Genomic DNA, 56,817 nt, shown 5'->3' with positions numbered 1-56,817 from the left:
CGGAGAGGATGCGTCCCGACGCCGGTGCTGCAGTGTTGTAGGCACGGCCCAGTCGGGTCATGGAGTCCAGCAGCACCACGACGTCCTTGCCCATCTCCACCAGGCGCTTGGCGCGCTCGATGGCAAGCTCGGCCACTGTTGTGTGGTCATCGGCAGGGCGGTCGAAGGTGGAAGCGATGACCTCACCGTCGACGGTGCGCTGCATATCGGTGACTTCCTCGGGGCGCTCGTCCACCAGGACCATCATGAGGTGGACCTCAGGATTGTTGGTCTTGATGGCGCTGGCCAGGGACTGCAGGATCATCGTCTTGCCGGCCTTGGGCGGGGAGACGATGAGGCCGCGCTGGCCCTTGCCGATGGGGGCGACGAGGTCGATCACACGCGGACCGACGTTCTTGGGGTCACCCTCCAGACGCAGACGCTCCTGGGGGTAGAGCGGGGTGAGCTTGTTGAAGTCCACGCGGCTGCCGTTGTCGTCGGCGGGACGGCCGTTGACCGACTCCAGCTTCACCAGAGCGTTGAACTTCTGACGCTTATTGGGCTTCTCGCCCTCACGCGGGGCGCGGATGGCGCCGTGGACGGCGTCGCCCTTGCGCAGGTTGTAGCGCTTGACCTGCTGCAGGGAGACGTAGACGTCGTTCTGACCGGAGAGGTAGCCGGAGGTGCGGATGAACGCGTAGTTGTCGAGGACGTCCAGGATGCCCGCCACGGGGATCAGGACGTCGTCCTCGGTGACCTCGGTGTCGTCCACCTCGGGGCCGCGATTGCGGCCGCGGCGGTCATTGCGGTCGTTGCGGTTGCGGTTGCGGCGGTTGCGGTTGCGGCCCTCGCCGTCACGGTTGTTGCTGCCGCCGCCGTCGCCGCCACGGTTGCCGCGGTTGTTGCCGCCGCCGTTTTTGTCGCGGTCGCGGTTGTTGCCTCCGTCGTCCTTGCGGTCCTCGCGGCCGTTGCGGTTCTCGCCCTGCTGGCCGTCGTTCTGCTGACCGTCCTGGCGGTTGCGGTTCCGGTTGCGGTTCCGATTGCGGCCGCCGCCCTTGGAAGACTCCTCGCCGGACTGCTCCTCGGAGCCGCCGTCCTGCTGGGAGCCCTCCTGCTGGGACTTCTCGTTCTGAGCCTTGTCGTTCTGTCCCTTGTCCTGCTTGGAGGACTGCTCGTCCTTCTGACCGTCCTGGGACTGGTCAGCCTTGCCGCTCTCCTTGGAACGGGCGTTGGACTGTTCCTTCTCGTTCTGGGACTTGTCGTTCTGGCCCTTCTCCTGCTGGCCCTTCTCCTGCTGGGCCTTCTCGCCCTGGCCCTTCTCCTGGGAGGAGGGCTCGCCCTTGGAGGCCTTCTCCTCGCGCTCAGCCACGGCACCGCCGCGCTGATGAGCAGAGATGGCGTCCACCAGAGCGGACTTGCGCATGCGGGAGCTTCCCTTGATGCCGAGCTGGGAAGCCAGTGCCTGCAGCTGCGCCAGCTTGAGGCCGGCGAGACCGCCGTTCTGTGCCTCAGATGAATCGGCGCCCTGAGCCTGAGTGGTCTCAGTGGTGGTTTCGGTCACGAAGGATTCCTTCCCCCTCGTCGGGCAGGAACGATCCGGAACTCTGATGCGTCCGGCATCGTCGTCCTGCATTGGTCGTCGACGGCACTACAGACGGCCGTCGGTTCATTACGGGCTTTCGCGGTGAGATGGATTCCTGCATGCAGGCGAGAATGAGGCTCGCTGTACTGCGAGGAAGAGAGCGCAACTCGTGCGAAAGAACTGCGGCGATCGTGAACAGTCGATCATCTCGATGGACTCATCGGATCGATCACCGCTGGTGTGCCTCCACTGTAGCACCTGTGGTGCTGATCGGCAGGACCGCGGGGTTCCACGTCTCCCCCGGCAGCTCGCCGATCAGCTCGGCGGCCGCCTGAGCGGCGCCATCACCGCCGGTGAGCACCAGGACTGACGGACCGGCCCCGGAGATGACTGCGGCGTGTCCGGTGCCGCGCAGCCGATCCACCAGCTCCATCGAGGCCGGGAACGCGCTGCGGCGGTACTCCTGATGCAGCGAGTCCTCCGTGGCCTGCATGAGCACCGAGGGATCAGCGGTCAGCGCATGGACCAGCAGCGCCGAACGGGAGGAGTTCCGGGCCGCCTCATGATGCGGCACCGTTGTGGGCAGCAGGTCCCGGGCAGTTTCGGTGGACTGTTCGAAGTCCGGAACGGCCAGCACCGTGCGCAGCTGCGGATGCGGCTGCAGCTGCACCGTGGCGAAACGACCCTCGTCCTCCCAGGACAGGGCCACGCCGCCGAGCAGCGCCGGGACGTAGTTGTCCGGATGCCCCTCGATGCGCGAGCCGATCTGCAGCTTCTCCTCCGCGGTGAGCCCCTCGGGCAGCAGCTGGGATGCGGTGACCACCGCTGTGGCCACTGCGGCCGCCGAGGATCCCATGCCGCGGGAGTGCGGGATGGTGTTGTGCGCCCACACCTGAAGGTCGGGCAGGGCATAGCCTCGCTCGGCCAGGATCTTCTCCACCAGGGCGATGACCAGATGGGAGGCATCGGTGGGCAGCGTCTCCGCGCCCTGACCGGTGATCTCCACGCTGAGACGGGCGGCGCCGGGGTCCTGCCGCGGTGCGGCATGGACCTCGATGACGTCCTCCCAGCTCAGCGCCAGGCCCATACAGTCATAGCCGGGGCCGAGATTGGCACTGGTGGCCGGAACCCGCAGCCGGAGGTCCAGCGGGGCGGTGATCGGCTGGCGCAGCCTCTGGGGCGCGGACTGGTCCGGCTGAGCTGACTGCATGCTGCTCAGAGCCCCAGCTGCCGGGCCACAGTCTCGACGTCCTGGTCCACCTTGGTCACAGCAGCGGCCTCAGCCGAGGAGTCGCCCTCAGAGGCGATCTCCGGGTTGTTGATCGCCCAGTCAGGGTCCTTCAGGCCGTGTCCGGTCACCGTGATCACGAACTGCTTGCCCTCGGGCACCTCACCGGCGGCATGCTTCTTGATCAGCCCGGCCACGCCGGAGGCGGAGGCGGGCTCCACGAAGACACCCTCCTTGGCCGAGAGCCAGCGGTGGGCGTGCAGGATCTCCTCATCGGTGACCGGCTCGATCACACCTCCGGAGGTGTCGCGGGCCGCCTCGGCCTGCTCCCAGGAGGCGGGGTTGCCGATCCGGATGGCCGTGGCCACCGTATCCGGCTCAGTGATCGGGTGGCCGGCCACGATGGGCGCGGCACCGGCGGCCTGGAAGCCCCACATGATGGGGGTCTGGGTGGCCATCGGCTCGAGCTCCTGCTCAGTGTGCGGATTGGTCCAGGACTGCGCGTACTCCTGGTAGCCCTTCCAATAGGCAGTGATGTTGCCGGCGTTGCCCACCGGCAGCAGGTGGTAGTCCGGGGCGTCGCCCAAGTAATCCACGACTTCGAAGGCGCCGGTCTTCTGCCCCTCGATCCGCGAGGGGTTCACCGAGTTCACCAGGAACACCGGGTAGTTCTCGGCCAGCTTGCGCGCCACGTCCAGGCAGCCGTCGAAGTTGCCGTCGATCTGGATGATCTCCGCGCCGTGGGCCACGGCCTGGGAGAGCTTGCCCATGGCGATCTTGCCGGCGGGCACCAGCACTGCGCAGGTCAGGCCGGCCTGGGTGGCGTAGGCGGCGGCTGAGGCCGAGGTGTTGCCGGTGGAGGCGCAGACCACCGCTTTGGCGCCGTCGCGCACTGCGGCGGTGATCGCCATCGTCATGCCGCGGTCCTTGAAGGAGCCGGTGGGGTTCATCCCCTCGACCTTCAGCCAGACCTCGCCGCCGACCAGCTCGGAGAGTGCCGGGGCGTGGACCAACGGGGTCCCGCCCTCTCCCAGCGTGATGATGCGGGTGGACTCATCCACCGGCAGACGGTCAGCGTACTCACGGACTACTCCACGCCATTGATGCGCCATCGATCCTCCAGCCTTGTCCTACTGTTCGACTTCAACCCGGAGGACCGAGTTGACTGCCTTGACCACGCCGAGACCCTTCAGGGTCGCGACCGTATCGTCGAGGTCCTTCTCGCGGGCCAGGTGGGTGACGATCTGCACCACTGCGCCCTTCTTGTCCACGCCCTCGACGTCCACCTCGCCCTCCGCGGAGACGGAGCCGGGCTGACGCATCGATTCGATGGAGACATGGTGGTCGGCCAGCACCCGGGCCACCTCGGCGATGACACCCTCTCGGTCGGCCACGACCATGTCGATGTAGTACTGGGTCTCGGCCTTCTTGATGGGCAGGGCTGGCACAGCGCTGTCGGCAGCCTGCTCCCTGAGGCCGGGGACCTCGGCGGTGCCGCTGCGCAGCCGCCGGGCCGCGGAGACCACATCACCCATGATCGCCGAGGAGGTGGGCTGGCCACCGGCTCCCTGGCCGTAGAACATGAGCTCGCCGGCGTTCTCGGCCACAACGAAGACAGCGTTGAAGGCTCCGCGCACACTGGCCAACGGATGGGTCCGCGGCAGCAGCGTGGGGTGCACGCGCAGGATGGCACCGGCCTCGGTCTTCTCGATGATGGCCAGCAGCTTGATGACATAGCCCGAGGCCGCGGCCGCCTCCATATCATCACCGGTGATCCCGGTGATGCCCTCGCAGTACACCTCATCGATGCTGAAGGGTGCGTGGAAGGCCAGAGTGCCGAGGATCGCAGCCTTGGCGGCGGCGTCGTGACCCTCCACATCGGCGGTGGGGTCTGCCTCGGCGTAGCCCAGGCGCTGAGCCTCGGCCAAGGCATCTTCGAAGGCGGCACCGGTGGTGTCCATCTGGTCGAGGATGTAGTTGGTGGTGCCGTTGACGATCCCCATCACCTTGGTGATCCGGTCCCCGGAGAGGGACTCCTGGATGGGACGCAGGATCGGGATGGCGCCGGCCACGGCCGCCTCGAAGTGCAGCAGCGCGCCCTGCTCCTCGGCCAGCTTATGCAGCTCGCCGCCGCGGGTGGCCAGCAGGGCCTTATTGCCGGTGACCACGGCTGCACCGCGGTTCAGTGCGCGGGCGATCAGCTCGCCGGCGGGCTCCAAGCCGCCCAGCAGCTCGATCACCAGGTCAGCCTCATCCACCAGGGCCTCGGCATCGGTGGTCAGCAGCTCGCCGGGGATCTTCCAGTCCCGCGGGGCTTCCACGTCGCGGACGGCGACGCCGATCAGCTTCACTCCAGTGCCGACGCGGCCAGCGATCAGCTCGCGCTCCTCCACCAGAGTCTTGGCCACCTGGGCGCCTACGTTCCCGGCACCCAGCAGGCCGATCTTCAACGCGTCCACGCTGGCGATCACCTCATTCGTCAGTCATCCGGAGCCGACTCCGGGATTCGCAGGTCAGATCAGCCGCCCTGTCAGGTTCAGGGGGCGAAGCCGGTGTCCCGGCCGAGCATGTCCTCTTCGGTCTCACGGCGGATCAGCACCTGGGAGACTCCGTCCTTCACAGCCACCACAGCCGGCCGGGTGAGGTAGTTGTAGTTGCTCGAGAGGGAGTGACAATAGGCTCCGGTGGCGGGGACGGCAAGGATGTCGCCCCGCTCCGTCGCCGTCGGCAAGTATACGTCGCGGACCACGATGTCACCGGACTCGCAGTGTTTGCCCACGATGCGAGACAGCGTGTGCTCGCCTTCGACCTTCCGGCCGGCCAGCACGGCCGAGTAGTCGGCGTCGTAGAGCACGCCGCGGGCGTTGTCGCTCATGCCGCCGTCCACGGCCACATAGCGCCGTGTGGTGCTGCCGCCGTCGGGGGTGTCCACCCCCACGTCCTTCTGCACGCCCACGCTGTAGAGGGTGACGCCTGCGGGTCCTACGATGGCGCGGCCCGGCTCGATGGAGATCCGCGGCACGGAGAGCTCGTGCTCGGCGCAGGCCTGCTTGACCGTGGCGGCCAGAGCCTGGGCGATCTCCTGCGGGTCCCGCGGGGCGTCGGCCTCGGTGTAGGCGATGCCGTGACCACCGCCCAAGTCCAGCTCCTCGAGCTCCACGCCGCGGTCGGCGCGGATCTCGGCCAGGAAGGAGATGAGCTTCTGGGCCGCAACCTCGAAGCCGGTGGGCTCGAAGATCTGCGAGCCGATGTGGCAGTGCAGGCCGCGCAGGTCCACGGCCGCAGCATCCAGCGCCTTCTGCACGGCGATCCAGGCCACCGATTCCCGGCCGCCGCTGAGCGAGAGGCCGAACTTCTGGTCCTCATGCGCAGTGGCGATGTATTCGTGGGTGGAGGCATGGACGCCCGGGGTCAGCCGCAGCATGACCGGAGCAGTCCTGCCGGTGGACTGCGCCAGCTCTGCGATCCGGTCCAGCTCGTCCAGGGAGTCAGCGATGATCCGCCCGATGCCGGCCTCCAGGGCACGGAGGATCTCGGCGTCGGATTTGTTGTTGCCGTGCAGGCCGATGCGCGCGGGATCCACTCCCCCGGCCTGCGCGATGGCAAGCTCTCCGCCGGAGGCGGTGTCCACGCAGAGCCCCTCCTCGGCGGCCCAGCCGGCCACATGGGTGCTCAGGAAGGCCTTGCCGGCGTAGAAGACGTCCACCTCGGTCTCTGGGGCGAAGGCCTCGCCGAAGGCGTCGCGGAAGCTGCGGGCACGACGGCGGAAGTCCTCCTCGCTGATCACATAGAGCGGAGTGCCGTGCTGCTGGGCCAGCTCGGTGACCTCGGCCCCGCCGATGATCAGGGGGCCCGAGCCCTCACGCCGGGCGTCTGCGGGGAAGAGCTTCTGCTCCAGATCATCGGTGTTCTCGCGGGGGCTCAGCCATTCCGGAGCCAGCGGATGCTTCTGTGCCATGCTCACATCCTCTCCGAGGCGCTGACGCCCAGCAGCTGCAGACCGTTGCGCAGCACCTGTGCTGTGGCCTCGTTGAGCCACAGGCGGGTGCGGTTCAGGTCGGTGACCGGCTCGGCGGTGCCGTCCTCGGCCACGCTGGGTGCCATCCGGCAGGCGGCGTACCAGCCGTGGTACGCCGAGGCCAGGGACTCCAGGTAGCGGGCCACACGGTGGGGCTCCCGCAGCTCGGCCGCGGAGGAGACCACGGAGGGGAAGCGTCCCAGGTGGGAGAGCAGCTCCTCCTCGGTCTCATGGGTCAGCAGCGAGGCGTCGAAGGAGCTCTGGTCCACACCGGCGGCGGCCGCGTTTCGTGCAGCGTTCCGCGAGCGCGCATGGGCGTACTGCACGTAGAAGACCGGGTTGTCGTTGGTCTTGGACTGCAGCAGATCCGGGTCCACGTCGATGGGGGAATCCGCGGGGTACCGGGCCAAGGTGTAGCGCAGCGCGTCGGTGCCCAGCCACTTGATCAGGTCGGCGAGCTCGATGATGTTGCCGGCCCGTTTGGAGAGCTTGGCGCCCTTGACGCTCATCAGCTGACCGATCAGGATCTCGATGTTCTTCTCGGCGTCGTCGCCGGCGCAGGCTGCGATGGCCTTCAGCCGTGCCACGTAGCCGTGGTGGTCGGCGCCGAGCAGGTAGATCTTCTCGCCGAAGCCGCGCTCCCGCTTGGAGAGGTAGTAGGCGGCGTCGGCGGCGAAGTAGGTGGGCTCGCCGTCGGCTTTGAAGAGGACCCGGTCCTTGTCATCGCCGAAGTCGGTGGTGCGCAGCCAGACCGCGCCCTCGCGGTCGTCGATGTGGCCCTGGGCGCGCAGGGTCTCCAGCGCGCCACGGACGTGGCCGCCGCTGTGCAGGGACTCCTCGGAGAAGTAGACGTCGAAGTGCACGCCGAAGGCATCCAGCGTGTCTTTGATCTGGCCGAGCTGGGCCTGGTACGCCAGCTCGCGGACGATCGGTCGAGCCTCGTCGCGGTCCATGTCACGGACCTCAGGACGTGCGGCGAGCACCTCCTCGGCCAGCTCCTTCACGTACTCGCCGGGGTAGCCGCCCTCGGAGACGTCCTCGCCGTGGATGCGGGAGAGCACCGAGTTGGCGAAGACGTTCATCTGGTTGCCGGCGTCGTTGATGTAGTACTCGTTGGTGACCTCGGCGCCGGAGGCACGCAGCAGCCGCCCGATGGCATCGCCCAGTGCGGCCCAACGGGTGTGGCCGATGTGCAGCGGGCCGGTGGGGTTGGCGGAGACGAACTCCAGGTTGATCACGTGTCCGGCCAGCACCTCGGTGTGGCCGAAGCTCTCCCCGGCCTCCACGATGGTCTTGGCCAGCAGCCCGGCCGCGGCGGCGTCCAGCGTGATGTTGATGAAGCCGGGGCCGGCGATGTCCACAGTGCTCACACCGTCGACCTGGCGCAGTCGTGCCGCCAGGGACTCTGCCAGCTCACGAGGGGGCATGCCGGCCTCCTTGGCCAGCTGCAGGGCGATATTGGTGGCCCAGTCCCCGTGGTCGCGGCTCTTGGGCCGTTCGACGCGGATCTCCCCGGGGATCTCGAGAGTCAGCTCACCGGCCTCGATGGCTTCGATGAGAGCGGATTTCACGGCTGCGGAGAGTTCTTCTGGAGTCACCCGGACAGTCTAGATCAGAGTGAGAAGCCCGTGCCCGCCTGTGGCCAGCATGTAGAGCCCGAGCAGCAGCAGCGTGGCCCCGCTGACCAGCTCGATCCACCCGGTGACCCGCGGATTGGAGAGCCAGCGGTTGGCACCATCCACCAGCAGCACGACGCCGATCAGGTAGAGATACATGGTCAGCGCCACAGTTCCGCCCAGCACACCCACGGTGAACAGCAGCGAGGCGTCCTGTGGGGTGAACTGCGGAAACAGGGCGAGGAAGAAGAGGCCCACCTTGGGATTGGTCATGCAGGTGGCCAGTCCGGCCAGCATCCCGGTGCGGGCGCGCAGCGTCTTCACCGCCTGCGCCGGGGCGGCCTGCTCCTGCTCCGCGGCAGCTGGCTCGGCCAGCGGCGAGGCCGGTGAGGAGGGGATCTCAGCCCCGACGCCGGGGGCGACCTTCTGCCTGCTCTGGGCTTTCTGTCTGCTCTGGGCCTGCTGCTTGCTCTGTTCTGCGCTGCTCACGCTCAGCGCGGCGGCCAGCAGGCGGTGCCGCGCGGATATCACCGCGCGCACGCCGAGGAAGACCAGATAGACCCCGCCCACCAGGCTGAGGATCTCGTAGGCCATCGGCGAGGTGTCGAAGAGAGCGGCCAGACCTGTGGCGGCCAGGGCGGCCCAGGCGAAGGCGGCCAGCGAAGAGCCGGTGGCCGCGCCGAGACCGGCCCGGCGCGAGGAGAGCGCATAGCGCAGCGAGAGCATCGTGTCCGGCCCCGGCGTCACGGCCAGGATCACCGCGACGCCGACGAGAGCGGTATAGCTGCTGAAAGTCACCGTTCAATGCTCCACACCGCGCAGATCAGGGACAAGCAGATAAAACTCATCAACTGTTCGTCAACACCGAACGATCAGTCAGAATGGGGGCCATGATCAGTCCGCACCGCCTCCGCGTGCTCCACGCCGTGCTGGCCGCCGGCTCGCTGCACGGGGCCGCCCGGAACCTGCACTACTCCCCCGCCACCGTCAGCCAGCACATGACCGAGCTGGCCCGGGAGACCGGACTCGAGCTCTTCATCCGGCACGGCCGCGGCCTGGAGCCCACCCCGGCCGCACTGCAGCTGGCCGAACAAGCTGAGGACGCACTGGCCGAGCTGGACCGGCTGGAGCGGGCGGCCGAGGACCTGCGCCGCGGCCACAGCAGGCAGCTGATCCTGGCCTCCTTCTCCTCGGCCGCCAAGGAGTGGCTGCCCCAGGTGGTGGCCGCGGTGCGGCGTGAGTCCCCGGAGATGACCGTGGAGATCAGCCTCAACGAGACTCCTGCCGGCCGAGCCTCTCAGCCTGCCGATCTGGACATCCGTCAGGAGAGTCTGCAATCCCCGGAGGAGCATCGGCAGGGCTACCTCCGCTATCCCCTGGGCGTCGAAGAGTTCGACGTGGTCCTCCCCGCCGGCCATCGCTTGGAGGAGCTGGAGAGCGTGCCGGTCCATGAGCTGCGCGAGGAGCTGTGGATCCAGCACGACATCTTCGACACCCCTCCCACCCGCATCATCCGCTCGGCCTGCCAGGCCGCAGGCTTCGCGCCTCACGTGGTGGCCCGGCTGGATGATCACTATGCCGCGCTGAGCCTGGTGGAGGCCGGCGTCGGGATCACCGTGCTGACCCGGCTGGCGCTGCAGGATGTGCGGGAGAGGGTGAGCATCCGGCCGCTGGAGAAGCCTGCGGTGCGCCGGCGCGTGGTGGCCCATGTCCGCCGCGACCGCGGCAGCACCCGGCCGGTGGGTGTGGCGCTGGAGACGCTGCGGGAGCTCGCCGCCGGGGCTGGGCTGAACACGGAATGACCAGGCTGGGAAGCGTAGACGGGGTGCCGGTGTTGCTCTGGAGAGGACGGTCCGCCCGGGACCGTCCTGACACCGGAAGGAGAGCCTCAATGGCACGCATCACCGTTCTCGGCGGCACCGGCTACGCAGGATCACATATCGCGAAGGAGGCCGCGGCGCGCGGACACGATGTCCTGGCCGTCTCCCGCAGGGCCCCCGAAGACCCTGTGGAGGGCGTTCGCTATGTCATCGGCGATGTGCTCGACGAAGGCTTCCTGAAGGACCTCGCCGCGAAGTCCGACCTGCTCATGCTGGCACTCTCCCCGCGCGGAGATATGCAGGGCCGAGTGATCGAGGCCGCTCGGAAGCTCATCCCCGTGGCCGCGGAGGCCGGAGTCCGCGTGGGCGTGATCGGCGGGGCCGGCGCACTGCGCGTCTCTGAGGGCGGGCCGCGGCTGATCGACACCGAGGACTTCCCCGAGGAGATCAAGCCCGAGTCCTTCGAGATGCTCGATGTGCTGGAGGCGCTGCAGACCTCCGAGGACTCCCTGGACTGGTTCTACATCCACCCGGCCGCAGGATTCGGCAGCTTCCACCCCGGCGAGCGCCGCGGCGCCTACCGGGTGGGCGGCGAGGTGCTGCTCTCCGACCGCGAGGGCAAGTCCGAGATCTCCGGAGCCGATTTCGCCCTGGCCATCCTCGATGAGATCGAGAAGCCGGTGCATCGGCGTCGTCGCTTCTCCGCCGCCTACTGAGCCGCGGTGATCCAGGAAAAGCGATGCAGGAACAGCACTGGGCCGACGTCGTAGTGATCGGCGCCGGCCAGGCGGGACTCTCGGCCGGATATCACCTGCAGCGCGGCGGCCTGCTCAGCTTTGTGATGCTGGACGCTGATGAGGCTCCCGGCGGGGCCTGGCAGCACCGCTGGGAGTCGCTGCGCATGGAGACGGTCAACGGGATCTTCGATCTGCCCGGGATGCCCAAGCCGCCCGTCGATCCGCAGGAGCCCAGCCGTACCGCGGTGCCGCGATACTTCGCCGAGTATGAGGCCGCCATGGAGCTGCCCATCCGGCGTTCGGTCAGGGTGCTCAGCGTCCAGGATGCTGAGGGCTTCCAGGATGCTGAGGGTGGCCAGAATGCCGGCGACGAGCTGGAGGTCCGGACCGATCAGGGCATCTGGCGCACGCGGGCGATCATCAACGCCACCGGCACCTGGAACAACCCGCTGCTGCCGCATTACCCGGGGCAGGAGAGCTTCACCGGCGGGCAGCTGCACACGCGGGACTATCGGACGCTGGAAGACTTCGCCGGACGGCGGGTGGCGGTGGTAGGCGGCGGCATCTCCGCGGTACAGCAGCTGGAGGAGATCTCCCGAGTGGCAACCACCTTCTGGTACACCCGCCGTGAGCCGGTGTTCCACGGCGAGGACTTCCGTCCCGAGGTGGAAGGCCGCGCCACCATCGAGAAGGTCACCGCCGCGGCGGAGGCCGGTGAGCCCACCGGCAGCATCGTCTCCTACACAGGTCTGGGCTGGTCCTCCTACGCCCGGGCGGCCCACGCCCGCGGCGCATTGGAGCGCCGCCCCATGTTCACCGCAGTGGAGCCCTGCGGAGTGCGCGAGGCCGATGGCAGCTTCACCTCCGCGGACACCATCCTCTGGGCCACCGGCTTTCGGCCGGACCTGAAGCACCTGGATCCCTTGGGGCTGCGCAACGAACGCGGCGGGATCCAGATCAGCGGCACAGCGACGACGGCGGACCCGCGGGTGCATCTGATCGGCTTCGGCCCCTCCCAGTCCACTGTGGGCGCCAACCGTGCCGGACGCGCCGCCGTCCGCGATCTGACAGCGCGTCTGGGAGCAGCGGTATGAGGCTCTCGCTGCTGGACCGCTCACGGACGCGCAGCGGATACCCGGAGGCCGATGCCCTGCACCATTCGGTGGAGCGCGCCGCCCATGCGGAGGCTCTGGGCTATCACCGGTTCTGGGGCGCGGAGCATCATGCGGTGCCGGGCATCGCCTCCGGCTCACCGGCAGTGCTGCTGGCAGCCGTCGGCGCCCGCACCTCCCGGATCCGTCTGGGCTCCGGAGGGGTGATGCTGCCGCATCATCAGCCCTTGGTGGTGGCCGAGCAGTTCCTGATGCTGGAGGCGCTGCACCCGTCACGGGTGGACCTGGGACTGGGCCGGACGCTGGGCTTCACTGAGCAGGTGCGCCGGGCACTGCGCCAACAGACCGATGATGTGGACACCTTCGCCTCTGATCTGGAGGAGCTGCGCAGCTATCTGCGCCGCGAGGCTCCGGTGACGGCTCGGCCGGTCACCCAGACGGTTCCCTCGCTCTTCCAACTGGCGACCGGAGAGGGGCTGGTGACCGCGGCCCGGCTGGGCCTTCCGGCGGTGATCGGCGGTCCGGTGCTGCACTCCCCCGAGCTGGGTGAGGCGGTGGCCGCCTATCGGCGCGACTTCCGAGCCTCCGCGGAGACTCCGCAGCCGCAGATCATCATCTCCCTGGACCTCTACCTCGCCGAGACCGAGGAGCAGGCCCGTGAGCTGGCACTCTCCGAGGCATGGGCGATGGCCCGCTCCCGGGAGACAGGCGAGTTCTCCCCGCTGGAACCGGTGGAGCAGATCCGTGAGCAGCACTGGAGCCCGCGGACCACCAGCCGCATCGAGAAGAGCCTGCACCGGATGATCGGCGGACCGGCCGGCATCGTGGTCCCCGCGGTGGAGCGGCTGCTGGAGATCACCCGCGCCGAGGAGCTGATGGTCTCCACTTCCACCTATGACCGCGATGCCCTGGCCCAGATGGATGCCGCTGTGGCTGATCTGCTGACCTGAGATGCTGTGGCCCAGCGGGCCCATAGCTGATATGAAGAGACATGGACTGCACTGACACAGATCTCAGCTTGTGCCGTTGCAGCTCTGACCGCAGGTGCACGAGCAGTCCAGGCGGTTCCGCCTGGCCGACGTCGAGAGGAAATGATGGCAGCTTCACCCGTCACGCTTCACACCACTGACACCGGCGGTTCAGGCCGCCCCGTAGTGCTCATCCACGGCTGGCCGCTCTCCGGGGAGGCCTGGCAGCACCAGATCGGCCCCCTCAAAGAGGCCGGTTACCGGGTCATCACCTATGACCGTCGAGGCTTCGGCACGTCGGACAAGCCTGCCGAGGGCTTTGACTACGACACCTTCGCCGATGACCTGCAGCGCGTCCTCGAGTCCCTCCAGCTGGAGGATGTCACCCTCCTCGGCTTCTCCATGGGAGGCGGCGAAGTGGCCAGGTACGCCTCCCGCCATGGTCTGGACAGAGTCCGCTCCGTAGTGTTCGCCGCAGCGGTTCCCCCGTATCTGTTGAACGGCGCGGACAACCCCGAGGGGCCGCTGGACGAGGCCAGCTATCAGGGTCTCCGTGGTTCCTTGGAGGAGGACCGCGAGGCGTTCTTCGACGAGTTCGCCACAGGGTTCTTCTCCGCCGGTGACCAGCTGACAGTCAGCGAGGAAGAGCGGCAGCAGGCCATCGGACTCGCTCGCCAGTCGGATCAGGGCGCTGCGCTGGGTGCTATGGACGCTTGGGCCACCACTGATTTCCGTGCCGACCTCCAGTCGGTGACCGTGCCGACGCTGGTGATCCATGGCGACGCCGATGCCACTGTGCCGGTGGAAGGTTCCGGACAGCGCACGCACCAGGCCATCAGCGGTTCAGAGCTGGTGATCATCGAAGGCGCTCCGCACGGAGTCAACGTCAGCCACGTGGACCAGTTCAACTCTGCGGTGCTCGACTTCCTCGCACGCTGAGCCCGGGCCGCCGCTCGAGCCGATGGGGCCGGAACGTTGCGCGTGCGTGATCACACCGGAAGACTGCCACCCATGCAGACCTCTGAACGGCACCCGTCACTGCCGCTGCGCCGTGCGCGGTGGGCCGCCATGGCCGCTTTCGCCACCAACGGGGCACTTCCGGCCTCGCTGCTGGCACGCTACGCCGAGGTCAAGGAGACACTGGGGCTCAGCCCTGCTCTCTTCGGCGTTCTCGTCGTAGGTCTCGGGCTGGGAGGGGCGCTGGTCCTGCACCTGCCCGGGATCGTATCCCGCCGCCTCGGAGTGGCGCGATCAGCCACCTTCGGCACCGTGTGGATCGGCGGATGTCTGATCCTCGCCGCAGCGGGAGTGGCACTGGGCAACCCATGGCTGGCCCTGGCCGGCCTCATCCTGGCCGGCGCCGGGGATGCCGTGGTCGATGTGGCCCAGAACTCTCAGGGCATCCGCGTGCAGGAGCAGTATGGGCGCTCCCTGCTGAACTCTATGCATGCCGGTTGGAGCATCGGCGCCGCAGTCGGAGGCGCCGTCGGCACTCTGGCAGCTCTGGGAGGCGTACCGCTGCTGGCACATATGACCCTCTGGTCTGCCGTGTGTGTGACCACTATGGCGCTGTGTGCCAGGCGCTTCCTCACCGAAGCCCAGCCGCCCCCAGCTGCTGACCAGACCGACCCGGCCGCACCACAGATCACACATCGCCCCACAGGGCGGCAGATGATCCTGATCCTCGCACCATTGGCCCTGGTCGCACTGGCCGGCATCTCGGTGGAAGACATCGGGAACAACTGGTCGGCCGTGCTGCTCTCCGCTGAGCGCGACGTCGCGGCAGCCTCAGCCGGAGTCGGGCTGAGCGTGCTGCTGGCCGCGCAGTTCATCGGGCGCCTGCTCGGCGACCGTGTCATCGACCGCCTCGGGAGCCGTGCCACCCTGCTGATCAGTCTGGCTGCGGTCACAGTGGGGATCTTCGGCGCGGCCTGGGCTCCGAACGTCGGTCTGACACTGGCGGGGCTGGCACTGGCGGGGCTGGGGTGCGCGGTCACCGTGCCCATCGCATTCGCCACAGCTGATTCCGTCCCAGGACTGGCGGCGCACAGCGGGGTGACATGGATCAGTTGGATCATGCGGACCGCCGCACTCGGACTCTCCCCCGCCATCGGCCTGATGAGTCAAGGCGGCTCGCTGCCGCTGGCCCTCTCGGCGGTGGCCCTGATCGCCGTCGTCGCCCTCCTGCTTCAGCTCAGACCAGCCCACCGATGAGCGGCCACAGGTACATCAGATGCGCAGCGCCTCAGCGATCGGAGTCTCCCCTCCACGGAAGCTGATCGTACGCCGCCGAGCGGATGACTCCGCCAGTACGGCGGCCGCCACCGCCGCCACGTCCCCACGTGATACGTAGGACTCCTGAGCGGGGAAGAGGATGAGATCGATCCTCCCGGTCGGCTCCTCTGAGGTGAGATAGTCGGGTGCCAGAATCGTATAGTCCAGATCGGTGGCACGGAGGTGCTCTTCAGCAGCCTTCTTGGCTTCGATATAGGGATAGAAAGGCTCGTCCGGGGCGACTCCGTGCCCGGGCCGCGCCCGCAGGTAGGAGACCAAGACAAACCGGTCTGCCCCAGCAGCCTGAGCGGCGCCCATGGTGCGGATCGCGGCGTCTCGATCGACAGCGTATGTCCGCTCTGAACTGCCGCCCCCGGCTCCTGCCGCCCAGACGACGGCGTCATGACCACGAAGCACGTCAGTGATCTCCTCGAGACTCATCTGCTCGATGTCACCCAGCTGCGGCTTCGCGCCGGTCTCCGCCACTTCGGATTCATGATCAGGGTTGCGGAAGACACTGGTGACGTCCTCTCCCTGCTCCACGATGCGGGCGGCGAGGCGAAGCGCCACCTTTCCATGTCCACCGATGATGATCGTCTTCGACATTCAACTCATCCCTTCTTCTTTCATGTCATGGCCATGACACGCTGCGCTGCCGATGGGGCTGCTCGTCAATCCACCATCTCAAAGAGCTGCCCTTCGGTGTAGGTGATGCTGTCGAACTTCCACAGCCCACCTTCACGACGCGCTGTGCAGTCATAGGTCGCACCATAGACATCGCGTTCCAGCGAGTCCGGGGTTCCGTTGTAGGGGACCAGCCGGAACACCTTCAGCGTGGCTCGGGGCCCCTCGACCTGGACTTGAGTGTCACCCATGGCGTGGTGGAGGCTGACCCGGCCTGAACGGAACAGCTGCAATGTGGACAGGAACTCCCGGCGATTCCTCAGCGGGCCGAAGGGAACAATGTCAGTGGTGAGGTCTTCAGCGAAGATGTCGCGCAACAGTTCAAGATCCCACTGATCCACGGCCCACGTGTAGCGGGTGAAAGCATCGATGATCTGTTGCTCATCGCCGCCGGGCTCAGCATTCTCGGGAATGACACGCCAGGGCGCATCGAGCGCGCTCACCGTTTTCGGCAGGGTGCTGCCCGGCTCCCAGCCCAGCCGGCTGCGTGTTTCAGGCCAGGTGGTCAGGGCCGGGTGGCGACCATGTGCCCAGTCCTGTTCGAAACGCAGCCCCGTGATCTGCCACTGCTGAGCGTTACGCTGCCACGAGTTGGCAAAATGTCCACCGAACCAGCTGACAGCGGGGGCTGTGCCCCCTGCCTGGATCAGTGCAACGCTGAGATAGGCACTCTGCTGCGCCTGGTCCCCATCGGTCGAGATGTACTCATTGGCGAGGAAGTATCGCACGCCTCCGCTGGGCACAAGGAACGTGGACAAACCGGCGACGATGTCCGCGCGGCCCCTCAAGAGATCCGCCTGGGAGGTGTCTGCCCAGGCGTCGTGGCTGAATATGCCTGCTGCCGGCTCGAGCTCTCCATGTTCGAGGGCACCGATCACCTCGACGAACGCAGCGTGTATGGCCTCACGGTTGGGGGTGCTGCTTGCCATCGATGACCTCCTTGAGCAGTTCGTATGACTTCAGCCGGTCCTCATGTTCGTAGATATACGAGGTGAACATGATCTCGTCGATGTCGGTGGTGTCCAGCAGGCCCTTCAACTGTTCTCTGACAGTGGTGGGGGAACCGACGACGGCCCCGGAGACGGAGCTGTGGACGGACTGCGCCTCCTGCTGCGTCATGTCACGAGGCGGCTGGATCTCCACAGGACGGCCACGACCCAGGGCGAGGAAATGCTGCTCGGTGGAGGAGAACTGAAGCTGGGCCCCTCTGTCGGTGTCAGCGACCGCGAGGTTCAGGCCGAGCTTGACGTACGGCTCGGAGAGCACCTCCGACGGCTGGAAATTCTTGCGGTAGGTGTCGATGGCGGGGAAGGTGAACCCAGGTGAGAAATGGCCCGCGAAGGAGAAGGGCAGACCCAGCTGGGCGGCCTGTCCAGCGCTGAAGTCGCTGGATCCCAGCAGCCACACCAACGGATCCTGTCCACGGGCTCGAATCGCCTGGACCTGAGGGCGCTGGCCGGTGCGTTCCGGGGTGAAGTAGCTGCGCAGCTCTTCGACCATCGCGGGGAAGTCGTTGGAATCTGACCGGCGAAGAGCCTGGGCAGTCCTCCCGTCAGTTCCGGGGGCACGGCCCAGACCGAGGTCGATCCGCCCCGGAAAGAGTGATTCGAGGGTGCCGAACTGTTCCGCGATGACCAACGGAGCATGATTGGGCAGCATGATGCCCCCGGATCCCACACGTATGTTCTGGGTGCGTTCGGCGACCAGACCGATCAGCGTGGGACGTCGCAGCACTGGCGATCCTTGTATACACCCAGGGGTAAATGCGATGATTCAAGTATACCCCTGGGGGTATACAAGGAAAGATCTCTCGAAGGAGACGCAATGTTGTTGGAACGCATCTATGACGAGGATCTGGCGCAGGCCAGCTATTTCATCGGCTGTCAGGCCAGGAACGAGGCGGTGGTGGTGGACGCCCGCCGCGACATCGACGAGTATCTGGACCTGGCCACGCACCATGGCATGAAGATCGTTGCTGTCACCGAGACACACATCCATGCCGACTATCTCTCGGGGACCCGGGAACTGGCCGCTGCCACCGGTGCTGAGGTCTACGTCTCCGGGGAGGGAGACGACCAGTGGCAATACGGCTTCGAAGGCCGCCGCCTCCACGACGATGATGTGATCGACGTCGGAAACATCACCATCAGAGCCCGGCATACCCCGGGGCATACCCCCGAACATCTGATCTTCGAGATCACTGACGGCGCCTTCAGCGATGACCCCGGGTACATCCTCTCCGGAGACTTCGTCTTCGCCGGCGAACTCGGGCGCCCTGACCTGTTGGACGAAGCCGCCGGAGGCGTCGATACCCGGTACCAGGGCGCCAAACAGCTCTTCGACAGTCTGAAGAATGTCTTCCTGCCCATGAAGGACCACGTGCTGGTCTACCCCGGCCACGGTGCAGGCAGCGCCTGCGGCAGATCCTTGGGAGCACTGCCGGCGACCACGGTGGGGTACGAACGGGCCAATGCCTGGTGGTCGCCCTACCTGCAGAATGACGACGAGGCCGGGTTCATCGAGCAGCTGCTGGAGGGTCAGCCGGATGCCCACGCCTATTTCGGGCGGATGAAGCGGCAGAACAAGAACGGTCCTGCGATCCTGGGGCCACTCCCCGAGCTGACCGAACTCCTGACCGACCAGGTCGCCGCGGCGGTGGAGACCGATGAGCTCATTGTGGCCGACACCCGATCCCATGACGAGGTTCACGCCGGCACTGCACTCGGGTCCTTGAACATCCCCCAGGAGAAGCCGGCCAGCTTCGGCGCCTGGGCCTACGACCCCGAGCGAGAGGCACGGCCGTTGGTCCTGCTCGCCGCAGATCAGACCGAGGCTCACCGCTTGCGGGCTCACCTCATCCGGGTAGGCATCGACCGTTATGCCGGATACATCAGCAGTCTTGGTGGATTGCCGGCGGTCACTCCTGCGACCATCCCCGCAGCCGAGCTGGCCACATCTGAGGCAGATGTGCTGCTCGATGTCCGCAATGCTGCCGAATACGCGGAAGGCCACATCCCAGGCGCCCAGAATCTCAGCGCCGGGAAGGTCCTCTGGCACCTGGACAAGCTGCCCAGGCACGCCACCGTCATCTCCTACTGCCAGTCCGGCAAAAGAAATTCCGTCGCGGCCAGTGCTCTGCGCCGGAAGGGCTATCGAGTCCTCGAATTGGAAGGCAGCTACAACGGCTGGCTCGAGCATCAGAATCGCTGATCGCCCCCCCCTCGACGAAAGGCACCCTGTGACCCCCACCCCTTGCGCGCCCGAAGACCTGCTCCACCACATCCACCGTGCATCCCAGTCGGTGCTCATCGATGTCCGCACACCGGCCGAGTTCGAAACCGCCCATATCAAGGGCTCCCGCAACCTTCCGCTGGACCTGCTCCAGAAGAACCCCTCCTCTGTCGCGTCCTCCCTCCCGGAGAACGCTGTGCTGCTCTGCCAATCCGGTGCCCGCAGCCAGCAGGCGGTGCAAGCCTTGTCAGAGGCAGGGGCAGATCAGCTTCAGGTGCTCGACGGGGGCATCAACGCTTACCAGAAGGCAGGCGGTGAACTCCTGCGAGGGAAACAGCGCTGGGCCATGGAGCGACAGGTCCGCATGGGCGCCGGAGCCTTGGTGACCACCGGCATCCTCTCCAGCCACTTCATCCACCCGAACCTGAAATGGCTCTCCTTCGGCGTCGGCTCGGGGCTGATCTTCGCCGCGGCGAGCAACACGTGCGCGATGGGTTACGCACTGAGCCGGATGCCGTGGAACAGGACAGGATCAGACCCGAGCCTGGAAGCCGCACTCCGGGATATTTTCGACGCGACCGGCAACAGGTGAGGCCTTCATGGGACCGCTGACCCTGCTCGTCGTCGGGCTGGCAGTGCTCATCGGCATATCGCTGGGCCTGCTGGGCGGCGGCGGTTCCATTCTCGCCGTCCCCCTGCTGGCCTACGTGGCGGGGATGGAACCGCAGGAAGCAATAGCCGGTTCCCTCTTCGTGGTCGCGGTGACCTCTGCGGTGAGTCTGCTCAGCCACGCACGCCGGGGAAACGTGCGGTGGAGGATCGGCGCTCTCTTCGGAGGAGCAAGCATGATCGGGGCGTTCGCCGGCGGGCTGATCGGTGGCCGCATCCCCGGCACAGTGCTGATGATCGCCTTCGCGATGATGATGGTAGCCACCGCCGCAGCCATGCTCCGGCGCAGAAGACCGTCGAGTGCTTCGTCGATACGCGAGGAACGCATCTCACACCGCTGGTGGCGGATCCTCATCGACGGGCTGGCCGTCGGTCTGATCACAGGCATGGTGGGGGCGGGAGGCGGATTCCTCGTTGTGCCCGCGCTGGTGCTGCTCGCCGGGTTGTCCATGCCCGCAGCAGTGGGTACCTCCCTGATGGTCATCACCATGAAATCCGCAGCCGGACTGGGCGGATACCTCACGACCGTAGCCCTGGATTGGACGCTGATCCTGATGGCCACAGGCGCCGCCGTCGCAGGGGCGCTGCTGGGCTCACGGTTCACCGACCGCATCCCTGAGGCACGACTCCGCAGGGCCTTCGGAGTCTTCGTCCTGATCATGGGTGGCCTCGTGCTGGCCATGGAACTCATCTGACGGGGAGAGGTCCTCGAATCGGCGAAGCCTGCCACGAGCAGAACTCGGGACGTTCTGCTCCGGATGGGCCCCGACTCTCAGAATCGTGGGACTATTGTTCATCGTGTTTTCCCGCCCAGAACCCCGGAAGGAAACCTCATGCGTAACGCGGACCCCGAAACTCAGCGCAAGATCGTCAACCGGCTCAAGCGTGCACGCGGCCAGTTGGACTCTGTCATCAACGCAGTGGAGAACGGCGGTTCGTGCAGAGAGGTCGTCACGCAGCTGGCAGCGGTGTCCACCGCCCTTGACCGCGCTGGCTTCATCATCGTCTCCGGTGCCATGCAATATTGCATCACAGACCCCGAAACGGCGGCCGAGGAAGAAGACGGCCTCACCGTCGAGGAACTCGAGAAGCTCTTCCTCACCCTCTCCTGACCGGCCGAGACCTCTGCTGACCGGTACGGACGGCGAGCCGACGGATTGCTGGCGGGCGGACCTCTTCAACGGCTCCGGCGGCGTCGTTTCGGTCTCTGCCCAGCGCACCTGAGAACTGGACAGATCTGTCCTATGCCAGGCTCCCGTAGGAGAATCGAGCAGGTCTCCAGCAGCTGACAGCTGAGCACGCCCGGCTTCTGGCAGAGCGGGACTAGTACGGAAACAGCTGTCGAAGCTGCCGCGGATACAATCGGACCCAGGCCATACGACCCTCTGGCACCGGGCCGTGTGGAATACTCCTGATCATGACTGGTCCAACAGACATCGCAGTTCAGCGCCTGGCCAATGAAGAGAGCGAGATCGCGCTGTTCTCCCTGCAGGGAGACATCCGTGAACGGAGCCTGGCCAGCCTGCAGAGCGCGTACTTGGAGAGCGGGAAGTTCACCCAGGACGCACGTACCGTGTCACCTCAGACGGCAAAATCCCTGCTGGTGGCAGGAGCTGCCGCTGGTGGGACAGGTCTGTCGGCGGCAACAGCCGGGACGCTGTTCATGGCTACCGCAGACCCCTCAACGCTGATGCAGCTGGGAGCCGGCGTGGGGGCAGCAGTGATGGGACCCAGCGGGATCACAGCCCAGGCGGCATTTCTTCCGGTTGCCTCCTCAGTGCCTGTTGTTGCGCCTCTTCTGGCCGTCCATGCTCTCTCCACGGCAGTGACCATGCGCCAGTTCGAGTTGATGGACCGCAAGATCGATGAGATCAAGACCACCCTGGACCGGATGTTGGCTCGCTATGAGGCAGAGATGACTGCCCAGCTGATCACAGCCTCCAGCATCATCGATGAGGTGCAGCATCAGTACGAGGCCACAGGCAGATTCTCTCAGGACATGCTGATCCGCCTGGCCTTGGCAGAACGTGACCTGCGGATTGTGGCCCAGCGCGCCCGTGTCCTGGCTGATTCCTACGATATTGATCACGTCCAAGATGCCGATGCCGCTAAGCGGGCCAATCATGACATTCAGGCGGCAATCTTCACCACGTTCGTTGAGCTCAGGGCAGCCTACCTCCGAGTTGGCGTGGACAACCAGGAGAACCCGGGAACAGTGGCCACTTCAAGGTCACGATTGGCGCAGACGCTGAGCGAGTCACTGAGCCTGTGGGACAAGCTCTTGGGCCGTGCCACACAGTTGGAGGAGAGGATCGGCCGGCAGGAGACTGCCCTGAAGGACCGAAACCTGCTCCAGAAGCTGGCTAGCTCTGAGAAGAAGGAGCTGGAGTCAATGCAAGAAGCGCACAGGGAGACTCAGAAGGCCGAGCGCACCATCATCGACGGGCTTGGGCCGCTGAAGCACGATATCGCTTCAACTCTGGAGCAGCTGGAATCCGCCGACCAGAAGGGGCAAGGGACGCTGGTCTATTGGCAGGACGACGACGGTGAACACGCATTCACCACAAGTGAGCAGCTCTTACGCCTTGTGCCATAAGCCGCTCTGACGACAGCGGGCTGGGATGTCCCTACACCGTCGATCTGTACCACAGACTGTCCGGGCGACTGATCTGCAGTACAGCGCTGATCCCTGAGGATCGGCACTGGGACCCGTCTGCATCGGCGGTGCTCAAAGGCCCTTCTGAGCCGAGCTCCAAGCCGTTGTGCGCCTTAGTGGATGCTTCTCAAACCCGCGCAGGCCGGTAAAAACGCTGATCCGCAGTGTTCTCAGGGGATCGACGGGGCGTCGGGCACGTCTCCAGGCTACTCGGAACCACGATAAACGGGGTCCGGTGGCAAAATATTCGCGTGGTCCTCAAACCGGTTTGAGCACCGCGAGTCGATCAGCGCTGGTCGCTGGGAACGCCGCCGGGGTGCCGGTGAAGGAGCTTGAGACGAACGTCGCAGCGATCGAACAGGCTGCGATCCGAGCCTCCTGCGAAACCCGCCTCCTGGTGGACAGCCTTCGCCACCGCAACACTACCACTGAGCAGGAGAGTCTAATACGGGCTCACGGTGGCAGGCTCGTATACTTGCTACCTGCAGCATCCGTTAACGGCGCCAGGCAATACCTCCGATGGCCAGTGGGCCCTCATCGAGGCGTACCGTGCTGGGAGTCTGAACGCGGTACATCAGATCGAGAGACAACGAGTCGCCCAGAATAGGCAGCGCTTGCTCGAGCCGGATGGGGCAAAGCAAGTGCCCGCTCTCGAAGGAGTCCCTCGCAGTCCACGATCGAGCACCTCAGCGTCGATGGATCATTCGTCGCTGAGGGTTACGAGCAACGCATGAACCGCTGGGTCTCTTCCGTCTGGTTCGAACGCACGACCGGCTAGACCCAACCCCCGCTTGGCGAACAGCTCAGCACGGCTACCTTCTCGACCAGGGCCCGGAAGGCAGTTCCACACCGGATGCCCCGGAAGCGTCGTAGCGGCTGTGACGGGAAGCCGAGTCAGCTGCGGATCATCGTGCAGATTCTCTTCACCTGGGCCTCCAAATGTGTCCCGGGGATGCGACCGGCCAGATGCAGGCTGGTGAGCCCATGACAGGTTGCCCAGAACAGCTCAGTCAGCGCTGCGGCGTCGTTATTGCTCATCTGCCCGGTCTCCTGGAGGATGATCCCTGTCAGTGCATCGAAGGATTCCCGCAGCTCTGCGGGAGTATCCTCCTGCGCGAACCTGAGACGGGTATGGTTGGTGAACATCGCCTCATACAGTGCCGGGTTCTGCCTGCCGAAATCCAGGTAGGACCAGCACAGCTGCTCCAGTGCACACCCTGGCCCTGAGGCGGCTTCCCGTATCAGGGAGGTCAGTTCCAGAAATCCTTGGGTGACTACCGCAGCCAAGACATGGTCCCGGCTGCGGAAGTGCTGGTAGATCACCGGCTGGCTGTGGTTGATCTCCTGGGCCAGCCGGCGGGTGGTCACCGACGCCCACCCCTCGCGTTCGGCAATCTGGCGAGCGTGCTCAATGATCTGCTGCTCCCTGTGAAGGTATCTGCGCCCCCGTGGTGAAGGGGTCATGACCCTCCCATAATCAGCCCGACGCTGAGCAGCATGAGCACTGCTGTGCTGCCATGGATACCCCAGGCCGATGCCTGCTTGCCTCCGCTACTGAGCACCAGAATTGCATCGCCGACCGGGATGAGAGTGAAGGCCAAGATGCACCAGGCGACCACAGCAGGCTCAGCGGCGATCAGAAGTACGGCGGCAATCACTCCTGTGACGGCATCGCGCACTCCTTTGACCCGCAACCATGCAGTCGCCTGTTGCTGCGGCAGGTGGGTTAGCCCGAAACTTGCCGCCATCGCCCGCGGGATGAACAGGTAGCACAGGCCCACCACGAAGATCGCGGCCCCCGCGGCAGCCGCAATGATCAATCCGACAGTCTCCATTCAACCTCCTATCAGTGATACGCAACCTATCACCGATAGGCAATCAGGTACCGCTAAGCATCATGCTGGGTTTCAGGTATCGGTACGTGAGTAGTCGGCGAACTCATCAGGGTCGCTGCTTCGCTTGGCATACCACGGGTCGCTGTGACCGGTATCGAGGTAGTGAGGATGCGCATCGGCCACCGAGGCTGCGATGGTCTCCGGCTGATCTGTTCGGCGCGCATGGCGTGTTGCTGCCCAGAGATTGGCTCCACTGGAGGCTCCCACCGGCTTGCCGAGCAGAGTGCGCAGACGGCATGCACCAGCGACACTGGCAACATCGGGTGTTTGGACGATGAGATCAACGCTGCCGGGATTGAACGACTTAGGCAGCTGAGGCCTTACCGTTGACCTCGATCCAGAACGAGCCCCATCGTGAAGTGGGCCTTCGAAGCCTATGCCAGCGGCAACTACTCCACCGCCAGCCTGCGTGATGAACTTATCGACCGTGGTCTGACCACCGTGCCGACAGCGACGCGCCCGAGGAAGGCCCCCTCTCTGCGGTGCACCGGATGCTGCCGAACCCATACTACGAGGGCAACGTGCCCTTCCGGGGAGCGGTCTATGAAGGCATGCACGAACCGCTGGTGCCCATCGAGATTTGGTACCGGGTCCAGGCAGTGCTGTCCTCCCACCGGGCCTCGGGAGAGAAGACCCAGGTCCATGACCAAAGCCGAGAACCGCCAGGGTGTGATCTCCCCCTACATCACAGAGGCCGAGGCGGTGGACGGGGAGGCCGGTGAGCCCTTCGACATCCTGTTCAACCCCGAGGTCCAGTCCACCGCGCTGCGCCGCAAGCAGGCTGGTGGAGACCAGAGTGGAGATCAAACCGCGAACGTCGCAGGTTTGAACAAGGACCAACTGGTGCCCCCAGGAGGAATCGAACCTCCGACCTTTGGTACCGGAAACCAACGCTCTATCCCCTGAGCTATGGAGGCGGGGGTCGCACGACGTCGTCGCGCTGACCGGACTAGATTACCAGGACCGCGCCTGCGAACCTAGCTGAGGCACAGTGTCAGCCGGTCACGGCGACCGTGTAGCTCCAGAGCTCGGAGGACATGCCGACGGGCTTCTTCTTCGGCTCGCCTTCCTCCCCCTCGCCATGGGACTTCTGGAAATCCTGAGAGCTGCGCCAGTTCTCGAAGTCCTCCTCCGAGTCCCAACGTGTCAACACCAGCCAGGTGCTGCGCTCATCGGCGGGCTGCAGAAGCTCGAAGCCTTGGAAGCCGGGGGTCCCTTCCATGGAGCTGTGGCGTGCGGCGAACCGCTTGCCCAGCTCATCCCCGGAATCCTCGGGAACAGTGATGGCATTGATCTTGATGATGCTGCTCATAGGCCCATGCTACCGCGCGGCCTTGGCCGTGTACCGACCGAGAGTCTCCTCCCGGAACTCGTAGAACCGGCCGTCCTGGATGCTGCGGCGGATGTCATCGACCAGCTTCACCGTGTAGTGCTCGTTGTGGATGGTGCACAGCGTGTTCACCAGCATTTCCTTGGCTTTGAAGAGATGATGCAGATACGCGCGCGAGTAGTTCCGGCAGGTGTAGCAGGTGCAGTCCTCATCGATGGGCCCGAAGTCCTTCTTGAACCGGGCCTGCGGAAGGTTGAACCGTCCGCTTGGGTGGTAGACGCGCCCGTTCCGCGCCACGCGTGAGGGAGAGACGCAGTCGAAGGTGTCGGCTCCGTTCTCGATGGCAGTGAAGAAGTCCTCCGGCTCGGAGATCCCCAGCAGGTGGCGCGGCCGATCCTCCGGCAGCTCATCGCAGATCCACCCCACGATGGTGCCCAGATTCTCCTTCTCCAGGGCTCCACCGAGACCGAAGCCGTCGAAGCGCTGGCCCTCAACCTCCATGGCACCCAGATCCCGAGCCGCCTTACGCCGGAGATCCTCGTACTGGGCCCCCTGCAGCACACCGAAGAGAGCCTGGTAGGGCCGATGCGAGCGCTCCTCGGTCAGCACCCGATGCGCGGACAGGCAGCGCTCGGCCCACAGCCTCGTCCGCTCCAGGGATGTCTCCTGATAGGCCCGGGTGTTGAACAGCGTGGTCAGCTCATCGAAGGCGAAGATGATATCGGCGCCGATCTCATGCTGAAGCTTCATGGAGACCTCGGGGGTGAAGCGGTGCGTGGTGCCGTCGATATGAGATTTGAAGGTGACGCCGTCGTCGTCGACCAGGGCCAGACGCTCCTTATCGGGCGCCACCGCCGCATCGTCTGGGACCACAGAGGCGTCCATAGAGATGACCTTCTTGAATCCCGCGCCCAGGCTCATGACCTGGAACCCTCCGGAGTCGGTGAAGGTGGGGCCGGGCCAGTTCATAAACTTGCCGAGCCCTCCGGCGGCATCGAGCACATCGGTGCCCGGCTGCAGATTCAGATGGTAGGCGTTGGCCAGAACAGCCTGAGCGCCGACCTCGGCGATCTCTTCCGGCCGCACCGACTTGATGGTGGCTTTGGTGGCCACCGGGATGAAGGCCGGAGTCCGGATCTCCCCGTGCGGCGTCTGGATGACTCCGGTCCGCCCGTGGGCGCCGTCGAGTCTGCTGTCGAGAGTGAAGTTGAAGCTGTCCTGGGGCACCCCACAATCTTAGTGGCTCCAGACGCCGACGCCGGTCTCAGCCCGGATGGCCCAGCACACCTTCTCCCGGCAGCCAGTCTGGAGCATCCTCCTCGGTCACAGCCCCGGTGGGACGCCCCATTGTCGACTTTTCGAATATGTGTTCGAATAGTCGCATGCGGTGGCAGGGACAGAAGATCCAGAACAGTGACGAGGCGGCGCTGCTGCCGCTCAAAGGCCTGGTCCGCAGCGTCCGCACACCGGAGTTCGAAGGCGTCACTTTCCACGAGGTGGCCAGCAGGACCGCACTCAACCGCGTGCCCGGCCAGTCGAATATGCCCTTCGAATGGACCATCAATCCCACCCGCGGATGCCTCCACCGCTGCGTCTACTGCCTGAGTCCGGACACCCTGATCCTCATGGCAGAGGGCCGGCAGAAACCTCTGCGTGAGATCACCGTGGGGGACAAGATCATCGGCACATACCTGGAAGGCCAGTACCAGCGCTTCACCGAAACAGAGGTGAGCGCCAAGTGGGGCACCCGCAAACCGGCCTACCGCATCACCCTCAACGACGGAACCGAGCTCACCGCCAGCGGAGACCACCGCTTCCTGACCGAGCGCGGCTGGAAATACGTCGCACCCGCTCCGGCAGGGATCACAGTCCGCCCCCATCTCACGACGAACAGCCGGCTCATGGGATTCGGCCTCGGCAGCCCCGCCGCCGAATACCGCGACCCGGTGACGAGCCTGACAGGGCAGGCGGTCAAGACCTCCTCGGACCTGAAGGTCGCTTTCATCGAGGACCTGGGCCGCCACGAGGAGATGATGGACATCACCACCGGCACCGGCGACTTCATCGCCAACGGGGTGGTCAGTCACAACTGCTTCGCGCGGAAGACCCATGAGTACCTGGACCTGGACTCCGGACGGGACTTCGACAGCCAGATCATCGTGAAGACCAACGTGGCCGATGTCCTGCGCGCCGAGCTGGCCAAGCCCTCATGGAAGCGTGAGCATGTGGCGCTGGGGACCAACTCGGACCCCTACATGCGTGCCGAAGGCCGCTATCAGCTCATGCCCGGCATCATCGAGGCGCTCGCCGATTCGGGCACTCCCTTCTCCATCCTGACGAAGGGACCGCTGCTGAAGCGGGACCTTCCGCTGCTGCGCCACGCCGCTGAACAGGTTCCGGTGTCAGTGGCCGTCTCTCTGGCCATGGTGGACCCCGAACTGCAGCAGAAGGTCGAACCCGGAACTCCAGACCCACGGGCGCGGCTGAACCTGATCCGGTCCATCGCCGAAGCAGGCCTGGACGTCAACGTCCTGGCCATGCCGATCCTGCCCTGGCTCAGCGACTCCCCGGAACAGCTCGACGCCCTGCACGCCGCCCTCGCCGAGGCCGGCGCGAGCTGGGTCAGCACCGGTGCACTTCACCTGCGTCCCGGAGCCCGCGAATGGTTCCTCCAGTGGCTGGCTGCCGAGTATCCGCACCTGGTGGCCAAGTACCGGCGCATCTACGGCAGCCCCCAAGGGGGCTTCAGCAGCTATGCCGCCAAGGATTACACCCACTGGCTGGGCCGACAGTCGGCCGAGGCACGACGACGGCACGGCTTCATCCGTCCGGCTGACCCCACCTGGCCCGGCCGCACCTCACCCGAGACGCCCCACCCCTCGCAGGAGCCCGCTCAGCCTGCCCTGTTCTGAGCGTGACTGTCCTGAGCTGCACTGCTCCGCGTCGCACCCTTCCCAGCTCAGCCGCACAGCCCAACAGGCCGGTGCGGAATCGCCGTTCGCCACCTTAGGGTTGACCTGACCATATAAGCCGCGGCATAGTGTCACTGACACCATAAGAGGAGGACACTGCGATGCCGACAGACGGACCGTCCACGCTCGAACTGGCCGTCTCCTCCGTGGTGTTCGCACTGCGCCCACACCCGGAGACCGGTGAGCTCACGCTCTGGCTTCCGCTGGTCCGGCGCATCCGGGAACCCTTCGAAGGGCGCTGGGCACTGCCCGGAGGGCCGTTGGATCCACAGCAGGACCTGGTCGAATCCGCCCGCACCACTCTGCATCGCACCACCGGGCTGACCCCGCGCCACCTGGAGCAGCTCTATGCCTTCGGCGACGCCGACCGCTCCCCCGGTGCACAGGACGAATCCCCCACCCGGGTGGTCTCCATCGTCTACTGGGCCCTGGTCCGCCAGGACGAGGACGCCGAGGCCGTGGACGGGGAGAACGTCGAATGGTTCCCCGCTGATGACATCGCCGAGGAGGCCGGCCCCCTGGCCTTCGACCATGGCGTCATCCTGGCCTACGCCCTGCGCCGCCTGCGGGCCAAGGTCATCTACTCCCCCATCGCCCACGCCTTCCTGCCCGAGCGATTCCCACTGGCCCAGCTGCGCCAGGTCTATGAGGCCATCCTCAACCGCGCCCTCGACCCCTCAAACTTCCGGCGCCAGATCCTCGCCCAGGGAACAGTGGAGGACACCGGCGAGCGCATGACCGGCACGGCCCACCGCCCTCCCAAGCTCTACCGCTCTTCCCCTGATCGCAGCCGATACACCCTCACCATCCAGGAGAACTGATGGCATCCTCCGTCAAGGACCGCATCCAACTGACCCCCACCCGCAGCTGCAGCAGCGCACTGCCCGAGGGACCCTGGGAGTTTGACGCCATGCCCGGCTATGGGCCCGGCTCCTCCCAAGCGGACCCGGCCCCGGCGCACACCCCCACCAACGGCACCAGCCGGCCGAACCAGCTGCCCGAGGCCTACCGGCAGATGGAGGAGGCCGAGCTGCATGAGCGCATCCGCTCCGCCAAGGAGGCTCTAGGGGAGCGCCTGGTGATCCTGGGGCACTTCTACCAGCGCGATGAGGTGGTCCAGCATGCCGACTTCGTCGGGGACTCCTTCCAGCTGGCCCAGGCCGCGCTCACCAAGCCGGATGCTCAGAGCATCGTGTTCTGCGGGGTCCACTTCATGGCAGAGACTGCCGACATCCTCTCCTCAGAGGACCAGCAGGTGATCCTGCCGAATCTGGCCGCCGGCTGCTCCATGGCCGATATGGCGGATGAGGACTCCGTGGAAGAGGCCTGGGAGGAGATCGCCGAGTTCTACGGCTTCGACCCGGAGAACCCAGAGCCCGACGCCGAGGGAAAGCTCCCGGTGCTGCCGGTGACCTATATGAACTCCTCGGCCGCGCTGAAGGCCTTCTGCGGACGCCTGGGCGGTATCGTCTGTACTTCCTCCAACGCGGCCACGGTGCTGGAGTGGGCCTTCGAACGCGCCCACCGGGTGCTGTTCTTCCCGGACCAGCACCTGGGCCGCAACACCGCCAAAGCCATGGGCATCGCCCTGGAAAACATGCCGATGTGGAATCCGCGACTGCCCTGGGGCGGCAACACCGCTGATGACCTGAAGCAGGCCCAGGTCCTGCTCTGGCATGGCTTCTGCTCAGTGCATAAGCGCTTCACCGTGGACCAGATCGACCAGGCCCGGGAGCAGTTCCCCGGCTGCCGGGTGATCGTCCACCCAGAATGCCCCATGCCCGTGGTGGATGCCGCCGATGCCTCAGGCTCCACCGATGCCATCCGGAAGTTCGTGGAGGCCAGCTCCCCCGGCGATGTGATCGCCGTGGGCACCGAGATCAATATGGTCAACCGCCTGGCCGCCGACTACCCGGACCGGGAGATCTTCTGCCTGGACCCGGTGATCTGCCCCTGCTCCACGATGTACCGCATCCACCCGGGATATCTGGCCTGGGTGCTGGACTCCCTGGTGGCCGGACAGGTCGAGAATCGGATCAGCGTGCCTGAGGGGACCGCCGTCGAGGCGCGGGTCGCTCTGGACCGCATGCTGGCCGCGAAGCCGCGATGATCGGCGCCCCCATGCAGAGTCCCATGCAGACAGCGCACTCTCTTCAACCTGCCCAGTCCCTCCAAGCTGCACAGATCGATGCGGTGATCCGGATGGCTCTGGCGGAGGACGTGCCCTTCGGCGATCTGACCACTGAGTGCTTCGTTCCGGCCCAGGCGGTGACAGAGGCTCATCTGGTAGCGAGGGAACCCGGTGTCTTCAGCGGCGGCGAGGTCTTCAGCCGCGCGATGACCGCCCTGGACCCCGCCGTTCAGGTTCAGGGCGCCCTTCCCGACGCCGCCCGGTTCGACACCGGCCAGCGGCTCGCCTCAGTCCGTGGCCCGGCCCGCGCGGTGCTGAGCGCCGAACGCACCGCACTGAACCTGGTGCAGCGCATGTCCGGGATCGCCACACTCACCGCAGAGTATGTCCGCACCGTGGAGGCCACCGGGGTCAGGATCGCAGACACCCGCAAGACCACGCCGGGGCTCAGAGCCCTGGAGCGCCATGCCGTCCGGTGCGGCGGCGGCCATAACCACCGGTTCAGCCTCTCGGATGCGGTCATGGCCAAGGACAACCACCTGGCCATGCTCTCCGAAGGCTCGGAGGATCTGACATCGGCGCTGCGCCGGGCCCGCGCAACCCTGCCCCACACCACTCATCTGGAGGTGGAGGTCGACCGCCTCAGCCAGATCCCAGCAGTGTTGGAAGGCGGGGCGGACACCATCATGCTGGACAACTTCTCCCTCGAGGACCTGCGCCGCGGAGTGGAGATGATCCACGGCTGCGCACTGGTCGAAGCCTCCGGCGGAGTCACCCTGGAGACGGTCGGGGCCATCGCGCAGACCGGTGTGGACCTCATCAGCGTAGGCGCCCTGACCCACAGCGTCCGCGCCCTCGACCTGGGGCTGGATTTCCAGTGACCATCCCTGCTGCGACCTATCTGGACCATGCGGCCACCGCTCCACCTCGACGTGCCGTGCTGGAGGCCATGTGGCCCTATCTGACCGGAGCCTTCGCCAATCCCGCCTCTCAGCATGAGCCCGGTGAGCAGGCGCGCCAGGCCCTGGAGCGGGCCCGGCGTCGGGTGGCTGAGCACCTGGGCGCCCGGCCGACTGAGATCATCTTCACCTCGGGCGGCACCGAGGCCGATAACGCCGCGGTGAAAGGGATCGCCCTGGCCGCCGGGAGCCCGCGCCGCGTGATGGTCTCCGCGGTGGAGCATCCGGCCGTACTCGACTCCGCCCGCTGGCTGGAACGCTTCGACTATGAGACCGAGGTCCTGCCGGTGGATTCCACCGGCCTGGTCTCCCCTGAGCACCTGGATGCTGCCCTGTCCCGCAGCAGGGCCGACGGCGGCGCAGCTCTGCTGAGCATCCAGTACGCCAGCAACGAGGTCGGCACAGTGCAGGACATCCCGGCATTGGCCGGCGTCGCCGCCTCCCACGGGGTTCCGTTCCACACCGACGCCGTGCAGGCCGCTGGTCAGCTGCCATTGAATGTGAATCAGTTGGGCGTGCAGGCCATGAGCCTGGCCGGGCATAAGCTCGGCACGCCCAAAGGGATCGGCGTGCTGTATCTGCGTCGGCGCACCGCCTTCGAACCGCTCATCCACGGAGGTGGTCAGCAGCGCGGCCGGCGCTCGGGCACTGAGAACGTGGCCGGTGCGGTGGGGATGGCCGCCGCTCTGGATCTGGCGGCACAAGAGGACGTCTCAGCGCTGGCGGCCCTCCGGGATGAGTTCATCCGCCGAGTGGAGCAGGGCGCGCCCGGACCGGGAGGGGCGGCGCCGCAGCTCACCGGACATCGCAGTCGCCGCCTTCCGGGGCATGCCTCCTTCCTGATGACCGGGCGCAGCGGGGAATCCGTGCTGCTGGATCTGCAGCGGCGGGGCATCAGCTGCTCTTCCGGCTCCGCCTGCGACGCCGGCAGCCAGGACCCCAGCCCCACGCTGTTGGCCATGGGCTTATCGCCTGAAGAGGCGCAGGCCGCCGTGCGGTTCACCTTTGGCGCCGAGACCCCTCAGGAGGAGCTTCTGCGGGCCGCGGAGATCGTCTCTGAGGTCTGAACATGCGGTCGGGCTCATCGTGTTGTAGACTCTTCTGGTGCTTCGCACGCGAAGGACATCGGGCTATAGCGCAGCTTGGTAGCGCGTCCGTCTGGGGGACGGAAGGTCGTGGGTTCAAATCCCGCTAGCCCGACTCGCTGAAACCCCAGGACAGGGCAGGTCATCCGCTCTCCTGGGGTTTTCTCATGTCCGGCACCCGCTTTCCGCTACTATTCAAGCTATGGGGACGCCGAAACCGAATATCAAGAAGACACTTCCTGGCCAAGGGGCCATGAGCGCTGGCTGGAATATCACTGCCGTCATCTGCGGATTGGCAGTCATTGCAGGTTTCGCGATCATGGTCTCCGGAAAGTCAGTGTGGCCACTTGTCGGGGCCCTCGCCAGCCTCGGAATCTGCCTGATCGTCTATGGCGGGTTCCTTCAGATCATCACGTTGCTGAGACAGATCTGCGGTCACCAGCTCAACGTTGCCGGACCGGCGAAGCCTACGCCTGCCGCGCCCACGAAGAAGCGCACTCAAACTGCGGCCGCTCAGAAAGCACCTGAACAATCTCCCTGGCTCAAGTGACCTGAACGTCCGCAGTCCCAGCCCCTCAGGGCCGACTGCTCGGTTCGCCCCGCGCTGTTCCTCAAAACAAGGCCGAATAGGCGGAAATCAGGCAGAACCGGGGGTGATCCCACACCGGACACAAGTGGAGCTCCCGGCCGCTCCCACCGTCACACTGTCCCGGGCAGTGTGGTGAATCCGACACGCAGGAACACGCCGTGCTCATCGCATCGTTCAGATCCGACCTGTAGCTTCGCCCTGGGGCGTTAATCTCCTGTACACCTCTCCCACACCGCCCCGGACTTCCCCACATGTCTGCAGAACCGCGCTCTCGGGGGCAGCGTCCGCGCCGCGGGCTCCCCCGACCTGCCGCCGTCGTCGGCGCGCTCACCGGTCTCTCCCTGGTGCTCACCAGCTGCGGGACCAACCCCTTCGCTGAGGAAGAGCGCGTCCAGTCGGCAGAGCCCCCTCAGCAGAGCGAAGCCTCCCCCGAACCCGCTGGCGAGCTGCCGGAGGTCCAGACTCCCCTGCCCCAGGAGGTCGCCCAGCAGGTCGGCTTCCAGCGCGAGACCATCGCCGAGGCCGGCGAGACACTGCAGCAGATGCAGGACCAGTCCCAGCAGGCGGAGCAGCAGGAGCAGGACGAACCGGCCCAGGACCCTGAGGATCCGGAGGATGACGAAGGTCCGGCCGATGAACTCGACGAGGGCGACCCCGAGGAGGGCGCCGTCCACGAGTCCGACGAGCCGGTAGAGCCGCCCACTGACGCGACCTACCCCGCAGACCTGAACCAGTCCCTGGAGCAGATCGCCGAGAACTACCCGGGAGAGTTCTCCATCAGCGTGGCCGAGATGACCGGAGAGGGCCGCCTCGGCTCCTACGAGGCCGGTGAGACCCGCATCAGCGCCAGCACCTATAAGCTCTACGTGGCCTACAGCGTGCTGCTGCGCGTGGAGGCCGGCCACATGAGTTGGGATGACGAGATCCAGGGCGACCGCGACCTCGATCAGTGCTTCCACGACATGCTCGCCCTGAGCGACAACCCCTGCCCGGAGGAGATCGCCGACGAGATCGGCTGGGATGAGATCTACTCCGATGCTGCCAGCGTGGGCACCATGAACTCCGGCCAGAACGACGCCGGCCTCCACACCACCGCCGCGGACCTCACCACCTTCCTGGCCGCCCTGCAGTCGGGCAGCCTGGACATCAGCCCCGAGGGACACGACCGCATGCTGCAGTCCCTGGCCGCGAACATCCACCGCCTGGGCGTCCCCTCCGGGACCACCGGCACGGTGATGAATAAGCCCGGGTTCCTCGACGAATTCCTCCACGATGCCGCCATCGTCCATCACCCACAGGGCACCTATGTGCTCACCGTGATGTCCGAGGGCTCCAACTGGGAGTCCCTGGCCGCGATCACCCAGGAGGTCGAAGCCGCGCTCTACGGCTGAGCCGCTGAGCCGCCCACGCCTCTCGATACAGAGAAGTCCCCGCAGCCCGTGGGCTGCGGGGACTTCTCTGTATGGACGCCTTCGCGAGGCGGAGCGATCACTTCTTGCGCTTGCGCTTCTCCCTGACGCGCATGCTGACTTCGATGGGCGTACCCGTGAAGTCGAAGGTCTCGCGCAGCCGGCGCGTGATGAACCGCCGATAGCCCGGATCCAGGAAACCGGTGGTGAAGAGCACGAAGCGCGGCGGCCGCGTGGAGGGTTGGGTGGCGAAGAGGATGCGCGGCTGCTTGCCGCCGCGGACCGGATGCGGATGCGCTGCGACCAGCTCACCCAGGAAGGCGTTGAGCCGCCCGGTGGGGATGCGCTGCTCCCAGTTCTCCAGCGAGGTCTCCAGCGCCGGCGCCAGCTTGTCCTTATGCCAACCGGTCCGGGCCGAGACGTTGACCCGTGGCGCCCAGGAGATATGCCCCAGGTCCCGCTCGATCTCACGCTCCAGGTAGAAGCGACGCTCATCATCGAGCAGGTCCCACTTGTTGTAGGCCAGCACGATGGCGCGGCCGGAGTCCAGAGCCATCTGGATGATCCGCACATCCTGCTCGGAGACCGGCTCCTCCACCGAGAGCAGCACGACGGCGACCTCGGCCTTGTCCAGGGCACGCTGGGTCCGCAGCATCGCATAGTACTCAGAGCCTGAGGCCATATGCTGCCGGCGTCGGATACCCGCCGTGTCCACGAAACGCCACTGCTCCCCGCCGAGCTCGACCAGCTCGTCCACCGGGTCGCGGGTGGTGCCGGCGACGTTGTCCACGACCACGCGGTCGGAGCCGGCCAGCTTGTTCAGCAGCGAGGACTTGCCCACATTCGGCCGTCCCACCAGGGCCACGCGACGCGGTCCGCCCAGCGGCACCATTCCGCCGTGCTGAGCGGTATCCGGCATAGCCTTGACCGCGGCGTCGAGCAGATCGCCGGTGCCGGTGCCGTGCAGCGCGGAGACCGGGTAGGGCTCACCCAGTCCGAGGTTCCACAGTGCGTAGACCTCGGCCATCTGGGAGGAGTCGTCGATCTTATTGGCCGCCAGCATCACCGGCTTCTTCTTCCGGCGCAGCATCTTGACCACGGCCTCGTCCACGGCGGTGGCACCCACCAGTCCGTCGACCACGAAGACCACGGCGTCGGCCTCGTCCACAGCCAGCTCGGCCTGCTCGGCCACCCGCTTATGGATACCCTTGGCGTCCTGCTCCCAGCCGCCGGTGTCCACCAGGGTGAAGTCCTTGCCGTTCCACTCGGCGTCATAGGAGACGCGATCACGGGTCACGCCCGGGACGTCCTCCACCACAGCCTGCTTGGAACGGATGATGCGGTTGACCAGGGTGGACTTGCCCACATTCGGCCGGCCCACGATGGCCAGCACCGGCGGTGCCGGGACGAAGGGCTCGTAGTCCTCCTCGCCCTCTTCCAGGCTCAGCAGGGCGGCGTCGTCGTCCTCGAGCTCATAATCCTCGAGGCCGGCGCGCAGGGCCTCGGCACGTGACTCGGTCTCCTCCTCGGTCAGTTCGGCGAGCCGCTCGGCGACTCGGTCGTCCTCTGTGGCGGGGACGTACTCGTCGCCGAAATCAGAGTGCTGGGTCATGGGATGCTGCTCCTTGGATACGGCCCACGAGCGCCTCGACGGTCTCCTCGAGGGTGAGGTCTGAGGAGTCCAGAACGGCCACACCGTCGGCCGCCTCAGTGAAGTTCGATGCTGCAGAGTCTTTCTTGTCCCGCTCCAGGACCTGGACCTTCAGGTCCTGCTCGGACTGGGTGCCGCCCATCTGCAGACCCCGACGGCGCAGCCGCGCCTCGGCCGAGGCGGTCAGCAGCACCCGCACCTGGGCGTCGGGGGCGACCACAGAGGTGATGTCGCGGCCCTCGGCCACCACGAAGCCGGCGTCGTCGATGAGCTGCCGCTGGGCGGCGATCAGCAGGGAGCGGGCCCTGCGGTTGGTGGCGACCTCGGATACCTTCTCAGAGATGCGAGCCTCACGGATCTCAGCGGTCACGTCGGTCTCCCCCACGGTGATGACCTGGTGGTCCGGATCCGTAGAGATGCACAGCGGCAGCGACTCCACCGCCAGAGCCACAGCGTCCTCGTCATCGAGGTCCACGTCCTGGTCCAGGCAGTACCAGGTGGCGGCCCGGTACATCGCCCCTGTGTCCAGGTAGGCCGCTCCCACCGTCTTGGCCGCGGCACGGCAGACGCTCGACTTGCCGGACCCCGAGGGTCCGTCCACGGCCACGATCAGTCGGCTCACGACTGGACCACCTTCCATCCCATTTCGTTCAGCGCCTGGGCGAGTTCATCCCGCCTGCCAGGCAGTACAGAGAGTTCCACCATACCGACCTGGTGGCCGGCGGAGTGATCCATGCGCATGTCCTCCACGTTCACCCCGGTGATGGCGACATCGTTGAGGACTGCGGCGATCTGACCAGGCTTGTCGTCCACGATCACCGTCAGCACCGAGAAGGCCCGCGGCGGTGCGCCGTGCTTGCCCGGGATCCGAGCCACACCGGCGTTGCCCTCCGCGATGAGCTGGGCCAGATCGGCCTGAGACCCTGCCGCCGAGGGGTCCTCCAGCGTGCCGATGAGCCGCTGGACGTCCTCGCGCAGCCCGTAGAGGATCTCCAGCACCGCAGCGGAGTTGCCGCTGAGGATCTGGACCCAGAGGTTCGGATCGCTGGCAGCGATCCGGGTGACGTCGCGCAGTCCGTTGCCGGAGAGTTCCAGCGCATCGGAGGGGGCGTCCTGCAGCCGGCTGGCCACCAGAGAGGCGGCCACCTGCGGCAGATGCGAGATCAGCGCCACGGACTCGTCATGGAAGCTGGGCGTCATCCGGTGGATGCTGGCGCCCAGCCGGCGTGCGATCTCCTCGGCCCAGGCCACGGCGGCATCGGTGGAGAGCCGGCCGGCGTGGGGGTGCTCTGCGGGGCAGATGACCCAGGGCATAGAGGTGAACAGCTCGCCGCGGGCGGCCACCGGCCCGGAGCGCTCACGCCCGGCCATCGGGTGGGTGCCCACATAGCGGCCCAGATCGGCGCGGTCGAGGCCGAAGTCGGGGGCCTCGGCCAGCCGGATCAGGTCGGTGAGCACACCGGCCTTCACCGAGGCGATGTCCAGCACCACGGCCTGGCGGTGATGGGCCAAGGCTGCGGCGAGCTCCTCGGCGGTGGACTCCGGGGGCGCGGCGACGATCACGATCTCTGCCTCGTCCTCACCGTTCCACGCCGTGCCGGCGCCGATGTCCTCGGCGATCCGCTGGGCGGTGGCCGAGATGTCGGAGAGCCAGACCGTGTGCCCGGCGGCACGCAGGCCCAGGCCGATGCTCGCCCCGAGCAGTCCGGTGCCGCGGATCAGGACGGTGGGCGTCTCGCGGGAGGACTCGGGAACTGTGGTCAGCGGGTTCAGGGCCTCTCCCCTCCTTCGGGCGTGGTGGGTGCGGCGGTGAGCTCGAGCAGGTGGCCCAGCTCCTGCTTGCCCAGATCCCGCACAGTGCCCTGCTTCTGGTCTCCGATGGTGATCTGGCCGATGGCGGTGCGCACCAGACGCAGCACCGGGTGGCCGACGTGGTCGAACATGCGCCGCACGATCCGGTTGCGCCCCGAGTGCAGGGTCACTTCGATCATGGTGCGGCTGCCGGTGCTGCCCAGGATGCGGCAGCTGTCGGCGGCGATGGGCCCGTCCTCGAGCTCGATCCCCTCCAGCAGCTGCTTGGGCACGGACTTCCTCACCGAACCGGCAACTTCGACCATGTAGGTCTTGGGCACCTCATAGGAGGGATGGGTGAGCCGGTGGGCCAGCTCGCCGTCGTTGGTCAGCAGCAGCAGTCCCTCGGTCTCGCGGTCCAGCCGGCCCACATGGACCAGGCGTGCCGCGACCATCTCCTCGGTGAGGTGGTCGTTGATCGCGGGGCGTCCCTGCGGGTCCGACAGAGTGGTGACCACTCCTGCGGGCTTGTTGAACATGACGTAGCGGTGCTCCACGTCCAGGCTCAGCCGCACTCCGTCCACGTGGATGGTCACGGCCTCCGGACGCACACGCACACCGGGCTCGACGACGACCTTGCCGTCCACCTCGACCCGACCCTCAGCGATGAGACCCTCGCAGACGCGCCGGGAGGCCACGCCGGCCTGGGCCAGGACCTTCTGCAGGCGGATGCCGTCCGGGTCATGGACGGATTCGAAGTTCTGCTCGGCTTCGCTCAGCCGCGGCTTGGACCGCTGGGGGCCGCTGCGGAGGATCCGCTGCGGGTCCTCCCCGGCGAAGGGTCCGCCGGACCTGCCCGGTGGAGGGGTGCGCGCAGCACGCGCGGCACGCGGCTCTTTCCGGGAAGTCATGAGGGACAGTCTATCGGCCCAGAGAGGCTGGGGACGAAGCGGCCCTCAGTACCGGTCCGACTCGCCGAACTCCTCCACGGCGTCCACACCGGGCAGATGTGGGGAGAGTTGCGGAAGCTCCTCCACCGAGCCGATGCCCAGCTTCTCCAGGAAGGTCGGCGTGGTCGTATACAGCGTGGCGCCGGTGACCGGATCGGTTCCGGCGGTGTCCACCAGATCCCGGTGGACCAGAGTGCGCACGACGCCGTCCACGTTGACTCCACGGATGGCCGCCACCTGCGAGCGCGCCACCGGCTGCCGGTAGGCGATCACGGCGAGGGTCTCCAGCGCCGCCTGGGAGAGCCGCGCGGTCTGGCCGCCCAGGATGAAGGCGGAGACCTGATCGGCGTAGGTGAGCCGGGAGTAGAACCGGTATCCCCCGGCCACCTGGCGCAGCTCGTAGCCGCGCTGTCGTCCGTCGCCTTCGCCGTCGGCGTCGAGCCTGATCTCATCGAGCAGGGCGACCACCTGGTGCTCGGAGAGCTTGAGCGCGGCGGCCAGCTCGGCCGGGGCGACCGGCTCCTCGGCCACCATGAGCACGGCCTCCAGTGCGGCCAGATGATCCTCGTGGGCGACCAGCTCGCTGCTGCTGTGGTCCTCCAGCGCGGGGTCACTCATTCGTTCCACTCCTCTTCGGCACGGCTCAGGGCCTCGGTCTCTCCGGTCTCGGAGCCGGACCAGGTGACGGTCAGCTCCCCCAGGGGTGTGGCCTGCTCCAGCTCCACGTCGCGGTCGCGGAAGAGCTCCAGCAGGCCCAGGAAGCGTACGACGACGACCAGTCGGTTGGCCGCGTCGGAGACCAGTTCGGAGAAGCTGACGGTGCCGGCCGCCCGCAGCACGGCGGTCATCGTCTGCATCTCCTCACGGATGTTGACCGCATGGGCGTGCAGATGCTCCAGGCGGACGTCGTCGGGCTCTGCCGCCGGGCGGGCGAAGGCCTTCTCGGCGATGGCGGCCAGATCCTCGGGGGTGGTCTTGAAGACCAGCTCGGGCATGAGCCCGGCCAGCTCCGGGTCGGTGCCGGGCTGGCGCGGACAGCGGCCCTCGTTCTGCTCGGCAGCCTGCTTGATGTGCCCGGCGATCTGTTTGAAGGCCCGGTACTGCAGCAGACGGGCGAAGAGCAGGTCGCGGGCTTCCAGGGCGGCGATGTCCTCCTCAGACTCCACCTCTGCGCTGGGCAGCAGCTGGGCCGCCTTGAGGTCCAACAGGGTGGCGGCGATCAGGATGAAGTTGGAGGACTCGTCCAGCGCCTTCTCGTGGGAGAGCTCGCGGACATAGGCCACGAACTCGTCGGTGACCGCGGAGAGGGCCACTGTGGTCACGTCCATCTTCCGCTTGGCGATCAGCCCCAGCAGCAGGTCGAAGGGGCCGTCGAAGTTCTCCAGGGAGACGGAGAAGCCGGAGGTGGACTCAGCCTCCTCCGGCACCGCATCTGCAGCCTCCAGCTCTATGGCGCCCCACCCCGAGCCACCAGCTCACGGGCCAGTTGGCGGTAGGCCTTGGCGCCCTCATGCTTCTGCGCATAGGAGGTGATGGGTTCGGCGGCCACAGTGGCGTCGGGGAACTTCACCGTGCGCTTGATGACCGTCTCGAAGACCTTCTCCCCAAAGGCCTCCACGATGCGCGAGATGACTTCCTTGCTGTGCAGGGTGCGCAGATCGACCATGGTGACCAGCACGCCGTCGACCTCCAGGTCCGGGTTCAGCCGGTCCTGGACCTTCTCGATGGTGTCGACCAGCAGCGCCACCGCACGCAGGGCGAAGAACTCGGCCACCAGCGGGATGACCACGCCGTGGGCCGCGGTGAGCGCGTTGACGGTCAGCAGGCCCAGCGAGGGCTGGCAGTCGATGATGATGACGTCGTAGTCGTCGCGGACCGGGCGCAGCGCACGGTCGAGGACCTGTTCGCGGGCCACCTCGTTGACCAGCTGCACCTCAGCCGCGGAGAGGTCGATGTTGGCCGGCAGCAGGTCCACGCCCTGCACATGGGTGGAGACGATGGCGTCCCGTGCGGAGACCTCGCGCTCCATCATGACGTTGTAGACGGTGGTCTCCAGGTCATGCGGACTGGTGCCCAATCCTGCCGACAGCGCGGCCTGGGGGTCGAAGTCCACCATGAGCACGCGCCGGCCGTATTCGGCCAGGGCGGCGCCGAGGTTGATGGCCGAGGTGGTCTTGCCCACTCCGCCCTTCTGATTGACCATCGCGATGGTCCGTGCCGGGCCGTGGCCGTCCAGGGCCTTGGGCACCGGGAACTCATGCTTGGGGCGGCCGGTGGGGCCGATGATCGCATCTCCGTGGATGGTGAAGAGCTCTCTCGGCTGCTCGCTGGTCAACGTCTTCCTGCCTTCCTCTGCAGTCCGCAACCTGACCAGAGTATCGCGCAGCATGTTTCAGACAATATGACGGGACAAGTCCAACTTGAAGGTTGTCCGCACTCACCCGGCAGCTCGCCGCAGCACCGGCAGCAGCTCCTCGATGACCCCGGCATCTTCGATGGTCGAGGGCACCCGGTAGTCCTCGCCGTCGGCGATCTGCCGCATGGTCTTGCGCAGGATCTTGCCCGAACGCGTCTTAGGCAGAGCCCCGACCACGGCCACGTCTTTGAAGTCGGCCACCGGTCCGATGCTGCTGCGCACCTGGGCGGCTAGCTCCGCGCGCAGCTGTTCCTCGGCGATCTGGGCTCCGGACTTCAGCACCACATAGCCCGAAGGCCGCTGTCCCTTGAGCTCATCGGCCAGTCCGATCACCGCGCATTCGGCCACGGCAGGATGGGCCGCCACGGCCGCCTCGATCTCACCGGTGGAGAGCCGGTGGCCGGCCACGTTGATCACATCATCGGTCCGGCCCATGACGAAGACATAGCCGTCCTGGTCGATATACCCGGAGTCACCGGTGGTGTAGTAACCGGGGAAAGCGGTGAGATAGGAGTCCACATACCGCTGGTCATCGCCCCAGAGCGTGGTCAGGGTGCCCGGCGGCATGGGCAGGCGGATGGCGAGGTTTCCCTCCTGACCGGCCGGGAGCGGCTCGCCGAAGGGATCGAGCACCTCCACCTGATATCCGGCCGCCGGCAACGTGGCCGAGCCTTCCTTCACCGGCAGCAGCTCGACGCCGGCCGGATTGGCCGCGATGGGCCAGCCGGTCTCGGTCTGCCACCAGTTGTCGATCACCGGGACGCCCAGGGCCTCCCCGATCCACCGCTGGGTCTCCGGATCCAGCCTCTCCCCAGCAGCGAAGAGATACCGCAGGGAGCTCAGGTCGTACTCCCCCACCCGTTCGGCCTGCGGATCCGCCTTCCCGATGGCGCGCAGGGCGGTGGGCGCGGTGAACAGCGAGGTGATGCGGTGGTCCTGGACCAGCCGCCAGAAGGCGCCGGCGTCGGGGGTTCCCACCGGTTTGCCCTCATAGAGCACGGTGGTGGCCCCGGCCAGCAGCGGGGCGTAGACGATATAGGAGTGGCCCACCACCCAGCCCACATCGGAGGCGGTGAGGATGGTGTCGCCGGGGCCGACGTCGAAGATGGCCGGCAGCGACCAGCTCAGCGCCACGGCGGTGCCGCCCTGGTCCCTGACCACGCCCTTGGGCCTGCCGGTGGTGCCGGAGGTGTAGAGCACATAGAGCGGATCGGTGGCCGCCACGGTCACAGGGTCCGCCGGCTGGGCGTCGGCGAGCGCGGTCTCCCAGTCATGCCATTGGGCCGCAGAGCCCTCGGCGGCCTCCTCGCGGCTGTGTGCGAAGCCTTCGCGGTGGCTGACCACCACATGGGAGACCTCATGCTCGGCCAGTCGGACCGCCTCGGCCACTGTGGGAAGGTACTCCACGAGTCGGCTGGGCTCGATGCCTCCGGCCGCGGTGAGCACCACATCCGGTGCGGCGTCGTCGATCCTGGAGGCGAGCTCGGCGGCGGCGAATCCGCCGAAGACCACCGAGTGCACCGCTCCCAGCCGCGCGCAGGCGAGCATGGCGATGGGCGCCTGGGGAATCATCGGCAGGTAGAGGATGACCCGGTCCCCGGCCCCGACGCCGAGGTCAGCCAGCATCCCGGCGGTGCGGGCCACCTCATCGCGCAGCTCGCGGTAGCTGAAGCTCTGCTGCAGTGGGCCGCGCTCGCCGGACTGCCCGCCGGCCACGGCGGAGTCGTAGATGAGCGCGGTCTGCTCGCCGCGTCCGGCGGCCACATGGCGGTCCAGTGCGTTGTGGCAGAGGTTGAGCCGTCCGTCGGGGAACCACCGGTAGAGCGGTGCGCGGGAGTCGTCGAGGGCGCACTGCGGGGCGCAGTCCCAGTCCACGGCCTGGGCCGCCTCCAGCCAGAACTGCTCGGGGTCCTGCACGGAGCGGGTGTAGAGATCCGCATATGCCATAGTTCCTCCTGCCTCCTGCCTGAGACCATGATGTGCATCACACTATAGCGGAAGCATGTATACACAGATAGTGCTCCAGCGGTGAATCTTTGGAGATAATCCTGCTGACTCTCGTCAATCACTCCTACTGTGTATACACTGATCCCATGCGAGCAAGTGATGTGGCTTATACCGCGCTGCGCGATGACATCGTGGAGGGCCGCCTGGCCCCAGACACTGTGCTGGGCGAGGTGGAGCAGTCCGAGCGCCTGGGCGTCTCCCGGACCCCGATCCGCGAGGCCTTCTCCAGGCTGACCGCCGCCGGCCTGGCCCTGCAGTCCCCCGGCCGCGGCACGGTGGTGAGCCCGATCTCCCTTGCCGATGTGGATCACCTCTTCGAGCTGCGCATCCCGCTGGAGACCCAGGCCACCCAGCTGGCCGCCCAGCGCGGAGAGCGAGCTCCCTTCGCCACCCTGGCCGAGGAGTTCGCCGCCGTGGCCGAGCACGGCCCCGGCACGGCCGACCAGCCCGGCGCTCCTGACCAGCCCAGCACCTCGGAATATTACCGGCTGGCCGCGGAGCTCGACGCCGCAGTCGACGCCGCCGTGGCCAATCCGTATCTGAGCACGGCCCTGCAGTCGCTGCGGGTGCATCTGGTGCGCATCCGGCGCCTGGCCCAGGACGAGCCGCAGCGGCTGACCGCCTCCGCGTATGAGCACCGGGACATCTGCCGCGCCATCGCCGCCGGAGATCCCGAACTGGCCCGGGCCGCCGCCGCAGTGCATCTGCGCCGCAGCCTGACCTACATCAAAGCAGCAGCAGAGAACCAGACATCCCAGGAAGACTCCCTACGGAAGGAAGCGATCCCCTCATGATCGATCACACTGTCCGCGTCTACCGCAGCGAAGAGAACCTTCCGCGTCAGGACCAGCTCGCCTGGAAGATCGCCCAGACCGCGGTGGACCCGGTGAGCACCGATCCGGAGGTCACCGATATGGTGATCAACCGCATCATCGACAATGCCTCGGTGGCGGTGGCCTCGCTGAACCGTGCGCCCATCGTGGCCGCCCGCGCCCAGGCACTGGACCACCCGGTCTCGGCCAACGGCTCCGGCGCCGCGATCTTCGGCGTGGACGGAGCCTCCTCCCCCGAATGGGCCGCGTGGGCCAACGGTGTGGCCGTCCGCGAGCTGGACTATCACGACACCTTCCTGGCCGCCGACTACTCCCACCCCGGGGACAACATCCCGCCGATCCTGGCCGTGGCACAGCACACCGGACGCTCCGGGGCGGATCTGATCCGGGGGATCGTCACCGGGTATGAGATCCAGGTGAACCTGGTCAAGGCCATCTGCCTGCACAAGCACAAGATCGACCACGTGGCCCATCTGGGTCCCTCGGCCGCCGCAGGACTGGGCACGCTGCTGGGCCTGGAGACCGAGACGATCTTCCAGGCGGTGGGCCAGGCGCTGCACACCACCACCGCGACCCGCCAGTCCCGCAAGGGCGAGATCTCCACCTGGAAGGCCCATGCCCCGGCCTTCGCCGGGAAGATGGCGGTGGAGGCGGTGGACCGATCCCTGCGCGGCCAGACCTCCCCGGTGCCGATCTACGAAGGTGAGGACGGGGTCATCGCCTGGATGCTGGACGGTCCCGACGCCGAATACACCGTTCCGCTGCCCGCCCCCGGTGAGGCTAAGCGCGCCATCCTGGACACCTACACCAAGGAGCATTCGGCGGAGTACCAGGCCCAGGCCTGGATCGATCTGGCGCGGAAGCTGCACCAGGAGCATCCGGAGGTCACCGATCCGGCGAACGTGGAATCGGTGCTGATCCGTACCAGCCACCACACCCACTATGTGATCGGCTCCGGGGCCAACGACCCGCAGAAATACGAACCTACCGCCTCCCGCGAGACCCTCGACCACTCCATCCCCTATATCTTCACCGTGGCGTGTCAGGACGGCGCCTGGCACCACGTGGATTCCTACGCCCCGGAGCGCGCGGGCCGGGAGGACACCGTGGCGCTCTGGCACAAGGTCACCACCGAGGAGGACCCGGAGTGGACCCGCCGGTACCACTCCCCGGACATCTCGGAGAAGGCCTTCGGCGGATCCGTGGAGATCCGACTCCGCGATGGGAGCACCATCACCGATGAGATCGCCGTGGCCGATGCCCACCCGCTGGGCGCCCGCCCCTTCGCCCGCGGGCAGTACATCGCCAAGTTCCGCGCCCTGGCCGAGCCGGTCATCGCCGCTGAGGAGATCGAGCGCTTCCTGCAGGCGGTCCAGCGCCTGGAGTCCCTGGAGGCCGGAGAGCTGGGACAGCTGAACATCCGAGCCGCCGACGGCGTGATCGACCCGTCCGCCGGTCCCCGCGGGCTGTTCTGAGCGGACCGATCCGAGAGGAGTCACCTGATGCTCTACGCACAGACCACCCCCGAGCAGAAGCGCAAGGATCTCCGCGCGATGCTCACCCCGGGCGCCGCCCGGCAGTTCCCCGGCAGCTTCACCCCGCTGAGCGCCCCGCTGATCGAGGAGAAGGGCTTCGACGGCCTCTACGTCTCCGGGGCGGTGCTGGCCAATGAGCTGGGCCTGCCCGACGTCGGGCTCACCACGCTGACCGAGGTGGCCCAGCGGGCCGGGCAGATCGCCCGACTGACGAATCTGCCCACGCTGGTGGACGCCGACACCGGATTCGGGGAACCGATGAACGTGGCCCGCACCGTCCAGGAGCTGGAGAACGCGGGGATCGCCGGTTGCCATATCGAGGACCAGTTCAATCCCAAGCGCTGCGGGCATCTGGACGGGAAGAACATGGTGGACCTGGAGACCGCCACCAAGCGGATCCGTGCGGCGGCCGAGGGCCGCCGGGACGAGAACTTCCTGGTCATGGCGCGGACGGATCTGCGTGCCACCGAGGGCCTGGACGCCGCCATCGACCGAGCCAAGGCCATGGTGGACGCAGGAGCGGACGCCCTCTTCCCGGAGGCGCTGCGCAGCCTGGAGGAGTTCGAGGCCGTCTGCTCCGCCGTGGAGGTCCCGGTGCTGGCGAATATGACCGAGTTCGGCAAGTCCGAGCTCTACACCCGTGACCAGCTGGCCGCGGCCGGCGTCGCGCTGATCATCTATCCGGTCACCTCGCTGCGCTCAGCGATGGGCGCGGTGGAGCGCACGCTGGACACGCTGCGCAGCGAGGGCACCCAACAGCCGGCGGTGGGGCAGATGATGACCCGCGCCCGGCTCTACGAACTGGTCGACTACGAGACCTACAACACCTTCGACAGCGGAATCTTCAACTTCGAAGTCCCACAGCACTACACGACCTGAGGAGGTCAGTGATGAGCGAAGAGACGATCTATAAGGGCCTGGCCGGAGTGGTCGCCGACCACACCGCCATCTCCAAGGTGAACCCGGAGACCAATTCGCTGCTCTACCGGGGCTACCCGGTCCAGCAGCTGGCCGCACAGCTGAGCTTCGAAGAGGTCGCTCTGCTGCTGTGGACCGGTGAGCCGCCCACTGAGCAGGAGCGCGAGGAGTTCATCGCCTTCGAGCGCAGCCACCGGGCGCTGGGCCCGCGGGTGAAGTCCGCAGTGGATCTGCTGCCCACCGACTGCCACCCCATGGATGTGGGCCGCACCGCGGTCTCCGTGCTGGGGGCCGACCACCCTCAGGCTGAGGATTCCTCCCCCGAGGCCGAGCTGGCCAAAGCCAAGGAGCTCTTCGCCGCCTTCCCCGCCGTGGTCGCCTATGACCAACGACGCCGGCGCGGGCTGGAGCCGGTGGAGCCCCGCCCGGACCTGGACTACTCGCAGAACTTCCTGTGGATGACCTTCGGCGAGGAGGCCGCACCTGAGGTGGTGGATGCCTTCCGCGTCTCGATGGTGCTCTACGCGGAGCACTCCTTCAACGCCTCCACCTTCACCGCCCGCGTGGTGACCTCCACGCTCTCGGATCTGCACTCGGCGATCACCGCTGCCATCGGTGCGCTGAAGGGTCCGCTGCACGGAGGCGCCAATGAGGCGGTGATGCACACCTTCGAGGAGATCGGCATCGATCCCCAGGAGACCCGTGAGCAGGCTGCCGCCCGGGCCAAGTCCTGGATGGAGGAGGCGTTGGAGAGCGGCCGGAAGGTCATGGGCTTCGGGCACCGCGTCTATAAGCACGGCGACTCCCGCGTGCCGACGATGAAATCGGCGCTGGATGCGATGGTGGAGCACTATGGGCGCGATGAGCTGATGGGCCTCTACGACGGGCTGGAGGCCGCCATGGATGAGGCCAAGGGCATCCTGCCGAATCTGGACTATCCGGCCGGGCCCACGTATCACCTCATGGGCTTCGACACCGAGATGTTCACTCCGTTGTTCATCGCCTCACGGATCACCGGGTGGACAGCTCATATCCGCGAGCAACGGGCTGACAACTCGCTGATCCGGCCGCTGAGTGCCTACTCGGGTCCCGCGGAACGTTCCTTGTAGGAGCACCGAGGTTCAGCGGGCGCGGGGGTGGGCTGTGGCGTACTGCTCCTGGAGCACCTCCGCGCTGACCTTGGTGTAGATCTGCGTGGTGGTGACCGAGGCGTGGCCCAGCATCTCCTGGACCATGCGGATCCCGGCGCCGCCGTCGAGCATATGGGTGGCGCAGGAGTGCCGCAGCGTATGCGGTGAGACCTCCTGCTCGATGCCGGCCTCCTCGGCATGGCGCTGCAGAATGGTCCAGGCCGACTGCCGAGAGAGCCGTCCGCCGAGCTTGTTGAGGAACAGAGCCGGCGACGGCGCCCGGCGGCTCTTCGCCGAGGACCTCGCCACCGCCTCGGCCAACTCCGGCCGACCAGCGGTCAGGTAGTTGCTGATGGCCTGCTGGGCCAAGGTGCCCACCGGGACCAGACGCTGCTTATCGCCCTTGCCGGTGACCCGGACGACCACGAGCTGATCGGGGTTTCCCTCTCCCCCGCCGTCGTTCACGTGGACACCCGTTCGCGGACCGCCCCCGCCATCCTTCGGATGCCCGGGGACCTCTGTATCCGCTTTCTGAGAGATGACGTGAACGTCATCCACATCTAGTGACACTGCCTCGGTGATGCGCGCGCCGGTGGCGTAGAGGAACTCAAGCAGGGCGCGGTCGCGCAGGCCCAGTGCGGTGGCGCGGCTGGGCGCCTCCAGCAGGCGCTGGACCTCATCCACGCTGAGCGCTTTGGGCAGCGTCTCAGCGGGTTTGGGCGCAGTGACATGGGCCGCCGGATCGTGGGTGGTCCGTCCCTCCTGCGCCCAGTACTTATGCAGTCCGCGCACGGAGGCGAGAATGCGGGCCAGAGAGCGTTCGGCCATGGCGAAGCCGCCGTCCTCACCGGTTCCCACAGTGCGCAGGAACTCGGCGATCAGCGTCTCTTCGATCTGCCGGGGTTCGCTGATCTGCTGGTGCAGCAGGAAGGCCCCATAGCGCAGCAGATCATTGCGGTAGGAGCTCAGCGTGTTCTCCGAGGAGCCCCGTTCGATCCGCAGATGTGTCAGATAGTCGGTGATCTCCCCCCCGATGGAGGTGGAGGGCACCTCGGCGCGCAGCCGCCGGTAGCGCTCCCCCACCTCCATCGGTTCAGATGCCGGATCTCTGCGGCTCAGCCGCGGCGGGCCAGGCCGGCGCCGATCAGACCAGCGAAGAGCGGATGCGGGTTGGTCGGCCGCGACTTCAGCTCCGGGTGCGCCTGGGTGGAGACGTAGTAGGGGTGCTGCTCCGCCGGAAGCTCCACGAACTCCACCAGTGTGCCGTCCGGGGAGGTGCCGGAGAAGACCAGTCCCGCCTCGGAGAGCTGCTCGCGGTAGGCGTTGTTCACCTCGTAGCGGTGGCGATGACGCTCGGTGATCTCCGTGGCGCCGTAGGCTCCGGCCACCACACTGCCCTCGGCCAGGGAGGCGGCGTAGGAGCCCAGGCGCATCGTACCGCCGAGGTCGCCGGCGCCGTCGACGATGTCCTTCTGCTCCTCCATGGTGGCGATCACCGGGAACTGGGTGTCCGGGTCGAACTCGGTGGAGTTGGCCTCGGAGAGTCCCACCACGTTGCGGGCGTACTCCATGACCATGGTCTGCAGCCCCAGACACAGGCCCAGAGCCGGGATGCCGTTCTCACGAGCATGGCGCAGTGCGCCGATCTTGCCGTCCAGGCCGCGCACACCGAAGCCGCCGGGCACGCAGATCGCGTCCGCGCCCTCCAGGGCCTTGGCCGCTCCCTCCTCGGAGGCGCACAGATCGGAGGCCACCCAGCGGATCTTGGTCTTGGCATTGTGGGCGAAGCCGCCGGCCCGCAGCGCCTCGGTCACCGAGAGGTAGGCGTCCGGCAGGTCGATGTACTTGCCGACCAGGGCCACCTCCACCTCGTGATCGGGGTGGTGGACGGTGTTGAGCAGCTTGTTCCAGGTCTCCCAGTTCACGTCCTGGAACTTCAGATCCAGGGACTGGACCACATAGGCGTCGATGGCCTGCTTATGCAGGATGCGCGGGATGTCGTAGATGCTCGGGGCGTCCGGGCAGTTGATCACGGCGTCCTCGCCCACATCACACATCCGAGAGATCTTGCCGCGGATCTCCTGAGGCAGCTCGTGGCCTGAACGCAGCACGATGCCGTCGGGCTGGATGCCGATGGAGCGCAGTGCGGCCACCGAATGCTGGGTGGGCTTGGTCTTCAGCTCCTGGCTGGGGCCGATGAAGGGCACCAGGGAGACGTGCAGGAAGAAGACGTTCTCCCGGCCGATGTCCTGACGGACCTGACGGGCCGCCTCCAGGAAGGGCTGGGACTCGATGTCGCCGACGGTGCCGCCGATCTCGGTGATGATGATGTCGGGGGCCTTGCCCTCCTCCGCCTCATCGGCGGGAAGGCGCATACGGCGCTTGATCTCATCGGTGATGTGCGGGATGACCTGGACGGTGTCGCCGAGGTAGTCGCCGCGGCGCTCCTTCTCGATCACCGTGGAGTAGATCTGCCCGGTGGTCACGTTGTTCAGACCGTCGAGGTTCTCATCCAGGAAGCGCTCGTAGTGACCGATGTCCAGGTCGGTCTCAGCACCGTCCTCGGTGACGAAGACTTCACCGTGCTGGAAGGGGTTCATGGTGCCCGGATCCACGTTCAAGTAGGGATCGAGCTTCTGCATGACCACGGAGAGGCCCCGTGCGCGGAGCAGATGCCCCAGAGACGATGCAGTCAGGCCCTTGCCGAGGGAGGAGACGACGCCTCCGGTGACAAAGATCTGTCGAGTAGTAGGGAGGCTGTTCTGGTTCCGTGAATTGTTTCGCTGCGCCACGGGGTTCCATCCTATCAGTCGTGAGCGGTGCACGATGCATTGCTGATCAGCTCCCGTGCATGGGCACGGGCCGAATCGGAGTCCTCCTGGCCGGCGAGCATCCGGGCGAGCTCGCTGACCCTCTGGTCCTCGTCCAGAGCGGTGACGTCGGAGGCGGTGAACCCTCCGGTGTCGCCCTCTCCCGGGACCGACTCTTTGAAGACGCGGATGTGGTTCTGCGCGTAGGCCGCCACCTGGGGCAGGTGGGTCACCACGATGACCTGCACGTGTTGGGCCAGCATGGCCAGACGTCTGCCGATCTGCACGGCCGCCTTGCCCCCGACGCCGGCGTCCACCTCGTCGAAGATAAAGGTTCCGGTATCCGTCTTGGCCGCCAGCACCACCTCCAGGGCGAGCATGACGCGGGAGAGCTCACCACCGGAGGCCCCCTTGCCCAGCGGCAGCGGATCGGAGCCGGAGTGCGGGGCCAGCAGCAGCGTCACCGTATCCGCGCCGTGCGGCCCCAGCTCCTGAGAAGCTGCGACCTGCACCACGATCCGCGCATGGGGCATGGCCAGAGCGGTGAGCTCCACGCTGACCGCCTCGGCCAGCCGCTCCCCGGTCTCCTGACGACGCCGGCGCAGGTCCTCGGCCGACTCCCAGAGCTTCGACTCGAGCTGCTCCAGCTCGGCAGCCAGGTCATCGATGCGGTCGGCATCGGACTGCAACGTACTCAGCCGCTGACGGGACTCCTCGGCCCAGGCCAGCACGGCGTCGATATCCGGGCCGTAGAGACGGATGAGGCGGTCCAGCTCGGCGCGGCGCTGATGGACTTCGGCCAGGCGTTCGGGCCCGGACTCGTCCAGGCTCGCGGCGTAGACGCCCAGCTGTGAGGCGGCGTCGTTGAGCAGCGAGGAGACGGAGCTGATCTGCTCGGAGATCTCACCGAGCTCACGGTCCTGGTCCTGGACTCCGGCCAGGGCCGCGGCGGCGGCCTCCACCATCTCCACCGCATTGGGGGCATCCACGGCCGTCTCGGCGGCGTCGGGGCCTGAGAGCGCCTGCTGGGCGCTGCGGGCGGCCTCGCGCAGGCCCTCCACGTTCTCCAGCTTCAGCGACTCCTCCTTCAGCGCGGCATCCTCGCCGGGCTGCGGGTCCGCCTCATCGATCTGCTCCAGAGCCTGCTGCAGCTGCTCGGCCTCGCGGCGTCGCTCCCGCTCGTTGGTGGTGATCTCCTCGAGCTCGTCGCGCTTGGCCAGATAGTCCTGATAGCCCGCCCGGTAGCTCTTCAGCGCGGCGGCGAACTCCTCGCCGGCGTGGCGGTCCAGGGCGGCGCGCTGGGCGGCGGCGGACTTCAGGCGCAGCTGGTCGCTCTGTCCGTGGACGGTGACCAAGGAGGATCCGATCTCACCGAGCATGGTCACCGGCACGCTGCGTCCGCCCACGCTGGCTCGGCTGCGGCCCTTGGCACTGAGCGCGCGGCCCAGCAGCAGCTGGATCTGCTGGTCGGAGGCGGCGGCGGTGTCGTCCTTCCCCTCCTCGGCAGGCTCCTCGTCCAGCCAGGCTCCGGCCTCGCGGGCGAGCTCCACGGAGTGATGTCCTGCCTCCACGGTGACCTCGGCGTCCACAGATGCCTTATCGGCGCCGCGGCGCACGGCGGTGGCCTCGGCCCGGGCGCCCAGCAGCAGGCCCAGCGCTGTGACCACCATAGTCTTGCCCGCACCGGTCTCACCGGTGACCACGTTGAAGCCAGGATGCAGGGGCAGCTCGGCGCGTTCGATGACGCCGAGGTCGCTGATGGTGACGTTCTCGATCATCGGATCTCCTCCCCCATCGGGTGGGAGACCTGGTTCTCAGCGTCCACGGGGCCGCGCCAGCCGCTGGTGGGCAGGTTGAACTTGTCCACCAGCCGCTCGGAGAAGGGCGTCTGGTTGACCCGGGCCAGCAGGACCGGGCGCTCGGATCGGGTGACCTCCACGCGGGATCCGGCGGGCAGCTCCAGGGAGCGCCGGCCGTCGCACCACAGCACTCCGTGCTCGTCCTCGCGCTGGAGCACCTCCACGGCCATGATCGAGTCCGGGTCCACCACCAGGGGCCGGGAGAACAGGGCATGGGCGGAGATCGGCACCATGACCAGGGCCTGGACCTCGGGCCAGACCACGGGGCCGCCTGCGGAGAAGGCATAGGCGGTGGAGCCGGTGGGGGTGGCCATGACCACGCCGTCGCAGCCGAAGGCGGAGACCGGACGGCCGTCGATCTCGATGACCAGGTCGACCATCCGCTCCCGAGAGTGCTTCTCGATGCTGGCCTCATTCAGAGCCCAGCTGCTGCCGACATGCTCGCCGGCATTCCAGACCTGGACGTCGAGGGCCATGCGGCGCTCCACGGTGTAGTCCTGCTCGACCACCCATTCCACGGAGGAATCCAGCTCAGTGCGCTCCGATTCGGCGAGGAAGCCGACATGGCCGAGGTTCACGCCCATCAGCGGCAGGTCAGCCTCGCGGACCAGATCGGCGGCCCGCAGAATGGAGCCGTCTCCGCCGAGGACCATGCCCACCTCGCAGCGCTGCAGCGGGACTTCGCGTCCGGCCACGGCCACCGGGGTGTTCTGGAACTCATCGCCCAGCAGACGGGCCAGCGAGTCGATGTCCTTCTCCAACATGACGGGAGTCAGCCCCGCTGAGACCAGGCGGGTGACGACGGCGGCGGCGGCCTCGACGGCGTCGTGGCGACCGGTGTGGGCCAGCACCAGCACTTCCCTCGTCATCAGCACCTACTCCTTGTCGTCGAAATCGATGCTCCCCAGCTTACTGTCCACCTCAGACACCGCACCTCGACTGTCCACATCCTGTGACATCGGGCGGCGCAGGTGCAGGAAGAATTCGAGGTTCCCGTCCTGTCCGGACAGGGCCGAGCGGTGCACCGACTCCAGCCTCAGCCCGGCCTGAAGAGCAGAGTCCACGACGCCGGCCACCGCCTCCCGGCGCAGCTGGGGGCTGGTGACCACGCCGGTGCGGGCCAGACGCTCCCGCCCCACTTCGAACTGCGGCTTGACCATGATGAGCATGTCGCCGCCGGCGCGGATCTGCGGGGCAAGGGGAGCCAGGACCAGGCGCAGAGAGATGAAAGAGAGGTCGGCGACGATGAGGTCGAAGGACTCCCCCAGGTCTCCGGGGCGCAGGTGGCGCAGGTTGAGGCCTTCGCGGTTCTCCACGCGGGGGTCCTGGCGCAGCGGTGGGGCCAGCTGGTCGTGCCCCACGTCCACGGCCACCACCTGGGCAGCTCTGCGGGAGAGCAGCACCTGGGTGAAGCCTCCGGTGGAGGCTCCGGCATCCAGGCATCGGGTGCCCTCCACGGAGACCTCGGGGCAGGCCTCGAGGGCGCCCAGGAGCTTATGGGCGGCACGGCTGACCCAGGGATCCTCCGCGGTGACCCGCACACTGTGGGCAGCAGTGATCTTCACGGCGGGACGCTGGGCCTGTTGACCGTCCACGGTGACCGCTCCAGACTGGATCAGCTGGGCGGCACGGCTGCGTGTGGCCACCAGACCACGATCCACCAATGCCTTGTCCAGGCGGATTCGCTCCATCTGGGGCCTCTCTAGTCTCGGCTGGTCGCATCCAGGCGACGACTGAGGCTGTGGTGCAGCTCCTCGGCCTCCTGGATATGTGTCTCCAGCGCCTCCAGGCTCATCTCGTCAGAATCATCCTGCTCGGCAGTGTCCGGCTCAGGGCTGTCTTCCTCAGACGTGCCCTCTGCAGGGGCGCCCTCTTGCGGCGCAGCCTCAGAGAGCTCCGGCTGTTCGACCTGCTCCTCCCGCTGCTCGCCCTCGAGATTCTCCTGCTCGTGGTGCTCTTGGGTCATAGCGATCGATGCTCCCCGGAGAAGAGGTCGTCGAGGGTCCGCAGAATCCAGCGCGGCCGGTGGTCCGCAGCAGCACCGGCGGCGGATTCGGCAGAGTCGATGCCTGTCAGCACCAGCGCGGTGGTGAACTCAGCACGGTTGCCGCCGAGGATGTCGGTGTCCAAGCGATCCCCCACCACCAGCGGTGCAGAGAGCTCGAGCCCGGCGGCGGCCTGTTCGAAGAGCACCGGCTCGGGCTTGCCGGCCGCCTGAGGGTGCTGTCCCGTGGCGTGGGTGATGGCGGCGGCCAATGCACCGTTGCCTGGGGCGATGCCCTCTGCCCGCGGGATGCTCAGGTCAAGATTGGTGGCGAACCAGGTGGCACCTGCGTTGATCGCATAGGCGGCCTCGGCAAGATCCTCCCATCCGAGCGTGGGGTCAAAGCCCTGGATGACCGCATTCGGCCGATCAGAGGCGCGCTCCACCACGGTGAATCCGGCCTCCTGGACCAGACCGCGCAGGTAGCTGCTTCCGGTGACCAGGACGGTGGAGCCGCCAGGCAGCCGCTCTGTCATCAGGCGCACCCCGGCGGGGGCAGATCCGTAGACCTCCTGGGGCTGGGCGGGGATGCCGAGCTCGCTCAGGTGTGCGGCGACCTGCTCCGCCGAGCGTGATGCGTTATTGGTGACGAAGCAGCAACGGACCCCTCGGTCCTTCAGCTTTGTGACCGCCTCCACCGCGCCGGGGACAGCTCCCGCTCCGGCGTAGAGGACTCCGTCCAGGTCGAAGAGCACACCATCGTGGGGATCGATCAGGGCAGAGGGCATCAGCTCTCCTGGGACCGATCGTCCGGTGCGGACTCGCTCTCAACGGCGTCGTCCTCGCCCGTCTCCTGCTCGGCCGGAGACACCGGGCCCTTACCCAGCAGGTCCTTGACGGTGGGGAGCTCCGCGGGCTCATCGTCGAAGTCCATGATGTCCGGATCTTCGAAGGCGCCGGTGCCCAAAGCCTTCTCTGCCACATGGCTCTGACGAGCCCACTTCTGGGCCTCTTCCTCGCGGCCCACGGCGCTGAGCGCCTCGGCGTAGGCGCTGAAGAGGCGCGGCGAGAAGCTGAAGGCCCGGTTGATGTCGAGCTCAGGGACCTCCAGGGCCTTCACCGAGGAGTCGAGGTCACCGAGATCCTGGTGGGCGCCGGAGACGACCATAGCCAGCTCGGCACGCACGGAACCGCTGAGCTTCTGCGCCTCAGGGGACTCTGCGAGCTCGATAGCCTTCTGCGGCTTGCCCAGTCCACGCTCACAATCAGCCTGCACGGGCAGATGACTCTGGTCGCCGGTGATCCGACGGTAGGTGCGCAGCTCGCGCAGAGCCTCGGCGTAGTCCCCGGCGGCATAGGCGGTGAGCCCCACGGCTTCGCGGACGATGCCGAGCCGGCCGCCGCGGCGGGATGCTGCCAAGGCATGCTCGAAGGCCAGCTGCGGATCGATGTCCACCAGACGGCCAGCCATCACCAGATGATTGGAGACCCATTTGCGGTTGGTGTCAGTCAGGCTGGTCAGCTGCGAGGCTGCCTCGCGGTCCAGCTCCTTGCCGGTCACGTCCTCGTCGATATCGGGAGACTTCTCCCGGTCCTCGGAGTTGGCGCGGCGCAGGTCCTTCGGATTATGCGGCGGGCGTTCGCGCTCAGGCCGAGGCTGCGCCGACCGCGGACGGCGGGAGGGGTTCTGCTGGCGACCGCGCCCCTGAGGGCGGCGCTGACGAGGCGGCTGTGCAGCCATGAGTGTCTACGTTCTCCTTCTGGTGCTGGAACGCTTCTCAGGATACCTCGGATGGGCTCCCTGTTAACTGACGAGAGCCGAGTCGAAGAATCGCCATTGATCCTTTGACTCGGCTCTCGTATCTAATGTGTGTTCGGCGGCGACCTACTCTCCCACACTCTTTCGGGTGCAGTACCATCGGCGCAGTAGGGCTTAGCTTCCGGGTTCGGAATGGGATCCGGGCGTTTCCCCTACGCTATGACCGCCGT

General features: G+C 66.9%; 53 protein-coding genes, 2 tRNA genes and 1 rRNA gene (1 of these 56 only partly in view). 24 read left to right on the top strand and 32 right to left on the bottom strand.

All coding sequences use genetic code 11. The features are described from left to right. The 7 genes from rho to IEW85_RS06870 all read right to left on the bottom strand — a co-directional run. Positions 1-1,540 carry the 5' portion of a transcription termination factor Rho gene (rho, locus tag IEW85_RS06900; RefSeq protein WP_229658872.1) on the bottom strand. 422 nt of this gene lie to the left of the window's left edge, so 1,540 of the gene's 1,962 nt are visible here — the first part of the coding sequence; its start codon is at positions 1,538-1,540; the stop codon falls past the left edge of the window. A 250-nt stretch (positions 1,541-1,790) separates the two neighbouring features. Beyond that, positions 1,791-2,771, bottom strand: a complete 981-nt coding sequence (gene thrB, locus IEW85_RS06895; RefSeq protein WP_188684058.1) for a homoserine kinase — start codon at positions 2,769-2,771, stop codon at positions 1,791-1,793. A 5-nt stretch (positions 2,772-2,776) separates the two neighbouring features. Then, the gene (gene thrC / locus IEW85_RS06890; RefSeq protein WP_188684056.1) at positions 2,777-3,901 is read right to left on the bottom strand and encodes a threonine synthase; all 1,125 of its coding nucleotides are present in this window, start codon (positions 3,899-3,901) and stop codon (positions 2,777-2,779) included. An 18-nt stretch (positions 3,902-3,919) separates the two neighbouring features. Further along, on the bottom strand, positions 3,920-5,257 hold the full coding sequence (locus IEW85_RS06885; protein ID WP_188684291.1) for a homoserine dehydrogenase: 1,338 nt from the start codon (positions 5,255-5,257) through the stop codon (positions 3,920-3,922). Between the two features lie 68 nt (positions 5,258-5,325). Then, positions 5,326-6,747, bottom strand: a complete 1,422-nt coding sequence (gene lysA, locus IEW85_RS06880; RefSeq protein WP_188684054.1) for a diaminopimelate decarboxylase — start codon at positions 6,745-6,747, stop codon at positions 5,326-5,328. A 2-nt stretch (positions 6,748-6,749) separates the two neighbouring features. Continuing rightward, entirely contained in the window at positions 6,750-8,405 is a 1,656-nt protein-coding gene (gene argS, locus IEW85_RS06875; RefSeq protein ID WP_188684052.1) for an arginine--tRNA ligase, read from the bottom strand. A 9-nt stretch (positions 8,406-8,414) separates the two neighbouring features. Continuing rightward, entirely contained in the window at positions 8,415-9,221 is an 807-nt protein-coding gene (locus tag IEW85_RS06870) for a LysE family translocator (RefSeq protein ID WP_188684050.1), read from the bottom strand. A 92-nt stretch (positions 9,222-9,313) separates the two neighbouring features. Here IEW85_RS06870 and IEW85_RS06865 point away from each other — a divergent pair, with 92 nt between their 5' ends. From IEW85_RS06865 to IEW85_RS06840, 6 genes are all read left to right on the top strand, one after another. Then, on the top strand, positions 9,314-10,225 hold the full coding sequence (locus tag IEW85_RS06865; protein WP_188684048.1) for a LysR family transcriptional regulator: 912 nt from the start codon (positions 9,314-9,316) through the stop codon (positions 10,223-10,225). Between the two features lie 89 nt (positions 10,226-10,314). Then, positions 10,315-10,959 (top strand): NAD(P)-dependent oxidoreductase, encoded by a 645-nt coding sequence (locus IEW85_RS06860; protein WP_188684046.1) that lies wholly within the window; start codon positions 10,315-10,317, stop codon positions 10,957-10,959. A 23-nt stretch (positions 10,960-10,982) separates the two neighbouring features. After that, on the top strand, positions 10,983-12,074 hold the full coding sequence (locus IEW85_RS06855) for an NAD(P)-binding domain-containing protein (protein ID WP_188684044.1): 1,092 nt from the start codon (positions 10,983-10,985) through the stop codon (positions 12,072-12,074). Further along, the gene (locus tag IEW85_RS06850) at positions 12,071-13,042 is read left to right on the top strand and encodes an MsnO8 family LLM class oxidoreductase (protein ID WP_188684042.1); all 972 of its coding nucleotides are present in this window, start codon (positions 12,071-12,073) and stop codon (positions 13,040-13,042) included. The genes IEW85_RS06855 and IEW85_RS06850 overlap by 4 nt, the downstream gene beginning before the upstream one ends. A gap of 141 nt (positions 13,043-13,183) precedes the next feature. Further along, complete coding sequence (locus IEW85_RS06845; RefSeq protein WP_229658871.1) at positions 13,184-13,999, top strand: alpha/beta fold hydrolase; 816 nt, start codon at positions 13,184-13,186, stop codon at positions 13,997-13,999. Positions 14,000-14,071: 72 nt separating this feature from the next. Beyond that, positions 14,072-15,274 carry an MFS transporter gene (locus tag IEW85_RS06840; RefSeq protein ID WP_188684038.1) on the top strand — a complete coding sequence of 401 codons (1,203 nt, stop codon included), beginning with the start codon at positions 14,072-14,074 and terminating at the stop codon, positions 15,272-15,274. A 15-nt stretch (positions 15,275-15,289) separates the two neighbouring features. Here the strand turns inward: IEW85_RS06840 and IEW85_RS06835 are convergent, their stop codons facing one another. The 3 genes from IEW85_RS06835 to IEW85_RS06825 all read right to left on the bottom strand — a co-directional run bounded on the left by IEW85_RS06835 (position 15,290) and on the right by IEW85_RS06825 (position 17,752). Beyond that, positions 15,290-15,940 carry an SDR family oxidoreductase gene (locus tag IEW85_RS06835; protein WP_188684036.1) on the bottom strand — a complete coding sequence of 217 codons (651 nt, stop codon included), beginning with the start codon at positions 15,938-15,940 and terminating at the stop codon, positions 15,290-15,292. Positions 15,941-16,005: 65 nt separating this feature from the next. Further along, positions 16,006-16,947 (bottom strand): nuclear transport factor 2 family protein, encoded by a 942-nt coding sequence (locus IEW85_RS06830; RefSeq protein WP_188684034.1) that lies wholly within the window; start codon positions 16,945-16,947, stop codon positions 16,006-16,008. Beyond that, positions 16,922-17,752 carry an LLM class flavin-dependent oxidoreductase gene (locus tag IEW85_RS06825; RefSeq protein ID WP_229658870.1) on the bottom strand — a complete coding sequence of 277 codons (831 nt, stop codon included), beginning with the start codon at positions 17,750-17,752 and terminating at the stop codon, positions 16,922-16,924. Before IEW85_RS06825 ends, IEW85_RS06830 begins: the two co-directional genes overlap by 26 nt. Before the next feature lie 90 nt (positions 17,753-17,842). On the opposite strand from IEW85_RS06825, the gene IEW85_RS06820 reads away from it, so the two are divergent. From IEW85_RS06820 to IEW85_RS06800, 5 genes are all read left to right on the top strand, one after another. Further along, complete coding sequence (locus IEW85_RS06820; RefSeq protein WP_188684032.1) at positions 17,843-19,228, top strand: MBL fold metallo-hydrolase; 1,386 nt, start codon at positions 17,843-17,845, stop codon at positions 19,226-19,228. A 28-nt stretch (positions 19,229-19,256) separates the two neighbouring features. After that, positions 19,257-19,841 carry a rhodanese-like domain-containing protein gene (locus tag IEW85_RS06815; protein WP_188684030.1) on the top strand — a complete coding sequence of 195 codons (585 nt, stop codon included), beginning with the start codon at positions 19,257-19,259 and terminating at the stop codon, positions 19,839-19,841. Positions 19,842-19,848: 7 nt separating this feature from the next. Next, the gene (locus IEW85_RS06810) at positions 19,849-20,613 is read left to right on the top strand and encodes a sulfite exporter TauE/SafE family protein (protein ID WP_188684028.1); all 765 of its coding nucleotides are present in this window, start codon (positions 19,849-19,851) and stop codon (positions 20,611-20,613) included. A 138-nt stretch (positions 20,614-20,751) separates the two neighbouring features. Continuing rightward, positions 20,752-21,030, top strand: coding sequence for a metal-sensitive transcriptional regulator (locus tag IEW85_RS06805; protein WP_188684026.1), 279 nt, complete (start codon positions 20,752-20,754; stop codon positions 21,028-21,030). A gap of 491 nt (positions 21,031-21,521) precedes the next feature. Beyond that, on the top strand, positions 21,522-22,514 hold the full coding sequence (locus IEW85_RS06800; protein WP_229658869.1) for a hypothetical protein: 993 nt from the start codon (positions 21,522-21,524) through the stop codon (positions 22,512-22,514). A 954-nt stretch (positions 22,515-23,468) separates the two neighbouring features. Here IEW85_RS06800 and IEW85_RS06795 read toward each other — a convergent pair. Together IEW85_RS06795 and IEW85_RS06790 are read right to left on the bottom strand one after the other, a co-directional pair. Beyond that, positions 23,469-24,038, bottom strand: coding sequence for a TetR/AcrR family transcriptional regulator (locus IEW85_RS06795; protein WP_188684023.1), 570 nt, complete (start codon positions 24,036-24,038; stop codon positions 23,469-23,471). Next, a complete protein-coding gene (locus IEW85_RS06790; protein WP_188684021.1) occupies positions 24,035-24,409 on the bottom strand; it encodes a DUF4267 domain-containing protein in 375 nt (124 codons plus the stop codon). Before IEW85_RS06790 ends, IEW85_RS06795 begins: the two co-directional genes overlap by 4 nt. Before the next feature lie 551 nt (positions 24,410-24,960). Here IEW85_RS06790 and IEW85_RS14710 point away from each other — a divergent pair. Further along, on the top strand, positions 24,961-25,191 hold the full coding sequence (locus tag IEW85_RS14710) for a hypothetical protein (protein WP_373286553.1): 231 nt from the start codon (positions 24,961-24,963) through the stop codon (positions 25,189-25,191). Positions 25,192-25,310: 119 nt separating this feature from the next. On the opposite strand, the gene IEW85_RS06785 is transcribed toward IEW85_RS14710, so the two are convergent. From IEW85_RS06785 to tgt, 3 genes are all read right to left on the bottom strand, one after another. Next, a tRNA-Arg gene (locus IEW85_RS06785) sits at positions 25,311-25,386 on the bottom strand. 77 nt (positions 25,387-25,463) lie between these two features. Continuing rightward, complete coding sequence (locus IEW85_RS06780) at positions 25,464-25,781, bottom strand: antibiotic biosynthesis monooxygenase family protein (protein WP_188684019.1); 318 nt, start codon at positions 25,779-25,781, stop codon at positions 25,464-25,466. Positions 25,782-25,790: 9 nt separating this feature from the next. Then, entirely contained in the window at positions 25,791-27,026 is a 1,236-nt protein-coding gene (gene tgt / locus IEW85_RS06775; protein WP_188684016.1) for a tRNA guanosine(34) transglycosylase Tgt, read from the bottom strand. 137 nt (positions 27,027-27,163) lie between these two features. Between tgt and IEW85_RS06770 the strand changes: the two genes are divergently transcribed. From IEW85_RS06770 to IEW85_RS06735, 8 genes are all read left to right on the top strand, one after another. Continuing rightward, entirely contained in the window at positions 27,164-28,711 is a 1,548-nt protein-coding gene (locus IEW85_RS06770) for an Rv2578c family radical SAM protein (protein WP_373286552.1), read from the top strand. 161 nt (positions 28,712-28,872) lie between these two features. After that, positions 28,873-29,592, top strand: a complete 720-nt coding sequence (locus IEW85_RS06765; protein WP_188684012.1) for an NUDIX hydrolase — start codon at positions 28,873-28,875, stop codon at positions 29,590-29,592. After that, a complete protein-coding gene (nadA, locus tag IEW85_RS06760; protein WP_188684010.1) occupies positions 29,592-30,881 on the top strand; it encodes a quinolinate synthase NadA in 1,290 nt (429 codons plus the stop codon). The genes IEW85_RS06765 and nadA overlap by 1 nt, the downstream gene beginning before the upstream one ends. Positions 30,882-30,904: 23 nt before the next feature. Beyond that, on the top strand, positions 30,905-31,783 hold the full coding sequence (gene nadC, locus IEW85_RS06755; RefSeq protein WP_188684008.1) for a carboxylating nicotinate-nucleotide diphosphorylase: 879 nt from the start codon (positions 30,905-30,907) through the stop codon (positions 31,781-31,783). A 2-nt stretch (positions 31,784-31,785) separates the two neighbouring features. Further along, positions 31,786-32,928: a cysteine desulfurase family protein gene (locus tag IEW85_RS06750; RefSeq protein ID WP_188684287.1), complete on the top strand. Its 1,143-nt coding sequence runs from the start codon at positions 31,786-31,788 to the stop codon at positions 32,926-32,928. Positions 32,929-32,987: 59 nt separating this feature from the next. Continuing rightward, positions 32,988-33,061 (top strand) — tRNA-Pro (locus IEW85_RS06745). A gap of 87 nt (positions 33,062-33,148) precedes the next feature. Then, positions 33,149-33,496: a hypothetical protein gene (locus IEW85_RS06740; protein ID WP_188684006.1), complete on the top strand. Its 348-nt coding sequence runs from the start codon at positions 33,149-33,151 to the stop codon at positions 33,494-33,496. Positions 33,497-33,786: 290 nt separating this feature from the next. Further along, positions 33,787-34,926: a serine hydrolase gene (locus tag IEW85_RS06735; RefSeq protein WP_188684004.1), complete on the top strand. Its 1,140-nt coding sequence runs from the start codon at positions 33,787-33,789 to the stop codon at positions 34,924-34,926. Between the two features lie 97 nt (positions 34,927-35,023). On the opposite strand, the gene der is transcribed toward IEW85_RS06735, so the two are convergent. The 8 genes from der to IEW85_RS06695 all read right to left on the bottom strand — a co-directional run bounded on the left by der (position 35,024) and on the right by IEW85_RS06695 (position 43,699). Further along, positions 35,024-36,556, bottom strand: coding sequence for a ribosome biogenesis GTPase Der (gene der, locus IEW85_RS06730; RefSeq protein ID WP_188684002.1), 1,533 nt, complete (start codon positions 36,554-36,556; stop codon positions 35,024-35,026). Further along, positions 36,540-37,217, bottom strand: coding sequence for a (d)CMP kinase (cmk, locus tag IEW85_RS06725; RefSeq protein WP_308420872.1), 678 nt, complete (start codon positions 37,215-37,217; stop codon positions 36,540-36,542). Before cmk ends, der begins: the two co-directional genes overlap by 17 nt. After that, positions 37,214-38,368: a prephenate dehydrogenase gene (locus IEW85_RS06720; protein ID WP_188684285.1), complete on the bottom strand. Its 1,155-nt coding sequence runs from the start codon at positions 38,366-38,368 to the stop codon at positions 37,214-37,216. The genes cmk and IEW85_RS06720 overlap by 4 nt, the downstream gene beginning before the upstream one ends. Further along, positions 38,365-39,297 carry a pseudouridine synthase gene (locus IEW85_RS06715; RefSeq protein WP_188683999.1) on the bottom strand — a complete coding sequence of 311 codons (933 nt, stop codon included), beginning with the start codon at positions 39,295-39,297 and terminating at the stop codon, positions 38,365-38,367. The genes IEW85_RS06720 and IEW85_RS06715 overlap by 4 nt, the downstream gene beginning before the upstream one ends. A gap of 45 nt (positions 39,298-39,342) precedes the next feature. Then, entirely contained in the window at positions 39,343-39,954 is a 612-nt protein-coding gene (scpB, locus tag IEW85_RS06710; protein ID WP_188683998.1) for an SMC-Scp complex subunit ScpB, read from the bottom strand. After that, positions 39,951-40,763 carry a segregation and condensation protein A gene (locus IEW85_RS06705; protein WP_229658868.1) on the bottom strand — a complete coding sequence of 271 codons (813 nt, stop codon included), beginning with the start codon at positions 40,761-40,763 and terminating at the stop codon, positions 39,951-39,953. The genes scpB and IEW85_RS06705 overlap by 4 nt, the downstream gene beginning before the upstream one ends. A 20-nt stretch (positions 40,764-40,783) precedes the next feature. Next, positions 40,784-41,671: a ParA family protein gene (locus IEW85_RS06700; RefSeq protein WP_229658867.1), complete on the bottom strand. Its 888-nt coding sequence runs from the start codon at positions 41,669-41,671 to the stop codon at positions 40,784-40,786. 102 nt (positions 41,672-41,773) lie between these two features. Then, positions 41,774-43,699 (bottom strand): AMP-binding protein, encoded by a 1,926-nt coding sequence (locus IEW85_RS06695; protein WP_188683996.1) that lies wholly within the window; start codon positions 43,697-43,699, stop codon positions 41,774-41,776. A gap of 146 nt (positions 43,700-43,845) precedes the next feature. On the opposite strand from IEW85_RS06695, the gene IEW85_RS06690 reads away from it, so the two are divergent. Genes IEW85_RS06690 through IEW85_RS06675 form a run of 4 tightly spaced genes read left to right on the top strand, consistent with a single transcriptional unit; the run spans position 43,846 to position 48,154 of the window. Continuing rightward, positions 43,846-44,553 (top strand): GntR family transcriptional regulator, encoded by a 708-nt coding sequence (locus tag IEW85_RS06690; RefSeq protein ID WP_188683995.1) that lies wholly within the window; start codon positions 43,846-43,848, stop codon positions 44,551-44,553. Further along, positions 44,550-46,067, top strand: a complete 1,518-nt coding sequence (locus IEW85_RS06685; RefSeq protein ID WP_188683994.1) for an MmgE/PrpD family protein — start codon at positions 44,550-44,552, stop codon at positions 46,065-46,067. The genes IEW85_RS06690 and IEW85_RS06685 overlap by 4 nt, the downstream gene beginning before the upstream one ends. 27 nt (positions 46,068-46,094) lie before the next feature. Further along, positions 46,095-47,006: a methylisocitrate lyase gene (prpB, locus tag IEW85_RS06680; RefSeq protein WP_188683993.1), complete on the top strand. Its 912-nt coding sequence runs from the start codon at positions 46,095-46,097 to the stop codon at positions 47,004-47,006. An 11-nt stretch (positions 47,007-47,017) separates the two neighbouring features. Beyond that, a complete protein-coding gene (locus tag IEW85_RS06675; RefSeq protein WP_188683991.1) occupies positions 47,018-48,154 on the top strand; it encodes a bifunctional 2-methylcitrate synthase/citrate synthase in 1,137 nt (378 codons plus the stop codon). Between the two features lie 12 nt (positions 48,155-48,166). Here IEW85_RS06675 and IEW85_RS06670 read toward each other — a convergent pair whose 3' ends face one another. The 9 genes from IEW85_RS06670 to rrf all read right to left on the bottom strand — a co-directional run bounded on the left by IEW85_RS06670 (position 48,167) and on the right by rrf (position 56,816). Further along, positions 48,167-49,264 (bottom strand): site-specific tyrosine recombinase XerD, encoded by a 1,098-nt coding sequence (locus IEW85_RS06670; RefSeq protein WP_188683989.1) that lies wholly within the window; start codon positions 49,262-49,264, stop codon positions 48,167-48,169. Positions 49,265-49,290: 26 nt separating this feature from the next. Beyond that, positions 49,291-50,985, bottom strand: coding sequence for a CTP synthase (gene pyrG, locus IEW85_RS06665; RefSeq protein ID WP_188684281.1), 1,695 nt, complete (start codon positions 50,983-50,985; stop codon positions 49,291-49,293). Beyond that, on the bottom strand, positions 50,982-52,763 hold the full coding sequence (gene recN / locus IEW85_RS06660) for a DNA repair protein RecN (RefSeq protein WP_188683988.1): 1,782 nt from the start codon (positions 52,761-52,763) through the stop codon (positions 50,982-50,984). The genes pyrG and recN overlap by 4 nt, the downstream gene beginning before the upstream one ends. Further along, a complete protein-coding gene (locus IEW85_RS06655; protein WP_188683987.1) occupies positions 52,760-53,713 on the bottom strand; it encodes an NAD kinase in 954 nt (317 codons plus the stop codon). Before IEW85_RS06655 ends, recN begins: the two co-directional genes overlap by 4 nt. Before the next feature lie 6 nt (positions 53,714-53,719). Next, positions 53,720-54,535 carry a TlyA family RNA methyltransferase gene (locus tag IEW85_RS06650; RefSeq protein WP_188683986.1) on the bottom strand — a complete coding sequence of 272 codons (816 nt, stop codon included), beginning with the start codon at positions 54,533-54,535 and terminating at the stop codon, positions 53,720-53,722. Positions 54,536-54,546: 11 nt separating this feature from the next. Continuing rightward, on the bottom strand, positions 54,547-54,810 hold the full coding sequence (locus tag IEW85_RS06645; protein ID WP_188683985.1) for a hypothetical protein: 264 nt from the start codon (positions 54,808-54,810) through the stop codon (positions 54,547-54,549). Then, positions 54,807-55,616: an HAD-IIA family hydrolase gene (locus IEW85_RS06640; RefSeq protein ID WP_188683984.1), complete on the bottom strand. Its 810-nt coding sequence runs from the start codon at positions 55,614-55,616 to the stop codon at positions 54,807-54,809. Before IEW85_RS06640 ends, IEW85_RS06645 begins: the two co-directional genes overlap by 4 nt. Further along, positions 55,616-56,569: a tetratricopeptide repeat protein gene (locus IEW85_RS06635; protein WP_194461735.1), complete on the bottom strand. Its 954-nt coding sequence runs from the start codon at positions 56,567-56,569 to the stop codon at positions 55,616-55,618. Before IEW85_RS06635 ends, IEW85_RS06640 begins: the two co-directional genes overlap by 1 nt. A 131-nt stretch (positions 56,570-56,700) precedes the next feature. Next, positions 56,701-56,816, bottom strand: a 5S ribosomal RNA gene (rrf, locus tag IEW85_RS06630). Position 56,817 lies beyond the last annotated feature (1 nt).

The sequence above is a fragment of the Nesterenkonia cremea genome, from assembly GCF_014642675.1.
Taxonomy (GTDB): Bacteria; Actinomycetota; Actinomycetes; order Actinomycetales; family Micrococcaceae; genus Nesterenkonia; species Nesterenkonia cremea.
Note: the sequence above shows the minus strand (reverse complement) of the source record. Positions and strands in the feature narration are given on the sequence as shown.

Excerpts from the sequence above, each read along its gene's own strand:
- IEW85_RS06695 (WP_188683996.1), bottom strand. The coding sequence starts at position 43,699 with ATGGCATATGCGGATCTCTACACCCGCTCCGTGCAGGACCCCGAGCAG.
- IEW85_RS06820 (WP_188684032.1), top strand. The coding sequence starts at position 17,843 with ATGTTGTTGGAACGCATCTATGACGAGGATCTGGCGCAGGCCAGCTAT.
- IEW85_RS06645 (WP_188683985.1), bottom strand. The coding sequence starts at position 54,810 with ATGACCCAAGAGCACCACGAGCAGGAGAATCTCGAGGGCGAGCAGCGG.
- IEW85_RS06795 (WP_188684023.1), bottom strand. The coding sequence starts at position 24,038 with ATGACCCCTTCACCACGGGGGCGCAGATACCTTCACAGGGAGCAGCAG.
- nadA (WP_188684010.1), top strand. The coding sequence starts at position 29,592 with ATGGCATCCTCCGTCAAGGACCGCATCCAACTGACCCCCACCCGCAGC.
- IEW85_RS06635 (WP_194461735.1), bottom strand. The coding sequence starts at position 56,569 with ATGGCTGCACAGCCGCCTCGTCAGCGCCGCCCTCAGGGGCGCGGTCGC.
- IEW85_RS06690 (WP_188683995.1), top strand. The coding sequence starts at position 43,846 with ATGCGAGCAAGTGATGTGGCTTATACCGCGCTGCGCGATGACATCGTG.
- IEW85_RS14710 (WP_373286553.1), top strand. The coding sequence starts at position 24,961 with ATGCTGCCGAACCCATACTACGAGGGCAACGTGCCCTTCCGGGGAGCG.
- IEW85_RS06790 (WP_188684021.1), bottom strand. The coding sequence starts at position 24,409 with ATGGAGACTGTCGGATTGATCATTGCGGCTGCCGCGGGGGCCGCGATC.
- IEW85_RS06715 (WP_188683999.1), bottom strand. The coding sequence starts at position 39,297 with ATGACTTCCCGGAAAGAGCCGCGTGCCGCGCGTGCTGCGCGCACCCCT.
- thrB (WP_188684058.1), bottom strand. The coding sequence starts at position 2,771 with ATGCAGTCAGCTCAGCCGGACCAGTCCGCGCCCCAGAGGCTGCGCCAG.
- IEW85_RS06685 (WP_188683994.1), top strand. The coding sequence starts at position 44,550 with ATGATCGATCACACTGTCCGCGTCTACCGCAGCGAAGAGAACCTTCCG.
- der (WP_188684002.1), bottom strand. The coding sequence starts at position 36,556 with ATGACCCAGCACTCTGATTTCGGCGACGAGTACGTCCCCGCCACAGAG.
- IEW85_RS06670 (WP_188683989.1), bottom strand. The coding sequence starts at position 49,264 with ATGGAGGTGGGGGAGCGCTACCGGCGGCTGCGCGCCGAGGTGCCCTCC.
- nadC (WP_188684008.1), top strand. The coding sequence starts at position 30,905 with ATGCAGACAGCGCACTCTCTTCAACCTGCCCAGTCCCTCCAAGCTGCA.
- IEW85_RS06840 (WP_188684038.1), top strand. The coding sequence starts at position 14,072 with ATGCAGACCTCTGAACGGCACCCGTCACTGCCGCTGCGCCGTGCGCGG.
- IEW85_RS06845 (WP_229658871.1), top strand. The coding sequence starts at position 13,184 with ATGATGGCAGCTTCACCCGTCACGCTTCACACCACTGACACCGGCGGT.
- prpB (WP_188683993.1), top strand. The coding sequence starts at position 46,095 with ATGCTCTACGCACAGACCACCCCCGAGCAGAAGCGCAAGGATCTCCGC.
- IEW85_RS06855 (WP_188684044.1), top strand. The coding sequence starts at position 10,983 with ATGCAGGAACAGCACTGGGCCGACGTCGTAGTGATCGGCGCCGGCCAG.
- IEW85_RS06735 (WP_188684004.1), top strand. The coding sequence starts at position 33,787 with ATGTCTGCAGAACCGCGCTCTCGGGGGCAGCGTCCGCGCCGCGGGCTC.
- IEW85_RS06805 (WP_188684026.1), top strand. The coding sequence starts at position 20,752 with ATGCGTAACGCGGACCCCGAAACTCAGCGCAAGATCGTCAACCGGCTC.
- IEW85_RS06865 (WP_188684048.1), top strand. The coding sequence starts at position 9,314 with ATGATCAGTCCGCACCGCCTCCGCGTGCTCCACGCCGTGCTGGCCGCC.
- thrC (WP_188684056.1), bottom strand. The coding sequence starts at position 3,901 with ATGGCGCATCAATGGCGTGGAGTAGTCCGTGAGTACGCTGACCGTCTG.
- IEW85_RS06835 (WP_188684036.1), bottom strand. The coding sequence starts at position 15,940 with ATGTCGAAGACGATCATCATCGGTGGACATGGAAAGGTGGCGCTTCGC.
- IEW85_RS06860 (WP_188684046.1), top strand. The coding sequence starts at position 10,315 with ATGGCACGCATCACCGTTCTCGGCGGCACCGGCTACGCAGGATCACAT.
- scpB (WP_188683998.1), bottom strand. The coding sequence starts at position 39,954 with ATGAGTGACCCCGCGCTGGAGGACCACAGCAGCAGCGAGCTGGTCGCC.
- IEW85_RS06850 (WP_188684042.1), top strand. The coding sequence starts at position 12,071 with ATGAGGCTCTCGCTGCTGGACCGCTCACGGACGCGCAGCGGATACCCG.
- IEW85_RS06740 (WP_188684006.1), top strand. The coding sequence starts at position 33,149 with ATGGGGACGCCGAAACCGAATATCAAGAAGACACTTCCTGGCCAAGGG.
- IEW85_RS06650 (WP_188683986.1), bottom strand. The coding sequence starts at position 54,535 with ATGGAGCGAATCCGCCTGGACAAGGCATTGGTGGATCGTGGTCTGGTG.
- IEW85_RS06780 (WP_188684019.1), bottom strand. The coding sequence starts at position 25,781 with ATGAGCAGCATCATCAAGATCAATGCCATCACTGTTCCCGAGGATTCC.
- IEW85_RS06770 (WP_373286552.1), top strand. The coding sequence starts at position 27,164 with ATGTGTTCGAATAGTCGCATGCGGTGGCAGGGACAGAAGATCCAGAAC.
- recN (WP_188683988.1), bottom strand. The coding sequence starts at position 52,763 with ATGATCGAGAACGTCACCATCAGCGACCTCGGCGTCATCGAACGCGCC.
- IEW85_RS06655 (WP_188683987.1), bottom strand. The coding sequence starts at position 53,713 with ATGACGAGGGAAGTGCTGGTGCTGGCCCACACCGGTCGCCACGACGCC.
- IEW85_RS06640 (WP_188683984.1), bottom strand. The coding sequence starts at position 55,616 with ATGCCCTCTGCCCTGATCGATCCCCACGATGGTGTGCTCTTCGACCTG.
- IEW85_RS06810 (WP_188684028.1), top strand. The coding sequence starts at position 19,849 with ATGGGACCGCTGACCCTGCTCGTCGTCGGGCTGGCAGTGCTCATCGGC.
- IEW85_RS06830 (WP_188684034.1), bottom strand. The coding sequence starts at position 16,947 with ATGGCAAGCAGCACCCCCAACCGTGAGGCCATACACGCTGCGTTCGTC.
- IEW85_RS06765 (WP_188684012.1), top strand. The coding sequence starts at position 28,873 with ATGCCGACAGACGGACCGTCCACGCTCGAACTGGCCGTCTCCTCCGTG.
- IEW85_RS06675 (WP_188683991.1), top strand. The coding sequence starts at position 47,018 with ATGAGCGAAGAGACGATCTATAAGGGCCTGGCCGGAGTGGTCGCCGAC.
- lysA (WP_188684054.1), bottom strand. The coding sequence starts at position 6,747 with ATGGCACAGAAGCATCCGCTGGCTCCGGAATGGCTGAGCCCCCGCGAG.